Raw genomic sequence first — 56,807 nt, forward strand, 5'->3', positions numbered from 1 at the left:
GGTACCGCTGCGGTATTGATTCCCGTGGTTATCGGTATTGCCGCCAAATCCGGTTTTGCCCGTTCCCGTCTGCTCCTGCCGTTAATCTTCGCAGCAGCCATGGGCGGCAACCTGAGCCTTATCGGCGCTCCCGGCAACCTGTTGGGCAAATCCGCCCTGCAAGCCATCGGCGCTGACATCGGCTTCTTCGAATACGGGTATGTAGGCCTGCCCATCCTGGTGGTTGGCATTGCCTTCTTCGCCACTGTAGGCTACAAATTCCTGCCCAACAAGAAACCTGGTTCTGAAGGCGAAAGCGTGTACGACGAAGCCCAAGACTTCTCCTCCGTACCGGCCTGGAAGCAAAAAGCTTCCCTGATCATCATGGTACTCACCATCATCGCCATGATTTTCGAAAAACAAATCGGCATCAAATTCTATCTGTCCGGCTGCATCGGCGCCATCATCCTGGTAGCCACCGGCGTTATCTCTGAAAAACAAGCCTACAAATCCATCGACCTGCAAACCCTGTTCGTGTACGGCGGCACCCTGGCTCTGGCCAAGGCCCTGGAAAAAACCGGCGCCGGCGCCTACATTGCAGACTCCGTAATCGGCCTGTTGGGCTCCAACGCTTCTCCCTTCATGCTGCTGGCTGTAGTGCTGCTGCTGTCCTGCGTCATGACCAACTTCATGAGCAACTTTGCTACCGCAGCCCTCTTGATTCCCATCAGCCTGAACATCTCCGCTGCTATGGGCGCTGACCCCAAAGCTGTTATCGTAGCTACGGTTATCGGCAGTTCCCTGGCCTTTGCCACTCCTATCGGCATGCCGGCCAACATGATGGTCTTTGCCCCCGGCGGGTACACCTTTAACGACTACGTGAAGGCGGGCTTGCCCATGGTAATCGTAGGCTATATCGTCTCCCTGATTCTGCTTCCCATCTTGTTCCCCTTCTACCATTAAGGAACAAGTACCTGAAATAGAGTATCCCAACCCATTTTGATTGTCCCAATAAGGAGGAAATGAACATGTCCAAAGAAGAACAAGTAAAACAGATGACCGACATTATGGCCAAATTTGTAGGCTATACGGCCAAGGTGCTGCCCGATGATGTAGCAGCCAAATTAAAGGAATTGGCATCCAAGGAAACGGTGCCCATTGCCAAGCTGCTGTATGAAACCTACGCCAAGAACCAGGAACTGGCCAAAAAGCTGGATCGTCCGTCCTGCCAGGATACCGGCGTGCTGCAATACTTTGTAAAATGCGGCCAGAACTTCCCCCTGATCGGCCAGCTGGAAGGCCTGCTGAAAGAAGCTACCGTACAGGCTACCTTTGCTACCCCGCTGCGCCACAATAGCGTAGAAACCTTTGACGAATACAACACCGGCAAGAACGTGGGCAAAGGCACTCCTACCGTATTCTGGGAAATCGTTCCGGACTCCGACACCTGCGAAATCGACACCTATATGGCTGGCGGCGGCTGCACCCTGCCGGGCCATGCCATGGTACTGATGCCGGGCGAAGGCTATGAAGGCGTTACCAAGTTCGTGCTGGAAAGAATGTACACCTATGGCCCCAATGCCTGCCCTCCTTTCCTGGTTGGCGTAGGCGTAGCCACCTCCGTGGAAACCGCTGCCCTGCTGTCCAAGAAAGCCCTGATGCGTCCTTTGGGCACCCACAACCCCAACCCCAGAGCTGCTGAAATGGAAGACCTGCTGGTGGACGGCATCAACAAGATTGGCCTGGGACCCCAAGGCATGACCGGTTCCGCTTCCGTATTGGGCGTGCACATCGAAAACACCGCCCGTCACCCGTCCGCTATCGGCGTAGCCATCAACATCGGCTGCTGGAACCATCGCCGCGGCCACATTATTTTCGATAAAGACCTGAACTACACCATCACTTCTCACAAGGGGGTACAATTATAATGGCTAATAAAATCGTTCTGCATACACCTATTAAATCCGAAGACCTGGTTGACCTGAAGATTGGCGATATCGTCTACCTGACCGGCAAGATTACCACCTGCCGGGATGTAGCCCACCGCCGGCTGATTGAAGAAAAGAGAGCCCTGCCCGTAAACCTGGAAGGCGGCGCTATTTTCCACGCAGGCCCCATCGTTCGCCCCATCCCTGGCAGCGAAGACCAATACGAAATGGTATCCATTGGACCTACCACTTCCATGCGTATGGAAAAGTTCGAAAAAGCCTTCATTGAACAAACTGGCGTAAAGCTGATTGTGGGCAAGGGTGGCATGGGCCAAGACACCATGGAAGCCTGCAAAGAACACAAAACCATTTTCTGCGTATTCCCTGCTGGCTGTGCTGTAGTTTCCGCTGTGCATTTCAAGAAAATCATTGATGCCCAATGGAAAGACCTGGGTATGCCGGAAACCCTGTGGACCAGCGAAGTAGAAGAATTGGGACCCTTGATCGTGGCTGTAGATACCCACGGCGGCAACCTGTTTGAAGAAAACAAGAAGCAATTCAAGGCCACCGCTGAGAAAGTCTATGAAGACATCAGCAAACACGTAGGTTTCATTAAATAAAGTAAGATGGGTACAAAAAAGTCATGCTGCGGCATGGCTTTTTTGTTTTACTGCCGCCGTTTTCTCCCCGGTCCCATTTGTGCTACAATAGGTAGGAACTTGCGAAATGTACAGAAAGAGGGGAGAACTCCATGCGGCCACGCTGGCAATTGTACCAAGGTATCTACATTCATATTCCTTTTTGCGTCCATAAATGCTGCTATTGTGATTTTGCTTCCTATCAGATCCAGTCTCCCCAGGTAATGGAAGCGTATACCCGGCGGCTGGTGGAGGAAATTCGCGCCTATGAGCCGGACCTGCCGCTGAGCCCTACGGCTACCATCTACTTTGGCGGTGGTACGCCCAGCGTCCTGCCCCCGGAGCTGCTGGCCCAAATTGTCCAGGCCCTGAAGGACCGGAGGTTCTGGCAGCACCCGGCAGAGGCTACCCTGGAAGCCAATCCGGGCACGGTAACCCTGGAAAGTCTCCGGGCCTATCGCCAGCTGGGCTTTGACCGGCTGAGTATGGGAATCCAATCCTTCCAGCCCGGGGAGCTGGCCCTGATGGGCCGTATCCACACGGCAGAGGAGGCGGCGGAGGCTGTGCAGCTGGCCCGGGAGGCCGGTTTTGCCCGGATTAGCGGGGACTTAATCTACGGGTATCCCACCCAGACCCTGGCGGGAGTCCAGGATTCCTTACAGAAGCTGATTGCCACCGGGGTGGACCATATCTCCGTCTACGGTCTGACCGTAGAGGAGGGGACCCAGCTGGAGCGGCAGCTGGCCAAGGGGCAGCTGAGCCTGCCCCCTGACGAGGCGGTGGACGCCATGTACGACTATCTGATGGACGCCCTGCCCCAGGCTGGGTACCAGCGCTACGAAATCGCCAACTTTGCCCGGCCCGGCCAGGAGTCCCTCCACAACCAGGTGTACTGGCATTACCTGCCCTATATGGCCTTTGGCTGCGGGGCCTGCCGGTTTAATGGTAAGCGGCGGGAAACCAGTCCTGCGGGTATTCGGGAATATATTGAAGGAAAACCCCTGGAAGTGGAAACCCTTACCCCGGAAATCCGCCGGGAGGAGCTGGTCTTTATGAGCCTGAGAACCCGGCAGGGGCTGAACCTGACGGAGTTTCAGGAGCGCACGGGAACGGCCTTCTTTCCCTTTTATGAAACAGCCTGGGAGGAGTGCCAATCCCGGGGCTGGCTGGAGCAGGAGGGGGACAATATCCACCTGACGCCCCAGGGCATGCGCTTTGGGAACCTGGCCTTTGAGACTTTTCTCACGGTGCCGCCGGAGGCTAAAAAAGAAAAAAATATTTAGTCAAAAGTATTGACAATTTGACTAAATAGGTGTATCTTTACCATTAGATGTTAGCACTCCAATGGTTTGAGTGCTAACAATCTAGAAAAGAGATGATTACAGTGCTAAGTGACCGCAAGAAAAAAATACTTCAACTCATCATTGAAGATTATATCGAAACGGCTGAGCCTGTAGGATCTCGCACCATCGCCAGAAAATACAACCTGGGAATCAGCCCCGCTACCATCAGGAACGAAATGTCCGATCTGGAGCTTTTGGGTTATTTGGAGCAGCCGCACACTTCGGCTGGCCGGATTCCCTCCGCAGCAGCCTACCGCTACTACGTGGATTCTCTGGTGAAACCGGACACCCTCTCACCCAATGATGTGGCGCTGATCAACAGCTGGTACCGAGAACGGGTACACAGCATCGATGACATATTTCAGTCCACCGCCAAGATATTATCCAGGATGAGCAAGAACGTGTCCGTGGTGCTGGCCAACAAGGACCGGGAAAGTGCTTTTTCCTATATCCGGTTCCTGCCCCTGAATGAGCATCAAGCCATTTTGTGCATCGTAGAAGATGACGGGCAGATGGATAATGGTGTAATCCAAATCCCTGCCGGCATGAGCAAGATGGAAATGGATGCCCTGGCAGAACGGGTGACCAACAGACTTCATGGGATGAAGCTGAACGATATCACCGATGCGGTTCTGCAAGAAGTGCGCGACACCCTCCAAGGGGACAAAGCCCTGTACGTTTCCCTGATCAAGGGAATCCGGCAAATGCAGTCCGGACAAAGTGAGGACAAGATGTTCCTGGGAGGTACCAAGCAGCTGCTGAGCCAGCCGGAATTTCGGGATCCGGAACGGATCAAGGAGCTGCTCAGCGTCCTGGAAGAGGAGCAGATGCTCAAGGATATGCTGAAAGCGGACAGTGCCCATTCGGGCATGCGCGTGACCATTGGCAGCGAAAACAAATTCTCCGGCATCCAAGATTGCAGTATGATTCAGGCCACCTACCGGCTGAACGGACAGGTGATTGGAACCCTGGCCGTACTGGGGCCAACCCGCATGGAGTACAAGAAAGTAATTTCCGTTATGGATTACCTGCATGATTACCTACGGGTGGTTATGAGTAAAATAGACGAAAAGTAGGGAGGAACTATGGTAGAAGAACAGCAGAAGGTAAAAGAAGAAACTACTGCCACAGCTGAAACTGAAGCACAGGCACAAGCCGCCGCACAGGCTGCTGAAAAGGCAGATGCCAAGGCCCAGACTGAGGAAGGCAAAGCAGAAGCCGTGGATCCCAAGGATGCCAAGATTGACGCACAGGCCAAGGAAATCCAGGACCTGCAAAACCGTCTTTTAAGATTGCAGGCAGATTTCGATAACTTCAGAAAGCGCAACAATGAAGAACGGGAACAGCTGAGCCAGTTTGTTACGGCCCAGGTTTCCAAGGAGTTTTTGAAGGTGCTGGACAACTTCGAACGGGCGGAAGAAAGCCTGAAGAACTCCACTGATACCAGCGCCATCCAAGTGGGGATGGAAAAAATCCACAAGCAGTTTGAAAAAGCCCTCAAGAATCTGTCCATCGAGGAAATTCCTGCGGAAGGAAAACCCTTCGATCCCAACATTCATGAGGCCGTTATGCAGGGCGGGAACCCTGACCTGCCGGATGAAAGCGTGGATCTGGTCCTGGAAAAGGGCTACAAGATCGGCGACAAGGTCATCCGCCATTCCAAGGTTCGTGTTGTGCGTAACTCTTAATTGATAGATAAAACCTTTGCGTAAAGCGTAAGAAGCGAGATTTGACAGGAGGAATTCATTATGTCTAAGATTATAGGTATTGACTTAGGTACCACCAACTCCGTAGTAGCCGTTATGGAAGGCGGCGAACCTACGGTAATCACCACCCAGGAAGGCGGCCGTCTGACTCCTTCCGTTGTAGGCTTCACCAAAAACGGTGAAAGACTGGTAGGCCAGCTGGCCAAACGCCAGGCCGTATCCAACCCGGAACGGACCATCAGCTCCATCAAACGGCACATGGGCACCAAATACACCGTGACCATTGATGGCAAGGACTACACCCCGGAACAGATTTCTGCCATGATTCTGGAAAAGATGAAGGGCGATGCAGAACGCTACCTGGGCGAAAAAGTAACGGAAGCCGTTATTACGGTTCCTGCCTACTTCAACGACAGCCAACGGCAGGCCACCAAGGACGCTGGCCGGATTGCCGGTTTGGAAGTAAAACGGATTATCAACGAACCTACCGCAGCTGCACTGGCTTACGGCATTGATAAGACCGATGACCATACCATCCTGGTTTATGACCTGGGCGGCGGCACCTTCGATGTGTCCATTTTGGAACTGGGCGACGGCGTATTCGAAGTAAAATCCACCAACGGTGATACCCACCTGGGCGGCGATGACTTCGACCAGCGCATCATGAACTGGATGACCGACGAATTCAAGAAAGACACCGGCATTGACCTGACCGGCGACAAGATGGCTATGCAGCGGATTCGTGAAGCTGCTGAAAAGGCCAAGATTGAACTGTCCAACATGCTGACCACCAACATCAACCTGCCGTTCATTACCGCAGGCGCCAATGGCCCGCAGCATCTGGATATGGACCTGACCAGAGCCAAATTTGACGAAATGACCAGCGACCTGGTTGACCGGACCATCGACTGCACCCACAGAGCCCTGTCCGATGCTAACCTGAGCCCCAAAGACATCAACAAGATTCTGCTGGTAGGCGGTTCTTCCCGTATTCCTGCTGTTCAGGAAGCCATCAAGAGAACCCTGGGCCAGGATCCTGCTCACGGCGTAAACCCTGATGAATGCGTTGCTATGGGCGCTGCCATTCAGGCCGGCGTACTGGCAGGCGATGTAAAAGACGTTCTGCTGCTGGATGTTACTCCTCTGTCCCTGGGTATTGAAACCATGGGCGGCGTAATGACCAAGATCATTGACCGGAACACCACCATTCCTACCTCCAAGAAACAGGTATTCTCCACCGCTGCTGATAACCAGCCGGCTGTAGATATCCATGTACTGCAAGGCGAACGGGAAATGGCTGCCGACAACAAGACCCTGGGTCGTTTCGAACTGGGTGGCATTCCTGCTGCTCCCCGGGGAGTACCTCAAATCGAAGTTGCTTTCGATATCGATGCCAACGGTATCGTTAACGTAAGCGCCAAGGATTTGGGCACCGGCAAGGAACAAAAGATTACCATTACGTCTTCTGGCAGCCTGAGCAAGGAAGAAGTGGACAAGATGGTGAAGGAAGCTGCTGCCAACGAAGCAGCCGATAAGAAACGCAAGGAAGCCGTTGAAGCCAAGAACCAGGCTGATACCCTGATCTACCAGGCTGAAAAGACGGTAAAAGATATGAACGGCAAGGGTCATGACGACCTGGTGAAGAAGGTAGAAGACGCCATCGCTTCCCTGAAGGAAACCCTGAAGTCCGACGATACCGACAAAATTAAAGCTGGTACCGAAGCCCTGCAAAAACCGCTGTATGACCTGTCCGCAGAACTGTACAAACAAAACCAGAACACCGGTGCTGGTGCCGGCGCAGGCGCTAATGCTGGCGCAGGTGCAGGTGCCCAAGGCAGCGAAAGCAAGAAAGCCGACGACGATGTAGTTGACGCTGAAGTTGTGGACGACGACAAGAAATAAGCTTTCCTAGAGGGAGATACTGATGGCAGACAAGAGAGATTATTATGAAGTGCTGGGTGTGTCCAAAAACGCAACCGCAGATGAGCTGAAGAAGGCTTATCACAAACTGGCACGTAAGTATCATCCTGATCTGAACAAAGACAACCCCGAGGCAGCGGAGAAGTTCAAGGAAGCCAACGAAGCCTACAGCGTACTCAGCGATCCCCAAAAGAGAGCCGCCTATGACCAATACGGCCATGCGGCTTTCCAGAACGGGGGAGGCGCCGGGGCTGCTGGCGGGAACCCCTTCCAGGGTTTCCAGGGCTTTGGCGGCGGCTTTGGCGGCGAAGGCATGGACGACATCTTCAATATGTTCTTTGGCGGAGCAGGCGGCCGCAGCCGGAGTCAGGCTGACCGGGGCCCGCGCCAGGGTTCGGATTTGCGGATGGATATGCAGATTACCTTTGAGGAAGCTGCCTTTGGCACCGAAAAGAAGGTTCGCCTGAACCGGGAGGAGGAGTGCTCGGACTGTCATGGTACGGGTGCTGCTCCCGGCAGCGAGCCGGAGGTCTGCCCTCAATGCCATGGTACAGGGGAGATTCGGGTTACCCAGAATTCTCTCTTTGGCCAGGTGGTCAACGTGCATACCTGCCCCAAATGTAATGGTACGGGCAAGATTGTCACCAACCCCTGCAAGTCCTGCCATGGTACTGGCCGGGTAAAGAAGAAGAGAGAACTGAAGGTCAAGATTCCTGCGGGCGTGGATAATGGATCCCGGCTGCGGGTTGGCGGCGAAGGGGAAGCAGGCTTCCGGGGCGGACGCCCTGGGGATCTGTACGTATACCTGTACGTGAAACCCCACAAGTTCTTTGAACGAGATGGTACTACGGTCACTTGTGAAGTGCCTATCAGCATTGTCCAGGCAGCCCTGGGCGATGAAATCAAGGTACCGACCCTGTATGGCCAGGTTACGGTGAAGATTCCGGAAGGGACCCAGCCCAATAAGGTGCTGCGCCTGAAAGGAAAAGGGATTCCCAGCCTGCGTACAGGACAAAAAGGCGACCAGCTGGTACGGGTAAAGGTGGTTGTGCCTACGGGCCTCAGCGATGGACAAAAAGATGCACTGAAGAAGTTCGCAGAAGCCGGCGGCAGCAACATCAACCCGGAAGAAAAAAGCTTTATGAACAAAATAAGAGATTTGTTCAAATAGGATTGAAACAGGACCGTTCCTTGAGGAGCGGCCCTGTTTTTTTCTGGGTGCAAATGGAAAATGGGTAGCCAAACAAAACACAAAGCAATTAATTATAAAAACACTAAGAAGAATATTATGTGTTTGGACCGCAGAAATACAAGGAGTTTGACATATCGAGCGTTTTGTTATATTTATTTCACAATTAATTCAAAAAATAGGGGTTTATTTTTTGCGGCTAATGCGTTATACTTTAACTGTAACAGGGATTACCCCTCCTTGTTACATCTTCCCCATCAAATCATCATAAACAACTTCCTTTCGAAAAAGAGCTTTCTGCTTCCCCAGGCAGAAGGCTCTTTTTCTGTCCGGAGTTTGTCCGGGTGAGGTGTAGTGCAATCCGCGGACATTTTTGGGGGGATTTGAAAGGAAAAAATTAAACTTCCTTAGTGGTTCGCAGCTAGCTGTTCATCTGCACTCAAAGAGCTTGATTCACAGACTGCTATCACATGGTTCACATTAACCAAGAATCCCTTTGAAAAATTGTTGGACTCTTAGATGTGAGCGCAACGCTTTAAAGGGGGGGTGCCCAAACGGTTTTCAGTTCTTCTCAATACTAATACTACAGTTCAGTTAGCAGCTGATCAGTAGTGGCTTGAATGCCTTCTGCAAGCGTGGTGTGCTCCCCGTCAAGTAGACAGTTCCTAATAATATAAACCTCTACGCCGCCATTTGGTAGCTATTATGTTTTTGCATAGGGGTCAAACGGCCCAAATTCCGCTGCAAACGGCCACTGTTGTAATACTCCATGTAGTTATTAATCATCGTTACCAAAGCTTTACGGCTGTCGAAGTCACGAGTATAGTACCGTTCTCTTTTCAGCATGCCCCAGAAGCCTTCCATCGGGCCATTATCAATGCATTTTCCTATCCGTGACATACTCTGCGTCATACCAGCATCTAGAATCATCTTGCGGAAATCCCTGCAGGTGTATTGGAATCCCCGGTCAGAGTGAAACAGGGGATGCGCGCCAGGGTTTTTCAACAATGCCTTATTGAAGGTATTGAATACCAAATTTTTATCGTTCCGGTTGCTTATCACATAGGAAACAATTCGTCTGTCATACAGGTCAATAATCGCGCTCAGATATACCTTATGCACAACTACCCCCTCATAGTAGTGAAATTCTGAGACGTCAGTACACCATTTCTGGTTAGGGGCATCGGCTTTAAATTCCCTATTCAAGATATTTTCTGCAATGTATGCAGGATCTATTGCACGCTGGGTGCAGCCCTTAGGGGCATATTTAATCGTAGACTTTATATTTATCACTCGACAAAGATGAAGAACGCGACCGTCACCAATTGCTATTGGTTTCGTGTCAGGATAGATCTTCTTATTTGGGGCTCGTAAGTCATCAGCTATTCGTCTGTACCCTTTAGCTGGGTCAGCCTTGTATATCTCTTCTATTCTTTTAGCAATTTCCTTGTCGTCAATTTCGCGTGCTGAAGGCTCTCTATGAAGCCATTTGTAGTAGCCGGCCCGGGACACTTTTCCCAATTTGCACAGGCCAAGAATAGGGTAATTCTTTTCAGCGTGCAGTTCTTTAATGGCTTCATAAATGGCTCCATATCTTATTTGTGTGAATCCCGCCTCCTTTCCACAATATCGAGTTTTTTTAGGAAATCAATCTCCATATCCTTGGCTTTGAGTTTTGCATTAGCCAGTTTGAGTTCAGCTTTCATACACTCATATTCTGTAGGGGCTTCTTCAGGGACTTCTACTGGCTTCCTGTGTCCGCGCCCATCTATGAGTCCTTCGGTATTGTACTTATTATATTTTAAGACGTAATTTCTGACTTGCTGGTAGGAAACCTTAAACTTTTCAGCGGTTTCATGGTAAGCATTCCCGTTTTCAATGCAGTATTTTACGATTTCAACGCGCTCGTCAAAGGTCGTTTGTCTAGCTTTAGTCATGATCTTGGCACCTCCAGTACCCGAACTTTTTAGTTCCTCATGACTATTATACTTCTTTAACCAGTCTCTGATTTGACGAGAACTTTTTAATCCGTATTTTTGTACCAGCTGGGACATAGTCGTTTCGCCCTTAAGATATTCCTCTACGCATTGGATCTTAAGATCAGCAGAATAACTTTTAACCTGTCTTTTGTTAAATACCTCAGGACCATTTCCTATATATTCATCTACCCAATACTGTACTGCTTTCCAGTGAACCCCTAACCTTTTTGCAGAAACCATTGGTGATTCTTCATGAGCAAGAACAGCTTTGACAGCCTTTAATTTATCCTCTGCACTGACTTTCGATATAGACATTTTACATACTCTCCTTTCAACGAATCCAGGAGGTTTAACTATATGCCAGTCTACTTTATTCATAGCATACCAGCNATGAGCAAGAACAGCTTTGACAGCCTTTAATTTATCCTCTGCACTGACTTTCGATATAGACATTTTACATACTCTCCTTTCAACGAATCCAGGAGGTTTAACTATATGCCAGTCTACTTTATTCATAGCATACCAGCGTGGAGAAGGTGTCGCCGGGAGGCGACGGATGAGGTTTAAACCCCATATTTATGGCTACATTTTAACAAACTTCCTCAGTCAGTCCTACGGACTGCCAGCCCCTACAACGTTTTGCGGCCGCATCCAAACAGCCCGACAAATTCTGCAAGTGGCTGTTTGGTCAATAAGGCCCATGCGATAGCTGCCTGCAAAGCAAGTCCTTAGGACGCAGCTGCGCAGCTAGCAGCAAACCGCTCAGGGGCCAGTCTTAGGCCATACTGGCCATGTGTAGAACGGGTATTGAGAAAGCATCATAGTACGTAGATGATTGCAATATCCATTTTTTACCCCTCACAGGTTGCCGTGGAACTCCCTGACCAATTATGGTAAAATAATAAGTCAGAGTCTAATTTGAGGAAACCTGTCATATAGGAGAATATTCATGGAAAGAAATGATATAGAATTACTGGCCCCGGCTGGCACCTGGGAAGCCTTGGAAGCTGCCGTTAACGCTGGCGCCAACGCCGTCTACCTGGGAGGCAGCAGCTTTGGTGCCCGGGCCTACGCCGACAACTTCGGTCCCGACGAACTGAAGCGGGCCATGGAGTTTGCCCATCTGCACGGGGTGCGGATTTTTGTTACGGTAAATACCCTGGTGGACGACGAGGAAATGCCCGCCCTGGGGGATTACCTGACCTTTTTGAGCAATATCGGTACCGACGGCATCATCGTCCAGGATATGGGCGTTATCCGGCTGGCCCGGAAAGTGGTGCCGGAGCTGCTCCTTCACGCCAGCACCCAGATGACCGTTACCAATTCGGCCGGTGCTATTTTCACCTGCCACGCTGGCATGGTCCGGGCGGTGCCTGCCCGGGAAACCACCCTGAAGGAACTGAAGACCATCTGCGAAAAGACCCCGGGAGAGATTGAGACCTTTATGCACGGCGCCCTGTGCATCTGCTACTCCGGCCAGTGCCTGATGAGCAGCCTGATCGGGGGCCGCAGCGGCAACCGGGGCCGGTGTGCCCAGCCCTGCCGGCTGCCCTATACCCTGGTGGACAAACAGGGGGAGGACCTGCTGAGCCACGTAGATGCAGGCCATTACCTTTTGAGTCCCAAGGACCTGAATACCCTGGACGTGCTGCCCCAGCTCATTGAGGCAGGGGTGCGCTCCTTTAAGATTGAAGGCCGGATGAAGCGGCCGGAATACGTGGCAGTGGTTACGGATATTTACCGCCGGGCCATTGACAGCTACTTTGCCGGCAACTACCACGTGCCCGAGGAAGATCGGAAGAACATCGAACAGATTTTCAACCGGGACTTTACCACGGCCTACCTGGAAAAGAAGCCGGGCCGCACCATGATCAGCGACCGCCGGCCCAACAACCGGGGCGTGCTTATTGGCCGGGTGGCTTCCCTGTCCAAGGACTTTGCTACGGGAACCATCAAGCTGGACAAGGACCTGCACCTGGGCGACGGCCTGGAGTTCTGGGTCAGCGTAGGGGGCCGGGTAGGGACCACGGTGGAAAAAATGAAATGCGGAGGCAAGGAAACGGCGGCGGCCCGGGCCGGCAGCCAGGTGACCATCGCCGTACCCCGGGGCATCCGGTTAAACGACCGGGTGTTTCGGACCTATGATAACGAACTGATGCAGTACGCTGCCCAGTTCTTTGGCCCTGAGCACAAGCACCGGCTGCCGGTAAGCGTACTGGTCACCGCCCATTTGGGCCAGCCCATGATCGTGACCATGACCGATGAGGACGGCAACCAGGGCTATGGCCAAACGGAATTTATTGTGGAAAAGGCCCGGAAACACGCCCTGGACGAAGCCGCAGTCCGGAAACAGATTGACCGGTTGGGAACCACCGAGTTCTCCCTGGGCGAGCTGATTCTGGAAGTGGATGACGGGGTCATGGTGCCCATGAGTGAAATCAACGAAGCCCGGCGCCTGGCGGCAGAGCAGCTGACCCACAACCGGCTGGAGGCCTTCCTGCCCAGCCGGAAGAAGGTCACCTGGCAGAACGCCTGGCTGAAGGAGCGGGAAAACCATACCCTGCGCAAGCACAGCGAACTGGCGGTCCATGTGGATACCCTGGAAAAGGCCAAGATTGCCCTGGATGCCGGCGCCGATGTGCTGATTCTGGGCGGGGACAGCTACAGCCTGCCCCTGCTCCGGGCCCAGGACTACCAGACCGTGGCCGGCTGGGCCAAAACCAGGGGCAAGCAGTGGGTGGCCGCCACCTCCCGGATTGTCAGCGAAGGCCAGCTGGGCTACTTTGCCCATGCGTTTAAGGAATGGAAAGAGTGGGGCGCGGACGGGTTCCTCCTGGCCAATAATGGTCTGGTGGAAATGGCCCGGGAAACCGGCGTTCCCCTGTGGGCCGATTACGGCCTGAATATCTTTAACAGCCAGAGCATCTTGTTCTGGCTGGAACAGGGCTTTGCCGGCGTCACCCTGTCACCGGAACTGACCCTTGCCCAGGTAGGGGGCCTGGTGCGGAAATCCCCGCTGCCGGTGGCCTGCCTGGCGGAAGGGGCCCTGGAAATGATGGTGTCCGAATACTGCGTCACCGGCAGTTTCCTGGGGCACCTGGACAAGGGCAGCTGCAGCTATCAGTGCAAGCAGCCCACCTACCTGGAAGACCGGAAGAAGGAACACTTCCCCCTGAAGCAGGACCAATACGGCCGGATGCACGTGCTGAACGGCCATTTCCTGTCCATGCAGGCCCATGTAAAGGATATGGAAAAACTGGGCATTGCCCAACTGCGCCTGGACCTCCGGAGCTACACCCCGGAAGAAGTAGGAGTGACGGTAGCTACCTACCGGGGGCTTCTGGACGGGGAAAGCCGGGTGGAGGAGAATCCGCCCCATACCACCCGGGGACATTATTTTAGAGGAGTCTTATAATGGCCAGATTTGCCGTAAATACACTGGAATTTGATAAAGTCAAAGAAATGCTGGCAAAGGAGGCCGGTACGTCCCTGGGACGGAAACTGGCCCTGGAGCTCCAAAGCTCCTCCAGCTTTGAAAAAGTGAAACTGGCCCAGGAAGAAACCGCCGAAGCCCTGCGGCTTTTGGAGGAAGGCCAGCGCCTGCCCCTAGGCGGCATGAGCGATATTACCGCCATGGTAAAGCGCACCCGGGTGGGGAGCATCCTGGAGCCGGAAGAATTCAAGGCCATTAACGATACCATTGAAGGGCTCCAGCACCTGAAAAAGTTTCTGGTGGAACTGGAGGACGACTACGCAGCCCTTCGGACCTACGGCCCGGAGCTGGGGGATTTCTCCCGGCTGATGAAGCAGTTAAACTCCGCTTTGGACGAAAAAGGGGATATCAAGGACAACGCCTCCGTGAAGCTGGCCGGCCTGCGCACCGGCATTCTGGTGGCCAAAAACCGGGTGAAGGATAAGTTAAATGCCATCCTCCACGACCCCAACAACCAGAAGTACTTCCAGGACGCCCTGGTTACCATGAGAGAGGAACGGTACGTTATTCCCATCAAGCAGGAATACCGGCTGAACTTCCCCGGGGTGGTCCACGACCAGTCTTCCACCGGGGCCACCCTGTTCATCGAGCCTATGGCGGTGGTGAACCTGAACAACGACATCAAGAAGTACCACCTGGAGGAGCAGGCGGAAGTGGAACGGATTCTGCGGAACCTGACCAGCCACGTGGGGGCTGAGGCGGACAATATTCTGAGCTCCCTGGACGTAGCTGCCAAGGTGGACCTGATTTCCGCCAAGGCCAATATGGCCCAGCACCTCCACTGCTGCCGGCCTATGATGGGTACGGCCCAGCGGGTGCGCATTACCAAGGGCTGCCATCCCCTTTTGGATCCCCAAAAGGTGGTGCCCCTGGACATTACTCTGGGGGACGGCTTTACCACGCTTCTCATTACCGGCCCCAATACCGGCGGTAAGACGGTAGCCCTTAAAACCGTGGGGCTTTTTGCTCTGATGGCCCAAGCGGGGCTCTTTGTACCTGCTCAGGAAGCGGTGCTGCCGGTCTTTGGCGGGGTCTATGCGGACATTGGCGACGAGCAGAGCATCGAGCAGAGCCTGTCCACCTTCTCCGGCCATATGAAGAACATGATCAGTATCCTGGACGAGGTCCGGGAAGGGGACCTGGTGCTGGTGGACGAAGTGTGCGTGGGGACCGACCCCACCGAAGGTGCGGCCCTTGCCATGAGCATGATCCAGTACCTGTACGACAAGCACGTGCTCACCATTATGACCACCCACTACAGCGAACTGAAGACCTTTGCCTACGAACACGAGGGCATGGAAAATGCCAGCGTGGAATTTGACCCGGAAACCCTGCGGCCTACCTACAAGCTGCTGATGGGCGTGCCGGGCAGCAGCAACGCCTTCTACATCAGCCAGCGGCTTGGCCTGCCCCAGGAAATCCTGGACCGGGCCAAAACCTTCATCGGGGAAGGGCACAGCAATATGGAACGGGTGCTCCAGAACCTGGAAGGGGAACGCCGGGAATACGAAAGCCGGAAGGAAGAAATCGAAACCCTCCGCCGGGAAACGGAATACCTGCGCAACGAGCTGGTCCACCAGAAAAACGAGCTGGATAAGAGCAAGAACGCCATCCTGCGCAAGGCCCGGGAACAGGCCGACGAACTATACCGGAACGCCCGGAAGGAAAGCACGGCCATTCTGAAGGAACTCCGGGCCAACCAGAATATCGTGGAAACCACCAAGGTGGAAGAACTGGCGGAACTGTCCCGGAAAATCCTGAACAAGAACTTCTCCATTGACGGCAAACCGGTGCCGGAAGGTCAGGGGCTCACCAGCGGAAACGCCGCCGTGGGCAAGCACGTGTACGTGAAGAAGCTGGGCCAAAGCGGGGTCATCGCTGCCATTAACGGCAATGAGGTCACCGTCCGCATTGGCATTATGAAAATGAACGCCCGGATGAAGGACTGCCTGCTGCTGAAGGAAGAAAACCAGCCGGCCAAAACCTCCACCCATAAGACCCTGCGCCGGACCACCAGCCAGAGCCATAACCTGTTTGTGAAGAAGGCCCAGGACGCCACGGTCCAGATTGATGTCCGGGGCAAAACCGTGGACGAGGCCATTCCCTATGTGGATAAGGCCATCGACGATGCGCTTCTGGCCGGCATGGAACGGTTCCGGCTGGTCCATGGCAAGGGCACGGGCATGCTGCGCAAGGGGCTTACTGAGTACCTGAACCAGCATCCCAACGTGAAGAAAACGGAAATCGCTCCCCAAAGCGAAGGCGGCTTCGGTGCCACCATTGTGTACGTGAAATAGGGAGCTGTACAGAAACCAAAGAAATATTGCGGTTCCTGCCCCGTCATGTTATAATATAGGGCATGAACGAATTTCATACTTGTGCGATGAACAAGAGAGTAGCTTGCAGTGGAAAGGCACAGAGAGTGCGGAACAGGTGAAAGCCGCACCCGGACCGGCAGGTGAAGTTCACTTGGGAGCATTCGGGCTGAACGGAGTAGGCCCGGCGCTGGCCCCGTTACCGGCTAAAGAGTACAAAATAGGGTGGTACCGCGAACCTTCGCCCCTAACCAGGGGTGGAGGTTTATTTTTTTAGGAGGCGTTGCTATGAGTGACAAGCTGCAGGAATTGCGGGAAAAGATCCAAAAGGATCTGAGTGAAGTAAAGAGCGTAGAAGACCTGAAAAATATCCGTGTGCAATACCTGGGCAAGAAGGGGGCCTTGACCTCCATTCTTCGTACCCTGGGGGACGTGGCTGCGGAAGAACGGCCGAAAATCGGCAAAATGGTCAACGAAGTCCGGGCCAAGATGGAGGAACGGATCAACGAACAAATGAAGGTGCTGGAAGCCCGTCAAATGGAAGAAAAACTGGCTGCCGAAACCTTGGATATTACCCTGCCCGGCCGTCAGCCGGCTTTGGGGCACCTGCATCCGGTAACCCAAACCCTGCGGGAAATCAAGAAAGTCTTTATGCATATGGGGTTTGAGGTGGAAGAAGGCCCGGAAGTGGAAACCGACTATTTCAACTTTGAAGCCCTGAACCTGCCCAAGGACCATCCGGCCCGGGATATGCAGGACACCTTCTACATCACCGAAGATATTCTGATGCGTACCCAGACCTCCGGCGTCCAGGCCCGGACCATGCAGCAAAGACCGGGGAACACCCCCATCCGCATGATCTGCCCCGGCACGGTATACCGGAACGACTACGACGCCACCCATTCTCCCATGTTCCATCAGGTGGAAGGCCTGGTGGTGGACAAGAACATCAGCCTGGCTGACCTGAAGGGCACCCTGGAACTGTTCTGCAAGGAAATGTTCGGCTCTTCGGTAAAAATCCGCCTGCGCCCCAGCTTCTTCCCCTTTACGGAACCTTCCTGCGAAGTGGATATCAGCTGCGTGATCTGCGGCGGCTCCGGCTGCCGGGTCTGCAAGAACTCCGGCTGGCTGGAAATTCTGGGCGCCGGCATGGTGCATCCCAACGTGCTGCGCATGAGCGGCTATGACCCGGACAAGGTCAGCGGCTTTGCCTTTGGTATGGGCGTAGAACGGATTGCCATGCTGCGCTACGGCATCGATGACCTGCGTCTGTTCTTTGAAAATGACCTGCGGTTCATCCGCCAGTTTTAAATAGGAGGCAAAGCGAATATGTTAGCATCGATCAATTGGTTAAAACAATATGTAGATATTACCCTCTCTCCTGAAGACCTGGCGGAGAAACTGACCCGGGCCGGCCTGGAAGTGGAGCAGGTCATTCACCTGGGCAAGGGCCTGGAAGGCGTTATTACCGGTAAGGTGGCCCAAATCGAGCGCCACCCCAACTCCGACCATTTGTGGGTGTGCCAGATGGCTCTGGGCCAGGGAGAACTGGTACAGATTCTCACTGGTGCCCAGAACGTGAAGCAGGGGAACCTGGTGCCGGTGGCGGTGGTAGGCTCCACGCTGCCCAAAGGCATGACACTCAAGAAAGCCAAAATGCGCGGCTTGGATTCTAACGGCATGCTGTGCAGCGCCGAGGAACTGGGCATTGATGCCAAACTCCTGCTGCCTGAACAGCGGGAAGGCATTTTCATTCTGCCGGATACCACTCCCATCGGCGTGGACGTCAAGGACCTGCTGGGCCTTAACGACGTGGTGCTGGATATTGACCTGACCGCCAACCGGGGCGACTGCTTCAATATGCTGGGCCTGGCCCGGGAAATTGGGGCACTCACCAAGGTACCCGTGCGGCTGCCCGAACTGTCCACCTTGGACGCTGCCGGCGGCAACGTGGCAGACCTGGGCAAGGTTTCCATCGAATGCCCGGACCTGTGCTCCCGGTTTGCCCTGCGTATGGTAAAGAACATCAAGGTTACCGAATCTCCGGAATGGATGCAGAAGGTGCTGCGGGCTGTGGGCATCCGTCCCATCAGCAATGTGGTGGACGTGACCAACTACGTGATGATGGAACTGGGCCAGCCCATGCATGCCTATGACTACGACCAGGTGAAGGACCATACCTGGATTGTCCGCCGGGCCAAGGAAGGGGAAACCCTGGTGACCTTGGACAGCCAGAAACGGGACCTGACCCCGGATATGATTGTTATCGCTGACCCGGAAAAGGCCATTGGCCTGGGCGGCGTAATGGGCGGTCTGGCTACGGAAGTGACGGACAAGACCGTGAACGTCATGCTGGAATCCGCCACCTTCCATGGTCCCACCATCCGCCGCACCTCCAAAGCCCTGGGCCTGCGCAGTGAAGCCTCCCAGCGGTTTGAACGGGGCGTGGATACCATTACCGACCACGATGCCCTGAACCGGGCGGTGCACCTGTTGGAAGAAATGGGTGCCTGCCAGTCCGTGGCCGGCATTGTGGAAGCCTACCCGGTGGAAGTAAAACCGGTGGAAATCAAGGCTGTGCCCGCTGCCCTCCGGGGACGCATTGGCATGGACATTTCCGATGCCGAAATGGAAGAAATCCTCACCAACCTGAACTTTACCGTCAACAAGGAAGCTGACGGCTCCTGGCGGGTAATCGTGCCCACCTGGCGTAAGGACTGCACCTGTGATGCGGACCTGAGCGAAGAAGTGGCCCGGATGTACGGCTACGACCGGCTGCCCTCCACGCTGCCCCAGCTGGATATGGCAGGCGGCGGCCAGGCTCCTGTAGAAGACGTGAAGGACACCATGCGGGATTACCTCACCGACTGCGGCTTGAACGAAATCATGAGCTACACCTTTATCAACGCAAACTGCTTTGACAAGCTGGGCCTTCAGGCAGACGACGCCCGGCGCCAGGCAGTGCAGATTATGAACCCCATCAGCGATGACTTTAAGACCATGCGCACTACCATGGTGCCCAGCCTGCTGAACACCGCTGCCTACAACCAGGCCCGGCAGAACGACCGGATTGCCCTGTTTGAAGTGGGCCGGGTATTTATCCCCAAGGGCCTGCCCATTACGGAGCAACCGGAAGAAAAGACCCGCCTGTGCATTGCCCTGAGCGGCCGCCGGAACGAACTGAACTGGACGGAAAGCAAGGACAGCTTCGACTTCTTTGATCTGAAGGGCGTTTTTGAAGGCCTGATGGAAAAACTCCAGGTCACCGGCCTGACCTACCGGGCTGCCGATGAACCCTTCCTGCATCCTGGCAAGAGTGCCTACATTGTCTATAACGACAACGTCATCGGCTTTTTGGGTGCTGTCCATCCCCAGGTCCAGGAACGCTTTGGCCTCAGCAGCGAAACCTACGTACTGGAATGCGACGTCAACTGCCTGACCGAAGCCGCCAAACGGGTGCCCCAGTTCACCCATATTCCCCAGTTCCCCAACACCTCCCGGGATATTGCCGTAGTGGTGCCCCAGGAAGTATCCGCTGCCGACCTTCAGGAAGAAATCCGCAGCCAGGCAGGGCCGCTGCTCACCAGCGTCAAACTGTTTGACGTGTACACCGGTAAACAGGTGAAGGAAGGGTGCAAGTCCGTAGCCTTTAGCCTGACCTTCCAGGACCTGAATAAGACCCTCCAGGACCAGGAAATCGATCCTATCATCAAGAAGGTAGTGGACCATGTCCAAACCACCTTCCAGGGCATTTTGAGAGACTAGGGTACAGCAAAACTCAATTGAAAAAGTGGCAGAAAAAAGGCAAGAAAAAAACTAAAAAAAATTTAATTTTTCTCTTGCCAAACCTGCCCAACTATGATAATATATACACCTGTCAGGGAACTGACAAAAAACAAATGGCCCAGTAGTTCAGTTGGTTAGAATGCCGCCCTGTCACGGCGGAGATCGTCGGTTCGAGTCCGTCCTGGGTCGCCAATGCGGAAGTAGCTCAGTGGTAGAGCACCACCTTGCCAAGGTGGGGGTCGCGAGTTCGAATCTCGTTTTCCGCTCCACAGGAGTATAGTTCAATGGTAGAGCTACGGTCTCCAAAACCGTCGATCTGGGTTCGAATCCTAGTACTCCTGCCATTTGATTTTACGAAACATGACGATACAAAGCGGTACATGGCAATAGCCAAAACCCGCATGGAGCCTTGATTTTCAGGATTCTAACCTGTTGTCATGTATCACTAAATATCGTGTAAAGCACGGACGGATTCCCTATATTTTCCCTATTTGGAAAATATAGGGATATTTTTTTATAAAAAATAGGGAATCATGCCCTGTAGAGCAAGGTAGGACGCGGTTCTCCGGATTTCAATCACTTTGCGGATGTGAGGGCATCCAGGGCCTTTACGGCGCTTTCTGCCATGTCTTCCGTCACATGGGTATAGATGGCCATGGTGGTAGTGGGATCATTATGTCCTACCCGCTGCATGATTGCTTTCAGGGGAACACCCTGTTCCGCCAATAGGGAAATATGGGTGTGTCGAAAAATGTGAGTGGTCAGCTTTTTAGGGAAATGGATCCTCTTCAGGATGTGGTTCACAAAGGTAATATCCAGGGGGCCGCCTTCCCGGGTGGTGAAAATCCATTTTTCTCCGGCTTTGTCATGGGATGTAGGGTACCAGGCCCGCCGCCGCTTATTCTTCAGCATATAGTAGTCCAGGATTTCCCGGGACCGGGTATCCAGGGCCACGTGGCGGATGGAATAGACGTTTTTCGGGGTGCCCCGGACCGGCTGCTCTCCTTTCCCCAGGCCCCACTGGAGGGTTCCATTGACGTACAGGCTGTCCTTTTCATAGTCCTGATCCCGGAGGGCTGCCAGCTCCCCGAAACGGAGGCCTGTGAGGGCCTGCAGTTCGCAGGCGTCGGCCACCAGGGGCGAGATCTTCCGGAGTGCGGCCAGGACCTGCTTCAGTTCCACCCTGGACAGGAATTTTTCCCGCTGGTTCTCTACGGCTTGGATGCTTTTGGGCGGCCGTTTGATTTCCACCCGGTTCACCAGGTCCATGGAGTTAATGAGGCCCAGCTTGTAGGCACGGTTCAGAGAGCCCCGCAGCATGGTCAGGACCTTCCCCGCATAAACTACGGAATTCTGCAGCACGATTTCATCCAGCATTTTCTGGATCATGGCCGGGGTCATCCTGCCCACCAGGGTGTCTTCCGGGAAATACCTGGCAATTTTGGCCCGGACCGTCACGTAATTCTTGAAGGTAGTGGCCTTTACGAAAGCTTTCTGGGCATCCATATAGGCGCCGATCAGATCAAACAGCAGGGTAGGTGCGTCGGCTTCCTGCTTTTCAGCGATCAGCTGCTGCAGCTTTTCCCTGGCAGCTTTCTGGGCAATCCGGGAATTGGACGGAAGGGTGACCGATACCTTGCGCCGCTTCCCGGTTAGCCGGTCCACATAAGTCTCCCGGTAAACAAAACCGTTTTTATTCTTTTCAATCCACATACAAAGACTCCTTTTTAATGTAACCCCGCCAAACCGGCAGGGCTATTTCTAACCTACGAGCTTATAAATGGCGTAGCTAAATAAAATAATGGCGATTATCAGAATAACCAAAAGACAGCCTGTACTATTTTCGTTTGCAGTGCTTGACCGTACTCTTGTCATTTTTGAATTAGAATTGGCAGCTGGCTGCCCGCTGTCAATTCCAGAAGGGAGCACAAGCTCTGACGTCTTTAAATGTTTTGCATAATTAACAAGCCTAGGAATATAGTTCAACAATTTTTCGAAGGTGACGCCTTTGAACCAATAAATATCAATGTCATCCTGAGCTGAAGGCGTTATGACCTGTATAGTATGCCCAAAACGGGAGAATTTCACCCTTCCAAACTGCATGTTTTTGTACTGCAGGTTCAAAGTGCCATCTTTGAACTTATGAACATGAAGAAGATTTCCACTAATACCTGCCTGATTTAATTGATGGGCAAGTTCATCGAAAAACAGTTCTTCGTGTCGGATAATATCGTCCTTTGTGTAAATTGCCTTACGAGCCTTTTTTTCATTAGAATCTTCCACTACATAAGCCATACATTGCCTCACGACCTTATTATTTCAATTATTTTTTACAGTTAGGGCTTTCAACGGCCTCGAAAACCGGAAAGGCGATTTCCCTCAAAACTTTCTTCGCAGCTCTACCACCTTCCCCAAAATCTGGATGGGGAGGGATTCGATTTCCTTGCGGTTATAGAAGTGCGGGGTGTAAATGGCCACGTTGTGGCCGATAAGGGTCAGGCCTTCTGGGGATTCTTTGACTTCCTTCACAGTGGCCTCGTCCCCGTTGATCAGCACGATGGCAATTTCCCCGTTTTCGACTTCCGGCTGCTGGCGTACAATGACCACATCTCCTTCGTGAAGGGTGGGCTCCATGGAACGGCCTTTTATCTCTAATGCAAAAAATTCCCCGGCACGGCCCATCTGCTCGGGAATTTCTTCGAAACCAGATATATCCGTAACGGCATTTATGGGAACTCCGGCCACAACTTTCCCCAGTACAGGTATGCGGTATCCCCCAGGGACTGGGACCATCACGGAATCTTCTCCATGAGATGGGGGAAGGGTGTAGGTTATGGAAGAGGGCTCTGGATCATTCCAGCCCATAAGCACAGCGGGCGTTAATTTAAGGGCTTTTGCTAATGATACTATAACGTTCCGTCTCATATTTTCAATTTCTCCAGATTCCCATCTGGATACGGTGCCCTCACTAACGCCAACCTTTTCTGCTAGTTCTTTCATTGTCATACCTAATTCTAGTCTTTTTGCTTTAATGATGTCTTTTACTGGTTTCACTCAAATCACACTCCTTTTACAGATAGTTATATTATATTGTTGCACTTGCGTTTTTGCAATAGTTGTAAACGAATTCGCAAAAAGACTTGCAGAAACGTATTGCAAAAAAGAAAATGCTGTGGTATCATAATCTTGCGGAAACGCAAGATTAAAAGGGGGTGGATAGAATGTTTGATAAGGCTCTTTTCAAGTATACCGTTGAAAAGAAACAGCAGACTCTAGAAAGTGTGGCTGCGCACATCGGGATTAATCCTGCGACTTTATACCGCAAAATGAGCGGTATTAGTGATTTTAATCGGAAAGAAATTCAAGAAATCAAGGAATTTCTGGTCTTGAGTGATGAAGAATCCAACAGTATTTTTTTTGCATAATAACTTGCGTAAACGCAAGCTAACAAGGTGACAACATGCAGTATCGAGATCCAAATACCAACTATGTGTATATGATCTGGCCCCGCATTGTAAGCCGCCGGGAAAAATGGCGGGTGTTTTACAAATGCGCCTGTCACGGGCTCCGGGTGGTCCCTGGCACGGTGTGGCGGGACCTGCTGGAGGAAGCGTAAGGAGGAATCAGACAATGATTAACACGGACTGCAGCATCTGCCCATTTGCGGACAAGTATCAGAGGCACCCACGAAGCGAAGGCGGTCTTGGGCTGTGCCCTAAAGTTGAAATTGGTTGGGCATCGGCAACCTGCAAGGCGTGCCATTTTACTGGCAAAGTCGGCAACTCGGGCGGTGCAAAGATTCGGAACTTCCGAACCTGCAAGCTGCTCCCCTATGAACCGATTGTACAGAACATCAAAGGGCACAAGAAAAACTGCCCATTCATGGAACAGGTAATAAAGGAAAGAGCTCAGCCACAGTATCCGATCAGACGGGATGCCCAGACAGAGCTAGAGCTGGATGAAGATAATTAGAAAGGAGGCCCGTTATGGAGGTCAAAGTAAAGCTGGCGGACGACGCGCCAGAATACGGGAAAGTCGCCACCATCTGCAAGCGGTTCAGCCTGGGCCAAACATCGGCCCGGAACCTGATCCATCAGATGCAGCGGGACAGAAAATGGAAAAAAGGCGTCATTGCCTACGGCAGGATGCTTCTAATCAATATCAGGATGTTTGAAGCATTCCTGATTTCGAAGAGCTACTAGGGGAGGTGGGAAAATGGACGCCATGATGATAAACGACATCCTGAACAACCTCCGGTACCGCCGGATCATCCTAGGGAAGACCTGCACCAAAGTGGGAATCCAGGCCGGTCACTGCGGGTCCTGGCTCTCCCAGGTGGAAAATGGCAGCATCCAAACGGTAAAAGAAAAGGACCTGGAAAAAATCTGCCAGGCCCTGGATACCAACCTGGAAGAAATGAGCAAGCACAGGGACCTTATTACCAGGATCACCAGAAAGGAAGCAGCCTTTGGGCTCAGAAACCTGGAAAAGATCCGGAAGCGGCACAAGAAAACGGTGGAGGAGTTCAACCGTCAATTGGGCCTGTGCGATGGCCGGTTGCGGCAGGTGCTGAGAGGCTACAACCAATTCGGGGTTCTAACCTGGCTGAAAATCGCGGACAAGCTGGACATCCCACTGGCAACATTGATCGGGAGGGAGACGAAATGAGGAAAGAACCGAAAAAAGCACCGCTTCCGGTGCTGATGATCCTGCTGCCCTTTGTGGCGGCAATGACTCTGTGGGACCTGGCCGGCTGGCTGGTGGCCGTCATTTGGGACGGGGTACAGCGCCTGGGGCCCCGGTTCCAGGGTTTTGTCCTGGGCATGTGGGCAGGCATGGCCCTGTTCCTGTTTGCGGCTACCATGGCCGCGTTTGGCTGATTAAAAAGGGAGGATTTGAAATGAAATACTATTCCATTGACCAAGAAACGGCAAGACTGGCGAACGAACTGAAGGATAGAGCCAGGGAAAAGGATTACACACTGCTGCTGTACCTGGGGAACTGCCCGTTGGATAGCGATGAAATGGAGAAAATGCAACCGGTAGATAGCATTATCACATCGAATGGGAGCAGGGATTCCATTACTTTCGGGGTTATCTTCCTGCTGCAGCAGATTATCCATGCTTTCCAGAACGCCGCCGAAAATAAGGCCGCCGGGTGGCTGTTAGTGGCAGCTTTTTCAGCGGCCGTTACAAGATTCGGTCTTGATCCGGATTTTGGCCCGGACCATGTAGATAAAGACAATACAGATAAATACGATGCCTAGGAGGCTGCCATGGGTGAGATTTGGCAAACCATGCAGTGGATCGACGAAGAACGAAACCGTAAATGGCACGGGGCCAAAGAGGTTTACCTGAACAGGCCATTTGTTACCGGATATTTTCCTCCGGCAAAAAAGGACCTGGCAAGAGAAAATAAAACCACCGTCTTACAAGCTGAGTCCCGAACTGAAAAAAAGTCTGGCTCGAGCAAGCTAAATCAGGAATCAGAAAAGGAACTGGAAAAGAAGCTGGTCCAACTGGAAGCTGACTTCCTGGATGACTCACCGGAAGCAGAGACCAGACGGCAGAAGATGCGGGAAGATTGGACGGCCCGGCTGGAGGCCAGAAAGAAAAAGCTGGAAGCCGCCCTGGCAATCCTGCCAAAGAAAGCCTTGTGACGAAAGGAAAGGGAAGATCATGAGTGACGAAGTAATCAAACAACCGGATCCGTTGGAGCTGATCGAGATCGTACCCGGATACCGGGAAACCAGAAGCACGAAGCACCTGGACAAAGCCCTCCAGGTGTTTCACCAAAGCATCAAGAATAAGGGTCTGAAGAAGTCCTGCGAGGCCAGGGTGAAAACCCGGACCGGCGTGGAATTTTCCTACTGGTATGTGGCGTTCTCTGACCTGCTAAATTCCATTGAGGAATCTCTATTGGAAGCAGGCCTGGAACTGAAACAACCGCCGATCCAGGCAGGAAACACCGCTTTTGGAGTGCTGACCATCCTGAGCCACCCGGAAAGCGGGGAAAAGATCGTGTCCGGTCCATTCCTTCTGAACAACGAAAAAGGAGGGATAACTGGGGCCGGGGCGGCCTGCACCTCTGCCAGCCGGTACAGTGTTACTCGTCTCCTGGGGATTGCCCTGGACGATGATGAAGATGGGCAACAAAGCCAGGGAAGCAGCTACACTCAGGGGCAGGGATACAGCAGCCGGCAGAAACCGGCAGCCGGACAGCAGGCCCAGGGGAAGAAGTACGAATGGAACCATCCGTTCCCACAGCCCGGGTTCATCAAGGACCATCCTAACCCCAACCAGGTCAAAATCCTGGAAACCATGTGCGAAAAAGTCAAGAAGTACCCGTCCAATGTGGCCAGCCAGTTCGGGGCTGCTGATTTTGCCAGCATGGGCTTCAAACAGTACCGGGACGCCTATGCTGCCATTGGGGATGAAATGATCAAAAAAGGCTGGACCAATGTGAACGGGATCTGGCGGGAAAAGCAACCGGCGCCTGCTCCTGCTCCCAATAGCCCCATGGATCAGTTCGGTGACCCGGAACAGCCAATCTTTGACGAAGAAGTACCGTTTTGATGGAAAACTTTAAGGAAAGGGGGTGATTTCTTTGCAGCCAAATTGGATTTATGAGATCAACGCATTTTACAACTGGGCAGAAACAACTGAAATCAAGCCGGACGCCATCTCGCTTTGGCACGCCTTGATGTTCACGGCGAACAAGGCTCACTGGAAGAGCCGGTTCAATGCTTCTGCCAGCTTACTGTGCGCAAGATCGGGCTTATCTAAATCGTCTTTTCAGCGGGCGAGGAATGCGCTGTCACAGATGGGCAGAATCAAGTTCTATTCTCGTAAAGGGAACCAGAGCGCTGTATACGAAATCATCTTCTTCAGCGATAACGGTGTGGTTCAATATGAACCACAAAGTGAATCACAATTGGACCACAAACCATTTGTGACCCAATATGAACCACAAAGTGAACCACAATCCGAACCACAATCCGAACCACAACCTGGGCACATACTTAAACATAAACAAGAAATAAACAAAACAACGACTACTGTTTCGTTGTCGTCCTCTGAAGGGATGAAAGAAACGTGCGAGCTGTTCGAGAAGAACGTCCATCCTTTCAGCGGACTGGTGGAAAGGGATATGCTCTGCGACTTGGTAGAGACTTACGGATCTGCCTGGGTCCAGGGCGCTATCCGGGAGGCTATCCGTCAGGGAGCCCTGCGGCTGAGCTATATTACCGGGATCCTGAAGTCCTGGAAGGCTAAAGGCGGTCCGATCATGCAGCGGAAGCCGGCAAGGGAAAAGACCCTGACGGCGGCAGAGAGGGAAGATCTCATACGGGAGGGATTCGAGCTATGAACGAAGTCAAGGATTACCTCGAAAAACTGGCCGGGCACAGAGTTACGCCCAGGCCATGGGACTACACGGACAGCGATGGCTGCCTGGTATGCGGGAAGTGCCACCAGCGCCGGGAAACGCTGATCCAATGGCTGGCCGACGACGAAGGCAAGCGGGAAACCCGGAAGGTGGCCGTCATGTGCGATTGTGAGAAGCAGCAGGCGGACCGGGAAAAGCTGGAAAACCAACGGAAGCAGCAGAGCTACCGGATCAGCCAGCTCCAGAGCTATGGCTTTTCTCCGGCCCAGCTGGAAGGGCTGACCTTCCAGCACTGCGACTGGCAGGGAGAACATACCCGGCTGGCCTGGAACTATTTCCAGCATTTTGACGAAATGAAGGCGGCCGGGGCCGGGCTGCTTTTCTACGGCAATGTGGGGACCGGGAAGACTTTCTTGGCCGGCTGCATTACCAATGCCCTTCAGGCCCAGCACCGGACAGCTTTCATGACTACATTCGCACGGCTGGACCGGGAGCTGTCCAACTGGGCCACCAAAGACGACAAAACGGCAGCCCTGGATCGGATCACGGGCTGCGAACTGCTGGTGATCGATGACCTGGGCATTGAGCAGAAGAACCCCCGGATCCTGGAAACAGAATTCCAGGTGATCGACGCACGGGCCAGGGTCAAAAAGCCGATGATCATCACCACTAATCTGTCCCCGGCGGATTTTGGGGCAGAAGGCTGGGGATACCGGCGGATCTATGACCGGATCATCGGGAGCTGTAAGCCGGTATGCTTCAGCGGTAAAAGCCGCCGCCGGCGGTCTCAGGAAAAGGACAGATGGGCCCGGATCGACAAGCTGCTGCAGGAGGGATGAAAAGGATGGCAAAGAAAACTGATGACAAGCAGCGGAAGCTGAAACGGTGTGCTGCCTGCCCCTGGGCCAGGCCCCGGGAGTATGCTCCATACCCCAGGCTGTGGGACTACATGACCTGCAGCAGGGCGGGGGAGAAAATTGCGGCAGTGGGATTTTGTCCGTTGATACAGTAAGGGGAGGAATGAAAATATGAGAGCGATAAATCGGGTTTTAAGGGACCTTTTAAAGCTATCGGCAGCAAATCCTACTCTGCCAATCGTGGCCATGGTCCGAAGCGAAGTTGTAGATGGGGAAGATTACGGATGCTGGGCCGGTATGGTCGTGGGAGCGGAAATTGAAGAACTATGGACATGTTGGGAATATGACGGCAGGACCTGGACGCGAGAAGAAGCTGAAGATGATCTGGCTGATTTCATGGAGAGCATTGGCCAAACCGAAGAAGTCGAGAAGATACAATCTCTTCCTGATGGGCCGCTGTTTGAACGAGCTGCCATGAAGTTCATTGCCGGACTACCCTGGGAAAAAGCGATTGTGCTGTTTGTTGATACGCTTGAGAGCTAATCAAAGAGGAGGGACTTTAGCCATGACAAGAACAGCATGCTTCCGGATTGAGGGGCGGCTTCCGTGTATGAACGACATCATCAACGTGGCCAGGACCAACCGGTACGGCAGCGCGAAGCTGAAGAAGGATACCCAGGAACAACTGGAATGGGTTATGAAGGCCACCCTGGCCAAAGATAACCGCCTGGGGATGCAGTTCCCTGGCCATGTGGTGGTTGAGGTCCAGTTCTTTGAGGACTATGGCCGGAACCACAGAAGGGATGACGACAACGTCATTGGAGGCGGCTGCAAGTTCATCCTGGATGCCATGCAGGAAATCGGGCTGATCAAGAACGACAGCCCGAAATACTGCCACCTGAAGGCAGAACGGTTTACGGATTTCGATGGAAATCCGCACATCCTGGTGAAGGTGACAGAAGACCGATGAAAGAAGGGAAGCCCATGTATTACAATTCGTACGAACAGGAAGTTTACCGGTACCTGAAAAACTACATCGACTGGGGGCAATACAAGGCCAGCCTGGAAAAGGAAGTTGCAGAACTGGAAACCAAACTGGCCATTGTCCCAGGTCCCAAGGGCACCCGGTTTGGATACAACGGGGGTGGGTCCGGCGGCTGGCACAAGGACAGCGAAGAGGAAACAGCCACCCTGCAGCGGGAAGAAGACTATACAGATCTGGAAGCCAAAAGGAAAGATCTGGAAGTCCTGGCTGACCGGCTGGGCCGGATTGACAGAGCCCTGCAGGAGCTGCCCTCTATGGATCAGACAATCATCATGCAGCGGACGGTATACGGCAGGACCTGGATCGAAATCGCCCACATGGTCCACATGGATGAAAAGACCTGCAGGGACCGGTTCAACCGGAAGCTGCTGCGGCGGCTGGCCATCCAGGTGTGCGGGCCTAAGGCAGACCCGGCCAACCGGCGCCGGAAATTCATCCTGCTGTAATAAGAGATAGATTGAAAATTCCGAAAACCCACCCGTTTTTCACCCGTCTTTTGGCGTTTTTCCGTGATATACTGGTATCGTGGTGAAAAGGAGATGACCTCCGCCTCTTCACACAGCTCATTTCAATCTTCCCTTACGAAATGAAAGCATGAGAGATACCCAGAGTCAAGAAAAAACGCCAGCAGATCTTGAAATCTGCCCAGGCGTTTTTTCTTTTGCCGGAAAGGAATGGCCATGGAAATTATTGAAAAGCCCATTGGAAGCATAACCCCATATGAAAAGAACCCAAGGGACAATGATGCAGCAGTGGAATACGTGGCCAATTCTATCCGGGATTTCGGGTTCAAAGTGCCAATTGTTGTTGACAGAGATGGGGTCATAGTGGCCGGGCACACCCGGTTAAAAGCGGCCAAACGGCTGCACCTGAAGACTGTGCCATGTATTGTGGCGAATGATCTGAGCCCGGAAAAGATTAAGGCTTTCAGGCTGGCAGACAATAAGGTTGGGGAAATGGCTACATGGAATCCGGATCTGTTACTGGGAGAACTAAAAGACCTGGTGGATCTGGATTACCCTATGGATCAGTTCGGATTTGATCTGACAGGGCTGGATGTTGCCATGGACCCAGAAGACAATGAAGAGCAAGAAGAAAAAGAAAACGAACGGGAACGGACCATGGACGCATATAACCTCCATGACTATGATCCTGGGCGTACAGCAGGGTTTTACCAGATGCCCCTGATCCAGTCATGTAAAGGGATTCCCACAGAGCTGATAGGGTTCAACTATATGCTGACGACTGAGCCACGGCCTGGGCTGGGAATCCATTTCTATGTGGACGATTACCAGTTTGAACGGGTATGGAACCAGCCCCAGGAGTACTGCGAAAAGCTGGCAGCCTTTGATTATGTGCTGACACCCGACTTTTCCCTTTATCTGGATATGCCCATAGCCATGAAGATCTGGAATGTGTACCGGTCCCGGCTGATCGGGCAGATTCTCCAGGATATGCAGGTAAAGGTAATCCCTACACTGTCCTGGGCGGAAGATGCCAGCTTTCAATTCTGCTTTGATGGGATTGAACCCGGCGGCACGGTTTCTGTTTCCACTATCGGGGTGAAACGGGACAAGGAATCCATGGAAGTATGGAAAACTGGGATGGATGAAGCCATGAAGCGGCTGAAACCATCGGCCATTGTGGTATACGGTGGGGATATCGGTTATAAATTCCCGTGCAAGGCAATTTATTTTGAAAATGCTGTTACGGAGAAGATGAAGAGTGGGCGGTAGAGGAGCCAGCAGCGGAATAAGTACCCAAAAAATAAAGTATGGGAAGGAATACCATACCATACGGGAGAAAGATGCTAATGGGAAAATGCATTTTCTCAAGATTGGAAATATCAAATTCATACTTCAAAATAAAGATGGCTCGGCCAAAACACCCATGGAAACCATGACTAAAGGGCGTGTTTACGTTTTGGTAGTAAATAAGAAAACAGGCGCAAAACTCAAGAGTATTACTTACTATGACAATAGCCTTAAAAGGTCAAAACAGATTGATTTGGATCATCCACATCAGGGAGAGAATCCACATACGCATTTAGGGTACATACATGATGAATATGGAACACGGAAGCTAACTATGAAAGAGAAAAGGCTGGTTGCCTTTGCACAGAAAACGTGGGATAATTGGATTGCGAAGCATGGCGTAGGGTGAGCGCGCCTTGATAGAGGAGGCTCCGGTTGAAATCCGGATACTTCGCATGAAGCAGAATCGGAAACGGTTCTGCTTTTTTATTGCCAGAATAGGGGGGAGTGCATGGATAGCAATACTTTCCAGCTGAAAATGCTGGGGAAGTCTCTGGTAATGGTAACCGACCAAGATATTGTTTTCCGGCGCAAGCATGGGAGGTGGGCCCTGTGGAACAGCGAAACAGAAGAGGAAAAGGTATTCCAGGATACCGAAAGCCTGCTGGATTACACCATTGGTGGAAAGAAGATAGGCGATATCCTGGACGAAAAAGAAGATTTCTCCATCCCCCTTGAAGGAGGGAGAGGCGCTTCTGGCAGCAGCGGTATGAAATCTTTTAAATTCGGGCATGCCAGTGGTGGGGGAGGAGGGCACAATAAGTCGGATTTACCCGCAAGAGTCAATGTAAGAGTAAAAGTGAAAACGCCAGAGAATGCCATAAAAACATTCATGAATCGGGCCGCATTGCGGCCCGAAAGAGAACATTCTGTCACCATAGACCGGATGGGCTTTGCCAACAGTTACACCCATGGTGGAAGTTCTTCTGTCAGCCTGGGACGGATCCGAAAAGGGGATTTGGCTGTGCATAATCATCCCAGCGGTGGGTCTTTCTCTGACACGGATCTGATTACAGCGTCCCAGCAAACTGGCCTGCGTGGTATTGTGGCGACCTATGACAAGGGAATGTTTGGCGGACAAGGGTACCGGCTTATAACCAAAGGAACCCATTTTAAAGCAGAGGCATTTGCGAAAGCAGTCAAGACGGCTTCCATGCGGGGCAAGGACTATGATGACGCGGTAGACCGTTGGCTGTCCAGAAACCAGAAAAAGTATGGGTACAAATTCAAAAACATAAAGGTGTGACAGCGGCTGCTGTCTTTTTTTATTGGATTTTTCAACAGGATAGTGGGAGACGATGAATGATGAAAACTTAGTCCCTAACAATCAACGAACACCGAGTGAACGCCGAGAAAATGCAAGAAAAGCCGGACAAGCTTCCGGGCGTAAACGCCGGGCATTAAAGACGTGGAAAGAGCTTACCAGGGAAGTACTGAGTATGCCAATGAAGCCAGGCAAAGTTGACAAAAAAATCAAAAGCCTGGCAGAAGCCAAAGAGAAAAACTTGCGGGTCCAGGACGCCATGATTTTGGCACAGACGGTCCAGGCCATGAAAGGAGATACCAAAGCATTTGGCATGCTGGCTGAGCTTTCTGGGCTCTTTGATATGGAAGCCCCTACCCAGCAGCCGCTGACCGTACCAGATGATACAAACTTGATCATACCGGCTTTTGATGGGCTGAGCGCTGATATTAAACGGCATTTGCACACCCATTACTGGCTGAAGGGCGGCCGCGGCAGCACAAAGTCTTCTTTTATATCTTTGCAGATTCCAAAGCTAATGATTGCCCATCCTGATGTGCACGCGGTTGTGCTGCGAAAGGTTGGGAACACCTTGAAGAATTCCGTTTACCAGCAAATTGAATGGGCCATTGAAGAACTGGGGCTGATGGATGAATTCAGTTTCAAAAGATCCCCCATGGAAATTACCTTGAACCGGACAGGACAGAAAATCCTGTTTTTCGGGGTGGATGACAAGGCAAAACTGAAATCCCTGAAAATGCCCTTTGGTTATGTCGGGGTGCTCTGGTATGAAGAACTGGATCAGTTCGCCGGCATGGCGGAAATCCGGAACATCAACCAGTCCCTACTGCGGGGCGGCCCGGCCACCTGGTGCTTCTATTCATTTAACCCACCAAAGAGCCGGGACAACTGGGTGAATGTGGAGCAGCTGACAGACAGATCAGATCGGCTGGTGAGCAGCAGCAATTACCTTTTGGTCCCCCATGATTGGCTGGGCGAACAGTTTTTCATAGAAGCAGAAGCCCTGAAAGAGCAGAGACCGGACCTGTATGCCCATGAATACCTGGGAGAAGTGACGGGCACAGGGGGCGATGTGTTCGGCAATGTGGCAGACCTGGAAATGACGGATGAAATGATCAACAACCAGTTCGACAATATCCGGGATGGGATTGATTTTGGTTTTGCCATTGATCCCTTTGCCTACACAAAAATGCATTATGATCCGAAAAAGCACGATCTGTACATTTTCGATGAGGTCTACGGCGTCCAGATATCCAATGAAAAAGCCTATGAGCTGGTGAAAGACCGGATCGGAAACCGATATGTCAACGCTGACAGCGCGGAACCCAAAAGTATTGCCCGGCTGTGTGATCTGGGGCTGCGGTGCTTACCGGTCAAGAAAGGCCCGGACAGCCGGGACTTTGCTATTAAATGGCTTTCAGATCTGGCCCATATATATATCGACAAACGCCGCTGCCCCAACACTTACCGGGAATTCGTGGGGTATGAATTTGCCCAGGACAAAGATGGAAATTTCATCAGCCAGTACCCAAAGGCCAATGATCATACCATCGACAGTGTACGGTATGCGCTGCGGCAGGATATGGATGGGGCCACTTATTCTTTTGATTGATGGAGGACAAATGTTTCTCAATAATTTTATCGGGATGCTGCTGAAGGCTGGAAGCCGGCAGAACATGACAACCAAACAGTTTCTGGAGAAAGAAATCTACTACTGGATCAACAGCCCGGAACGCCGGCTGCAGCTTACAGGAGACGCCTATTACCGTCAGGAACAGGCTATTGAGCATAAGCAGCGTACGGTGATCGGAGAAAATGGGGCTGTGACTACGGTACATAATTTGCCCAACAATCGCCTGGCTGACAACCGCTATGCGTTCCTGGTGGATCAAAAAGCCAATTATCTGCTGGCCAAACCAGTAGATGCCAGGGCGGGCAACGAAGCCGCCCAGGATATGGTTAATGATATTTTTGGTTCCAGGTTCCGCCGAACCCTGCGGGCTGTGGGGAAAGATGCCTTGAATTGCGGAATTTCCTATTTGTTCCCCTATGTGGACAGTGCCGGGGAGCTGGCATTCAAGCGTTTCCATGGCTATGAAATCCTTCCTTTCTGGAAAGATCAGGATCATACCGCCCTGGATGCTTTTTTGCGGATGTACCCCCAGGAAGTCTATGAAGGACAAACCAAAAAAATCGTGCAGCGGGTTGAATGGTACACCCTGGATGGGGTGCAGAAGTTCATTTATGAGGCTGGAAGCCTGAAACCAGAAAGTACAGATATTTTCCCCTATGTTGTGATCAACAGCGGGGAAGGGGAACCGGTAGAAACAAAATCTTTCAACTGGAGCCGCATCCCATTGATCCCGTTCAAGCTGAACAGTGAGGAAATCCCCCTGATCAAGCGGGTAAAATCACTGCAGGATGCTTTGAATGTCATGTACAGTGGCTACATGGACAATATGCAGGAAGACCCACGGAATGCCATTTTGGTGCTGCACAACTACGACGGCCAGAATATGGCTGAATTCCGGCGGAACCTGGCTACTTATGGCGGTGTAAAGGTCCGGGACCCGGGCGGTGTGGATGTGCTGGCCGTACCGGTGAATTCGGAGAATTACCAGGCCATCATCAACCTGTTGAAACGGGCTATCATCGAAAACGGCCGGGGTCTGGATACAAAGGATGACCGGCTGACAGCAGGAAGCCCCAATATGATGAATATCAGATCCATGTATACGGATCTGGATCTGGACGCTGATGACATGGAACTGGAATTCCAGGCCAGCATGGCGGATCTCATGTGGTTTGTGAATACTTTTAATTCGGCCCTGGGACGCCCTGTAACAGACGTCCAGTTCATTTTTAACCGGGATACCATGGTCAATGAATCTGAAGTGATTAATGACTGCCGTGCCAGCGTGGGAATCATCAGCCAGGAGACTATTATTGCCAATCATCCCTGGGTCAAAGACAGCAAGAAAGAACTGGAACAAGTCCAGCAGGAACAGGCGCAACAGATGGCTGCCATGGACCCCTATGGAGGGAATGAAGGATGGAGCAAAAACAACGGGACCCACGGTTGACAAAAAATGCAAAATACTGGTGGAAGAAACGGGCTACGGCTGTAGAAGAAGCCCAGTACCAGGACGAAATGAACTTGGCACGGGATATGCAGCGAGCCCTGGATTATGCCTATACCAGCATAGAAAAAGAAATCTATGCATTGTATGGAAAATATGCCGAAAACAACCAGATGACCCTTGCAGAAGCCCGAAAGTATTTGACAGATGCAGAACGGGAAGAGTTCCGTCATATCCTGCAGCAATATATTGATATGGCCAGAAACAATTCTGACGGCCGTTTTGACAAGCTTTTAGACGCTTTGAGTACCAGGGCAAGGGTCAGCCGCCTGGAAGCCCTCCAGGCCCGTTCTGCCCTTTATATCCGGGAAGCCTATGGTGGTATGGATAGCGCCATGCTAAGCAAGCTGGAAAACCTGATTACAGATACCAGCATGCGGACGGCCTACGACATTCAGACTGCGAAAGCCTACTATGAGCCTTTTGCCCAGGTGGACAAAAAATCCATAGACCGGGTCCTGGCTAAACCCTGGGCCCCGGATGGCAAGACCTTTTCAGACCGGCTATGGACGAACCAGAAAGATTTGATTAATACAGTACAGGATGAAATGGTAAAAGGGTTTACCAGCGGTGTAGACCCTGCTGCCATGACCAAAAGCCTGATAAGCCAGTTCGGGGTTGCCAAATATGCGGCCCAGAGGCTGGCTGTAACGGAAGGCGCTTATTTTGCCAGTTTGGCAGCAGGAGATACTTACAAAGAGTATGATGTGGAGAAATACCAGATCCTGGCTACCCTGGATGATAAGACTTGCGATATATGTGCCAGTCTGGACGGGGAAATTCATGATATGAAGGACTACCGCCCAGGAGACACAGCCCCACCATTCCATCCAAACTGCCGGACAACCACCATACCCTATATCGAAAATAATGTGCTGAAGGGGAAAGATAAACGAGCTGCCCGGGATATGGAAACTGGAAAAACGGTCCTGGTAGATGGAGAACTGACTTATCCGGAATGGAAAAAGCGATTTGTGGAAGTCCCCCAGCAGAAAGGCGGAATTGACACCGGCGGCCACGAAGGAAACGGGGTGGATGTGGATGTTTCTGGAAGTGACACTGGCTATACTGGTGAAAAAGTTGTCCAGAGGAAAAAATAATATTGAATTTAGCAGACCAGTAAGGCCTGTTTTTTTATTGCCTTTTTGGTATTGCAGGCGGAAAAGAACAAGACCGGCGGCGTGGGCGCTGACCACGAAAACAAGCGAACTGAGAAAGGACGAATACCATGAACAATGAACAGCTGAAATCTTTAGGCCTGAGTGATGATGTCATCCAGCAGATCCTGGATGACCAGGGTAAGAACTTTGTGCCGAAATCCCGTTTCAATGAGGTGAACGAGGGAAAAAAGGCACTGGAAGCCCAAATGACTGAACGGGACGCCCAAATGAAGGACCTGGAGACGAAAGCCAAAGGGAATGACGAATTGCAAAAGCAGATCCAGAGCTTGCAGGAAGCTAATAAGAAGCAGAAAGAAGCCTATGATGGGCAGATCCACCAGATGAAAGTGAATAATGCCCTCTCTGCTGCCTTAGTGGCTGCTCACGCCAAAAACGTGGACGCTGTTAAGGCCATGCTGCATATGGACAAGTACGAACTGGCAGAAGACGGTTCCATCAAGGGCATGGCTGATGCCATTTCCAAAGTCAAGACGGAAAATGCCTGGGCTTTTGATGATAAGCCGGCAGCCGGGGGAAATAAGCCTACCATTAAGCTGGGCGGCTTCCAACCGGGTGAAGGGGCAGATGGCAGCGGGAAAGGCGACCATGTAGCTTCTGACAGCGAAATCATCTGGAATGCCATGCACGGCCGATTCCCTGCAATGAGTAAGGAGGAATAACATGCCGAACGCTTTTGAAAAAACTCAAATTTTCCAGACGCTGCTGGATCAGCAGATTACCCAGGAAGCCACTTCCAACTTTCTGGAAGCCAATGCCGGCCAGGTCATTTACAACGGCGGCGATACCGTAAAGATCCCGACGATCACTACGGACGGTCTGAGCGACTACGACCGACAGACTGGTTACCCCAGCGGCGCTGTTACCCTGGCCTACGAAACCATGAAAATGACCCAGGACCGGGCCCAGAGCTTTAATATCGACGCCATGGATGTGAATGAAACCAATTATATGGTGAATGTGGGCAATATCATGGGAGTATTTCAGAGAGAAAAGGTAATCCCTGAAATTGATCTATATCGGTGGAACCAGATTTTCCTGGCTACGGAAGGAGCAAAACATTCCACGGCGAAATCCCTGACCAAAGATATTATCCTGGACGAACTCCAGGCAGACATTACGGCGGTGGAAGATAAAGCTGGGACCCGAAACGGCCTTGTAATTGTGATGAATATCAACACTGCTTCCCTGCTGAACAGTGCCCTAGACAAAAAACTGGACCCTGTTACTTTCACTTCCGGAGAAATCCACACGGAAGTAAAAGGACTGGATGGAATCCCCATCATTAAGGTCTCCAGTACCCGTATGAATACGAAAGTAACCAAGGACACCAGCACGAAGGCACTGAAAGCTGCCGGCGCTGCTATTAACTGGCTGATTTTCCCCCAGTTTGCTCCCATTGCTGTGTCCAAAACGGATACGGTCCGGATCTTCAGTCCTAACGGAGAAGCCGGCTATCCTGCATACCAGGGTGCCAATGCCTGGCATGTAGACTACCGGAAGTTCCATGATATTTGGATCCCCAAGAACCGACTGGACGCCTTCTATGCCCATGTTGACCCTGCAGCCTGACGGAAGGGTGATGTAAATGGACAATAAACCAACGGCAGCTGACTGTGGGACCTACATCACGGCTTTGACCGGATACCAGCCTACGGCGGAAGACGGCGTACTGCTGGGCATCCTGCTGGATACAGAAGAACAGCTGATCCTGAACGAAACTGCCCAGGATTCGCTGCCTTCTGCCCTGTATGGCACCCTGCGGGATGCTGCCTGCAGTCGTTTTCTGATGACAAAGAAGGAAACGGTGCTGGGCAGCGACAGCCTCCAGGTGGTCAAAAGCATTTCTGAAGGAGATGTATCTGTCTCCCTGGATGGATCCACTGCGGAAGCTCGATTGGATGCTCTGATCCAGGAACTGGCAAAGGAGGACCTGTCATGTTTCCGAAAATTGCGGTGGTGAAAAAAGCTGTACAGAGCCTCTATGATGCCACAGCGACAGTTTCCACCTGGAAGAAAGAAAAGAATGCCAGCAATATTACCAGGGAAAAGCTGCAGCAACTGGGAGAAACCCGCTGCCGTGTGGTTTATCGGTCTGTGCCAGCAGCCCAGGGGAATGATACGGCTGACCTGCTGCCCGTTGAGATATCCATGAACTACGATGCTGAAACATTGACTATCCCCCCAGGAAGCCGGATCCATATTAAATGGGATGATGGCAGAGAAGAAGACTTCCAGAATTCTTCTTTTCCGGCCGTCTATTCCCATCATGGGTCCGTCCAGCTGGAAAGAGTGGGGAGACGGCCATGAGCGTAAAAGTGGATGTATCCGGTTTTGCAAAGTACCGGGCCAGCCTGGGCAATGCAAAAGTGGAACAGCATATCCAGGGGGCCTTGAAAGAAACAGTCATAACCGCGTTGGGAGCCACAAAGAAGGCTACACCTGTAATTACGGGTACCCTGCGCCGGGAATGGAAGGTGACTCCCGTCATGAAAGAGGGAACGGCCTATGTGGCCTCTCTCTACAATGACACAAAATACGCCCCCTATGTGGAATACGGGCACCGGACCAATCGAAAAGATGGCTCCCATGGATGGGTGGAAGGACAGTACATGATGACCAATGCCTGCAAGCAGGTACAGGCAGAGACTGGTAAAATCGGCAAGAAGCACATCCAGGCCATGCTGGCAGAAATGGGGATGAAATGACCAACCAGACTGTGATCAACGCCATAGCCCTGGCCCTGGAGCCCCTGCAGGCTACTGTGTATGTGACGGAAGCCAAACAGGATATCCGGGACGGGGATATTATAGTCATGGCCACGGGCACCATGAGCAGCCGGCTGACAGCCTGGCGCTACAGCGTGGGTTATTCCTTTGACGTGGTTTATCTGTCAGAAGACAAGGAAAAGGCCCTGGCTGTGGCTGATGACCTATTCGAGCTTTTGGAAGAAATCAATACTGACGACGGCCGGATCCGCGGATCCGGCTTTTCCTATCACTGGGCAGACGGTGCTCTGCATTTTCTTGTGACCTATCAGGTGCTCCTGACCAGGGCACAGGAACAAGGGCCTATGATGAAACATCTGACCATCAATGGAGGGATCAAAAATGGATGAAATGGCAATGGGCGGCCCTTCTTTTACAAAAGAGCTGCTGCTGCAGAGTAAAAAGTATGAAGGTTATGTGGATATCCTGGAAGCACTCCTGGATGACGACAAGCTTTATACCAGCGAAGAGGTGGATTCTCTGATCTCCACCTTTATGAAAAGGAGCGTGAACTGATGAGCTACGGCGGTGGTACTTTCCTTGTGCAGAATAAAGTCCTGCCAGGTACTTATATCAACTTTGTCAGTGTAGCCAAGGCCTCTTCTGAGCTGTCTGACCGGGGTTATGCGGCCCTGGGGCTGGAACTTGACTGGGGCCCGGACAAGCAGGTCTTTACTGTAGAACAGGAAGACTTTCAGACCGACGCCCAGAAGTATTTCGGGTACGACTATACGGATCAGAAAATGAAAGGGCTGAGAGATTTGTTCCTGAACCTGAAGACGCTGTACTGTTACCGGCTGAACAGCGGCGGGGCAAAGGCCCTGTCTGATTTCTGTGAAGCCAAATACAGCGGGATTTGTGGGAACAAGATCATGATTACGATTTCCGCCAATGTGGATGATACGGCAAAGTTTGACGTATGCACCTATTTTGACGGGGACCTGAAAGACCGGCAGACCGGGGTTAAGACCCTGGCCGACCTGGACGACAACGACTATGTAAGGTGGATTGATACAGCCAATATTGCGGTGACCGCTGGCACATACCTGTCCGGTGGGACCAATGGCACAGCGGCTACCGGATCCACCCATAGCGATTTTCTGGCACAGCTGGAATCTTATTCTTTTAATATCCTGGGATGCCTGTCTACGGATGATACGATCAAGAGCCTGTATCTGTCCTATACCAAACGGATGAGGGACGATGTGGGGGCCAAATTCCAGTGCATCGGCTATAACAAATCCGGGGACTATGAAGGGTGGATCAACTGTACTACAGGGGTAAAGGATGCGGACTTCCCGGAATCAGCCCTGATTTACTGGCTGGTAGGGGCAGAAGCTTCCTGCCAGGTAAATCGAACCGTGGGGAATAAAGAATATGATGGGGAATTTATTCCGATTGTCAAAACCAAGCAAACGGATCTGAAAAACCAGATTTTAAATGGGGAACTTTGCTTCCATCAGGCAAATGGCAGTGAATTTTATGTGCTGAAGGATATCAACAGCCTGACTAGTTTCACAAAGGCTAAAAATAAGAACTTCAGGCTGAACCAGGTCATGCGCGTCCTGGATCAGTGGGGTAATGATATTGCCGTCCTTTTTGGAAAGTATTATATGGACAAGGAACAGAACCTGGCTCCCGGCCGGACCAACTTCTGGAATGACATTGTGGACTATTCTCAGAAGCTGGAAGGGATTGGGGCCATTGATACCTTTGATACTGACAGCTTAAAAGTGGAGCAGGGAGAAGAAAAGGAATCTGTGGCGGTTACTGTGACCATCGATCCTGCAGTGGCCATGGAAAAATGTTATATGTACTGCTATGTAGCCTAAGAGGGGGTGAAGTACAATGGCTAAACTGATGAACGCCAAAGATGCGGTATGGGCTGGTATGGGGTCCGTTTACATTACCCTGGACAATAACAGGATCTGCCTGATCCAGGCAGTGCATGTAACGGCCAAATACAAGAAGGACAAGAAAAAAGTCAATATTATGGGAACAACGGTAGTCGGAAACAAGGGCGGCAGCCTGACGTATTCCGGCAGCCTGAGCCAGTATTACAACACGTCCCTTTTTCGGAAGTATTTAAAACGGTACCAGGACACAGGAGAAGATTTCTACTTTGATGTAATTCTGACCAACGAAGACAAGACGTCTGCGGCCGGGAAACAAACTGTAATTTTGAAAAACTGCAACTTTGATGATGGTACAATCGCTGAACTGCAGGCAGGCGGGGACGTTCTCGTGGAAGAGTCCAATTTTACGTATGAACGATTTGAAATGCCGGATGAATTTGCCACTCTGGACGGCATGAAGGCATAAGGAGGAAGAAAGTATGGCACTTGATGTATCTATGTTTCTGGCTAGTAAAGCAGTTCCTGTCAAGGAAACCACATATGTGGTTTCTGACCGGTTCGTCGATGCAGAAGGGAAACCAATTCCGTGGGTGCTGCGGCCCGTGTCCAGTGCAAAGGACAAGGAACTGAAACAGGCCTGCACGAACAACGGCCACTTTGACAACGGAAAATATGCTGAAATGCTTACGGCTGAATCTGTGGTAGAACCCAATCTGGCAGATGCTACACTGCAGGACAGTTACCATGTTTACGGGAAGACTGAACTCCTGGAACAGATGCTTTATGCGGGGGAAATGAACAAGCTGCAGCTGAAGGCCCTGGCCATTAATGGCATGGCCACCCCGCTGGACGAACTTGTGGCCGAAGCAAAAAACTGATCAGGGAGGGAGAAGGAGATTTTGCTTTTATGCACTATGCGCTGCAAAAGCTCCATATCCTTCCCAGCCAATTTGCGGCCATGAGCCGGGGCGAAAAGGCCCTGGTAATTGCGTCTATTGATTTAAGGGCGAAAGCGGAAAAGAAACAGCTGGATGATTTGGAGGCGGGACGGAATGGATAGTCAGCAAGTCAATACGAGGTTTACGGCTACCGATGAAGTCAGCCCGGTCCTGAAGGCTATCGGCAGCAGTGTGGAGAATCTGAATTCTGGCCTGGGGATGCTGAACCGGGCCGGCAGCCTGGTAGGCATGACATTGGGCATTACCAGCGTGGCAGCTCTGGGAACGGCTGCGGTCCAGACAATGGACAAAGCGGTAGCCGTCTATACGGGGCTCCAGCAGCAGGAAATCAAACTGCAGACCATTATGCACCAGCGTATGGCCGCCAACCAGCAGATGATCGACAGTATCCATGGGGTTATGACTGCCCAGACCCAATTGGGGGTTGTGGGCGGTGGCGCCCAGCGGGCAGGGGCCCAGCAGCTGGCTACATTCCTGACCCAGGCAGACAGCCTGAAAGTGCTGATCCCGGCCATGAACAACCTGGCCGTGCAGCAGGCAGGAGTCAATGTCACCAGTGAGCATATGGTAGGCCTGGGGAATCTGATGGGTAAGGTCATGCAGGGGCAGACGGCTGCCCTGACCCGCTGCGGGATTACCTTCTCTGATGCAGAAGCTCAGGTTCTGAAGTACGGGAACGAAACCGAACGGGCTGCTATGCTGGCCCAGGTCATAACCAACAATGTGGGAAAGATGAACGAAGTATTCGGACAGACCCCAGAAGGCCGCCGGGCCCAGGCGGTAAATCGCCTGGCAGGGGCCTGGGCCAATCTGGGAGCCAGGATCTCAGGGGTGAAAGCCATTATGGAGGCCGGGTTCGCCAATATGCAGGCGGACGTCCTGGCCAAAGTCACTGACGGTCTGGCATTGGCTTTTTATACAGTCGGCTATGCTGTCTATTATGGTGTGGATGCCTTGGTGTGGTTTGGGGAAACGATTCTGCAGGTAGCGGAAAACCTGGGCCCATTCCTGGGGCTCATGGCCTTATGGTATGCAACCTATGAAGCTTGCATCATGGTTGGTACAGCGTACACGGCTGTCATGAAGGGTATGGCCCTGGCAGAAGCAGCCCATGCAGCTGTTTCGAAGGTGGGGGCTGCTATTATGGCCGTGAAACGCGACCTTGTAGTGGCATACACCGTCGCCATGGTTGGACTGCACAGTAAGACCCTTATGGCTACCATAGCTCAGACCATATTCAACGGAACCCTGCTGGCCTGCCCTGCCGTTTGGGTTGCCACGATACTGACCATCTTGATTGGTGTGATCATTGCTCTGGCTGCCCGGATGGGCACCCTGAAAGATGTGGTAAAAAGTGTATGGCATGGCATTGTGGATATTATCACCAGTGCCATCAATATCATCATCGATGGTATCAATGTATTCATCGGAGCCATGAACAAAGCGGCCAGCCTGGGCAACAAGCTGTTCCATTGGGATATCAACCCCATCAGCAAAGTGCAGCATGTCAGCAGCCAGGGAATCAAAGACGCTGGAGACCGGTTCATCGACAACCCCAGCGAATTCATCAAAGGAATGATTCCCAAGCTTCCTGTCCCTCAGGGACCGGCGGGCATTCCCGCGGCAGGCACCGAAAACCTGGGCAATATCAAGGACGGTGTAGGCAAGATTGCCGATAACACAGCCCGGATCGCGGACAAGATCGATATGACGGATAAAGAAATCCAAGAACTGCGGGATATGGCGGAGAAGAATACCATGGTATCCTGGCAGGAACAGCATGTGACCATCCAGGTCAGCAATGAAAACCATCTGTCCAACCAGGTGGACGTGGACGGAATGACGTCCAGCGTGATCGAAGGGCTCAGAAGGGCTCTGGATGTAACCCAGGAAGGAGCCGTGGTGTACTGATGTATTACATGTTCATGGGTACCATGCAGGTCCCGATACCACCAGCCACCCTGCGGACCCGGATCCGGAATAGGAACCGGACCATCTCCCTGGTGAACCGGGGCGAAATCAACATCCTGAAGGCCACGGGGCTGACGGAGATTACTTTCAAGATGCTGCTGCCTAATGCCAACTACCCGTTCAACCAATCCATAATGGGGAAAGGATTGCATGCAGCATTTTATATTGATCAGCTGGAAAAAATGAAGCTGGCCAGTGATCCGTTCCAGTTCATCATAGTCCGGATGACAGACGGTGGAGAACTGCTGAATATGACCAACCTGAAGTGCACTCTGGAAGATTACAGCCTGGATGAAGATGCCCGGGAAGGGTATGACTTTTACGCCAATGTGCTGCTGAAGGAATACCGGGAATGGGGTGCCAAAAAGATCGATATCAAGACCAATGCCAACGGGGAAAAAGTGGGAACGGCAGAGACTACACGGTCTACTACAGGGAAGGGAAAAGTCCCTGACAGTGTGGTAGCCAAAGAGGGGGATACTTTGCAGACCATCTGCAAGAGAGTCCTGGGGCCTATGGCCATGAATGCGGCCATGGGGCTGCCGTTCATTAAGAAACTGAACAAGATTGCCATACCGGCTGTTCTGACGGCCGGGCAGGTAATCAAAATGAAGAACCCACAGTATGAGGTATCTACCAAGAAGTATCTGACAGGCACCAGTGGAGGGTTTATTAACAATGGCAGCAAGCAGTGATTCCTATGCAGGGGCAGTTTCTCAACAGAACCATCCTACCATAACCTACCAGATGATCATATCAAACAGCAGCTCAGAAGCTTATGAAGTGGAGCCCCTGGACGGCGTACAGCTGACCCGGGGCCGCCGGCTGATTCCTGCCTGTTTGACTTTCAAGGTCCCCATGGACAATGTTCTAAAGTTCCAGGAAGGGGCAACCGTCACTTTTAAAGTCAATGACACCATGGTGTTCAAAGGATTCGTATTCGAGAGATCCAGGGATAAAGAGAACGTAATTTCTGTCCGCTGTTATGATCAAATGCGGTATTTGAAGAATAAGGACTGTTTGGTATATAAAAACAAGACAGCCACAGAAGTTCTGAAGATGCTGTGCTCTGACTATGGTTTGAAGACCGATGACAGCAAGAATCTGGCTGACACGGGCCTAAAAATCAGCCATGTGGAGGACAACAAGACTTTGGCTGATATGATCAACTATACCCTGGCCATGACGGAAATCTACGGAAAAGGTCATCCCATCTATGAGTGCTATGATGACGCCGGAAAAATCTGTTTAAAAAGTATCACCAGCCCGGATATGACACTTGACTGTTTGCTGGATGGGGATGTGATGGAAAATTATTCTTACACATCCAGCATTGATAAAGAAACATACGACATGGTGAAAATCGTCCGGGAAGCCCCTGGGGAAGCCGGGAAAGCCCTGGTTAAGACTGGGGAAGCCAAAGACCAGAAGCACATAGACCAATGGGGGCGTCTGCAGTTCCTTATGCGGCCGGATGCCAATGAAACCAATCCTGTGGAAGCAGCAAAACGGTTTCTTACCCTGCATGACTGCAGGAGTGAAGAAATCAAGCTGAAGAATGTTATTGGTGATGTACGGGTCCGAGGAGGCTCCCGTGTGTACGTCAATATGAAATTTGACGATTTGACGGTTTCCTCCTACCTTGTAGTGGATGCAGTTACCCATCATTTTGAAGAAAATTGGCATGGAATGGACCTGGACCTGATTTACTACGAACGGGCCGGGGACTATAAAGTTACCTATGACAACGACGCAGCGGTTTTGGAGAAAATCAAGGAAGCTGAAGCATCCAAACAAGGTGGCAAACGATATTCGGGAAGCGGCAGCTGGAGCAATACGGAAGCCGGAGCTTACAGCAAAATGAAGAGCCTGGGAGCTACAGATGCCCAGGCTGCTGGTGTTATGGGAAATATCCAGGCCGAAGACTCTGGGTATGATCCATCCATTACTAATGACAGCGGGCACAAAGGTCTGTTCCAACTGGATACGAACCGATGGGGCCGGTATGAAGAGTGGTGCAGCAGGAATGGACTGGATCCGGAAGTCAATGATAACCAGATTGAATACGTTACCACAGTTGAAAATGGCAATCTGTTTCAGCAAATGCCCCAAGATGACCCCAAGGCTGCAGCCAAATGGTTCAATGACAATGTGGAGATTTCCGGAGAAAGCGGCGACGACCGGGCTGACAATGCGTCCAATTATTACCATGCCATGCAGCGTGGTACCCTTACCACTGTGACACCATCCTACCCGGAAGTTTACAGCGACGGGGGATATGTGGGCGGTGCCAATCCCAAACTGGTGGATGCAGGGATTGATGCAGTGGTCACCAATGGAAATAACTATTTCGGGGAAAATGGTTGTGTGCGGGCTACTACGGCCCTGGGAAGCTACTACAATACAGATCTGAAGGATGCCTATGACAGCGGCGTCCAAAGTGTTGCAGGCCTGGAAACCTTCATGGAAAAGAGAGGATATCAGGTGGAAACCTTCAATGGATATGCCAATAAGGGGGATATCTTGATCTATGGAGATGATGACCATGCAGTAGTATCTGATGGGGTAGGCGGTTGTTACAGCAATGCTACGTCTGCAGATTATCACATGGTGTACTGCAATGCCAATTATGCCTATGCAGACAATGAGGCTCCCACGAAAATCATCCGCATGAGCAATAAGAGTTAGGAGTAGTTATGCCGAATGAATATTTCAAATTGCTGCAGCTTATTAAACAGGCTGCGGTGGAAGCTGTCAAAGCCGGGGTAACAGCCAATGTGGTATTTGGGACTGTCATATCGACGTCCCCCATGGTCATACAGCTGGAATCAAAGCTGCAGATTCCAGAAGAAAACCTAAGCCTGACCAAAAACACCAGCTTATGGTCCGTCGATATGACGGTGGATCATCAGACGGAAGACGCCCAGGGTGGCAGCGGGGAAGCCCGCTATGAAAGCCACCATCACGGATACAAGGGAACCAAAACCTTCCTAGTGCACAATGAACTAAAAATGGGTGATAAGGTGATCTTGATCCGCTGTGAGGGCGGTCAGCGGTTTGTGGTTCTGGACCGGGTCTACAATCCGAACAGGGGGTGTAAAGGATAATGGCTGAATCTGTGCTGCCTTCCGGGGCAGCAGATATTGATAATGTCACGATTGAAAGTACTGCGGCCCAACCCAGCTTGACCTACCGGTTAGATTATGAAAATACGGGCCAGGTTGCCGGGAAGTGTGATGAATTGGAGGCCATGAAACAGGCCATTTACAAAATCATCAACACGGAAAGATATCAGTATCTGATTTATTCCTGGAACTATGGGATAGAGCTGCAGGATCTGATTGGTCAGCCCATTCCCTATGTTTATGCAGAACTGCAGCGCCGGATTACAGAGGCCCTGGAACAGGATGACCGAATCCTGGATGTGACGAATTTCAATTTTTCCCATAATGATGAAGATGTGGTGGTGACCTTGGAGGTTTCTACCATTTACGGGAAAACTACTGTTGAAAAGGTGGTGGCAGGGATTGTTTGAGGAACAGACTGCAAAGGTCATTGAAAAAAGGATGCTGAACAATGTGTCCGATTTGTACGACAAAAGAGAGGGCAGCATTATCTATGATGCTACGGCCCCGGCAGCGGTAGAACTGGCAGAGGCTTATCTCATGGCCAATGCCATCCTGCAGGAAACCTTTGCCACAACGGCCAGCCGGAAGTATTTGATCATGCGGGCAGCAGAATTTAATATCAAGCCCAAAGAAGCTACATTTGCAGTAGTAAAAGGGCAGTTCAACCAGGCGGTTGATATCGGGACGCGGTTCAATTCGAACGGCGTCTCTTTTACTGTAACGTCTCTGCTGGATGATACAGCTCACACCTATAAACTGACCTGCGAAACAGCTGGCACGGCTGGAAACTACAGCAGTGGGAATATTACTCCAGTCAGCACGGTCCCTGGACTTACTTCTGCAATGATAACAGGGGTAATCGTACCTGGCCAGGATGAAGAAGACACAGAGGCCTTTCGGGAAAGGTACTTTGAAGCATTGAAATCCAATGCCTATGGTGGAAATGGGGCAGACTACCGGGAAAAAGTGACAGCTTTGTCCGGCGTGGGCGGTGTCAAAGTGTACCGTTGCTGGAATGGTGGAGGTACCGTGAAATGCGTAGTGCTGGACAGTGAATACAATATTCCGGCAGCGGATTTTGTGGCTGATCTGCAAAAGCAGATTGACCCGCCAAATGAGCCCGGAATGGGGTATGGCATAGCCCCTATCGGTCATACGGTTACGGTGGCAGCCTCAACAGGTACATCAATCGCTGTAACGGCTAAGGTGACTACGGCCACAGGGACGGCCCTGGCTGACATCAAGGAGGCAATTACAGGCACCATTGGATCTTATTTATTATCTTTGCGGCAGGCGTGGTGCCAACAGACGGAAAAGGAAATGGTATCTGTTCGGCCGTCAGCTATCATGGTAAAAGCCCTGGCCGTGGCTGGAGTAGCAGATATTACTGATATCAAGGTGAATGGACAAACTACAAAGCTGGATCTTCCAACAGACGCGGTTCCTCTTCTGGGGACAGTGACTTTGACTGAGGGGGCCTGACGGAATGGCTACATTATCTGGCAACACCATTATCATCCAGCAAAAAGAAGAGGCCACAGTCCCTGTAATAATCAAAGATTCTTCCGGTAAGGTTTATATACCGAAAAGTTCCGACGCCCTGGTGCTGACTGTAAAAGAGTCTAGCAGCCGCCCAAATGCCATTATCCAAAAGCCAGTTGTTGATGGGCTGGTCCATTTCACGGCTCTGGACACAAACATATCAGCTGGGTATTACGTCTATGATATTCAAATGACCGGAAAGGACGGATTTACCAGCACCATTGTTACGCCTACTTCTTTCGTGGTGAACGAGCAGGGCAGTCTGTCGCGGAAAATAGATATCCGCAACTATCTTCCACCCGTCACCCGGGATTCCAAAGACGTACAGGCTCTGTGCGTGGCGGAAAACGTGGAGTTCGAAAACCTATGGGACAGCCTGGTAAATATCCTGTATAACCAGTACATTGCCCTGGCTACGGAATATGGGCTGACTCAATGGGAAAAGATTTTCGGGATTACGCCGGCGGCCACGGACAGATGGACGGACCGACGTTTCCGGGTGCAAACCTATTTAAAAGGGCAAAGACCTTATACGGATGAAAAGCTGGAAGCTTTGCTGGATGATCTTTGTGGACCGGGTGGCTACATCCTAGAAAGAGACTATGCCCATTATAAACTGACTTGCAAGCTGAACCTGGGCGTGAAATCCCAGCTGGACAATGCTGCAGCCATGCTGGAACGGATCGTACCTATGAACATCGGCTTGACCGTAACCCTAAATTATAACCGGCATATGGATTTGAAACAGAAATTCACCCATGGAGACATGCGGGCGATTAGCCATAAATCTTTAAGAGAGGATGTGCTGTAATGGCCAATTTGACCAAAAACTATTCCCTGGAAAAGCCGCTTCAGACAGAAACCTATGATGTGGATGTTTTCAACCGAAACTGGGACAAACTGGATGAAATCATTAAATCGCTGGAACAGAAATTTATGCCCAGGATAGGGGATGTAATCGTCACCCTCTCTGGGACTAACCCGGCAGAGCAATATAGCGGGACTACCTGGGAACTGATGGAAGAAGGCCTGTATGTTCGGGCAGCCGGAGACGGATTCCCAGCTGGGGAAATTTCGGGATCCAACGATATTACATTGGTTAAGGAGAATCTGCCGGCTCATGATCATACAGCTAAGATTGGGAAAGCTGGAAAACATCCCCACAACGGCAGCGTAGGAACCACCGATCTGTCCGGGAACTTTCGAAGCAGATCCAACGTATCCTACGGGAAAGGCGCTGACAGCGCCATCGGGCCTGTTTCTACCAATGGTACTTTTTCAGTCCTCCAAAGTGGCTTACGGTCTGAAGGAAACCAGAGCGACAACAATACGGAATACATTGTCCATTTCAACGGGAATCACAATCATTCTTTGACCATCTCTGAAGATGGTGAACATGATCATCCTATAACCATAGGAAGCACGGGCGAGGGGAAGCCATTCTCTGTGACTCCCAGAGCGCGGAACTTCTTTTTCTGGGTCAGGACGGCGTGACATGTACAGGGTCGACTTGAACACGAATGATATCACGATTACCAGGGGAGACAGTGCTGTCATTAAGCTGGCATTGGACAACAGCGACGGCACCCCATTTCAGTCCGGACCTAATGCCCAAGTGGAATTTCAGTGCTGCCAGGGCAGCAAAATCCTATTTCAAAGGAAAGTAAGGCAGGGAATCGTAACTTTGGTCCCGCCGGATACCAATGGACTAGCATATGGCATATACAACTATAAGGTTGTCGTGATTCAAAGTGATGGTAAACAGATCCCTGCTGTGAATGGGGCTAAATTTATTGTGGAAGACGAGGTGACCTTTTAATGAGTGATGCAATCAACGGGACTCTGAGCACAACGTTTGTGGACGCCCCGGACGATGTATATACGGCCAAAACATATGCTACGGCGGCAATCAACGCTGCAACTGCGGCCAGCAAATCGGCAGGAGCTACTTCTGCCAGTGAAAAGGCAGCGGCAACTAGCGCCAGTGCAGCGGCTGCCAGCGCCAGTGCGGCCAAAGCATCCGAGACGACAGCCACGAACAAGGCCTCTGCAGCGGCGTCCAGTGCGTCCGCGGCAAAAACTAGTGAAACCAATGCGGCCAGCAGTGCCAGTGCGGCCAGTGCCAGCAAAGACGCCGCGGCTACATCAGCCAGCAATGCTGCATCCAGCGCTGATGCCATTGCAAAAAAGTGGGGAACGCTGGCTGCTGTGGCAACCTCTGGCAGTTATAAGGATTTAGGGGATAAGCCAACAATCCCATCAAAAACGTCTCAATTAACCAATGACAGCCGTTATGTGGCTACGGATACTGAAGGAAATGTTACCTTATCTGGCACTTTGACGGCCACCAAAGTTTACAATGCAGTCTATAATGACTATGCAGAATTTTTCCCAAGGGCTAGGGGTGCCATTACGGAAACGGGAGATATTATTGCCTGTGATGATTCCAGTACCAGGGAACAGTACGTCAAGGCTACTAATCAGAGCAAATGCATAGTAGGTGTTCAAACTGAAGAATTTGCACAAATCATTGGTGGTCTACAGGTACCGGACGGAATGGATATTCTGGATTACAATCTCCCTTACTATATTCCGATAGCCCTGGCTGGCCGTGTCCATGTGAAATATGTGGGGAAGGCGATAGTAGGAACTAAAGTCGTAGTATCTTCTGCCCCTGGGGTTGGCCGTGCCTGGCAGGAAGGGGATCCAGATGACCAAGTGGTAGGGGTTATTGTCCAGCCGGATACCCTTGAAAGCCAGAGATTGGTGAAAATCAAAGTAAGGAGATAGTTATGGGGAATTTTTTAAGAAGAGAGATAGGGACGATTTTCATTATGCTGGGAAATTCCTGTAATATGCACTGCAAATATTGTCTTCAGCACCCTTTGGTGGAGCGTGGGTTAACTGGACACATCAATCCAGATATTTATCCTTTTATAGAGCAGGTGGCAGAAGAGAACGGCCCTGATCATCCTTTGTGGCTACATTTTTTTGGCGGTGAACCGTTAATTTATTTTTCCGCAATACAAGAAATAGTATCCAAAACGAAATGGTTAAAAAATGTTCGGTTCAGTACTATTACAAATGGGAAAGCTATCACTCAGGAAATGGTGGATTTTTTTAATGAGAATGATTTTCATGTGGCTGTCTCCTGGGATGGAAAAAACGTACGAGATACCCGGGGCTATGATGTTTTTGCTCCAGGGAGCCGGACCCGAGAATTGCTGTTCCAGTTGGATACATTGAATGTGTGTGCGGTACTTTCATCCATGACTTATCCCCAGGATTGCTGTGACGCTTTTCAGTCTTTGAGTAAGGATTATTTTGATATCCACGGATATCCTCTAACTTTTGGATTTGATCCCATCCTTGATACTGGACTGGGGGATAAAAGCTTGGTGGATATGGACTTCGACCGGGTAAGCCAGGAAGTAGCAGTCATAACAGAACGATACATGAAGTTCCGAACAGAGGGCGCTGAAATGAAAATAGCAGAGCGGGCTTTTATGGAACCTATTTTCAGCAACCTGCAAAGAGTAAACCAACCAGAAAAGAAAATATGGAACCGACAGTACTGCCCTTGTGGGAACGGATACAATATTTTGAACATGGATTTGGCTGGAAACTTATACCATTGTCACAATGTGAGCCAGAAAAGCGGTAGTATTTACACTCCGTATTTTCAATATTTGAATGAAGTATTAAAGCATGAGACTACATTCAGCAGGCGAGAAAAGTGCATGAAATGTCCAGCCATGTTGTACTGCAGAGGTGGCTGTAAGCTGGTTCAGAATAAGGATATGGAAAGCGGGATGTGCAGGCTTCGAAAGGCTATTTTCCAACCGGTACTGGATGCAGCTATTGCCTATGGGAAAAAGGTCATGGGAGGCAAAGATGGGTGCTAATGGGACTATTACGAAAACGTCCTGGACAACAGTGGCCAAAGAGGAAAAAGTTGTTGTATCCCATATCAGTGAGATTCAGGCTGCTATTGCCAAACTGGAAGGATACGCAAAAAATGTGGATAATTGTGGCTTTACCAATTACTGCCAAACCTGTCAGAGCGTAACCTGCCAAAGCGTCACTTGCCAGGGCTGCCAAGGCTGTCAGCGCTGCCAAAGCTGCCAAAGAAACTGTAGTAATTGTTCCGACTGCGACCATGGAGACGATAGCTGATGGAAAAGGGAGATATTATTCTAAAAAAGACTATGACAGATGCCCAGAGTGCTGTGGTGAATGTGGCGACAGGTATGAAGAAAACGGACCAGCTAAATGGACTGGCTGCGGCTGCCTATTCAAATATCACCGCATCTGACTTGCAAGCTATTGAAACCGCCATCAATAACCTGGAAACCAGTGCGAGCGGAAACTGCTGCCAGAGCAATTGTTGCCAAACTTGCCAAACGAGCAGGTGCCAAACTTCCAGATGTCAATCCTGCCAGAGCTGCCAGTCCCAGAGTTGCCAGTCACAATGCAAATGAGGAGGAACGATGATCATCAATGGTAAAGTCTTGACAAATCAAGGGCCAGTCCCCATAGAAAATGTAAAAGTCGGGGATATGGTCATTAACTTGAACAACAGGCCAGATGAAGTTTTGACTATTGAAGAACAAACAGCTCAGGAGATCCTACGATTTAAGGATAATCCCGGGCTTTTGGTTTCTAAGGACACCGTAATTGCTACACGGTATGGGAAACTGGAAGGAAAGAGCGTTACAAAGCCTACCAGGGCTTGTATGCTTTATCAGGCCGAAGCTCCATGTTATTGGGATACCGTCACGCCTGACAAAGCGGAACAAACTATGAAGGGGTATGTTATTACTCTGAAAAATGGCCACGGAATTTTTGTGAATGGTTATGGAATTTGTAACCAGGAGGAAACCCATGCTGAAAGTACTGTGGAATGAAGATGCTCAGGTGCCTAGAGACAGAGGCAGCCTGAAGCTGTCCTTTGACGGGATGTATGTCAAAGCAGAAATCCTTGATAACACTGGCAATCTCTTAGGCTTTGATGTGGTTAGGGCTTTGCGCTCCTATGCGTCCTATGTACTGGTACATAAAGAGTATGGAACCGTGAAGGCCTTCCGGAAAATTCATAAGAGTGACTACAAATTTCTGGATCTAAGTCGATTGGGTGTTGATATCCGAATGGATTTTGCTGATATCATCCAATTATATAGCGACTATGCTGTTCTGCAAATTGATACGGGCATCATCAGCCCAACTAAACAGGATATAGTCGTGAGGGTCTTCCGTGTTCATAAAGATGAAATTCAGGTGGATGCTGTCGGTGGGTATGAATTTGCCCCATATTCCAGCAAGGCACTGGAAACGGGTGATCATCCCCGTTTCCATTTGTGGGACAGCTATGCACTTGAAGTGAATGGCAGGATGCTGAAAGCCAATAGAAAAGGATTGGTTATGGATGGAGATTTCGTTACCCCTATTGAGAGCCCATCCGATCATCCTGACTATATTGACTTGGTGATCCATAAATATCAGGGCAACTTTGATGGGGATGCGCTTACCCGTGAGGAAGACTGTGAAGAAGTCATGATACAAAGTAGCGCCGGCTTGCTGAATGCCACCAGGGTACGGCTGGATCATGGTATGGCAAAAGTCAGACTGTATCCTTTTGGATTTACTGGAGAAATCAAGATAAAGCTCGGACGGCGCTGGTATGAAGTATGGAATGAGTATAACTTGATTCTGGGGGCGAGTCAATGAAACAGGTGACGATTTATTTGGGCAGCCACTGCAATCTTCAATGTCCTTACTGCCATAGACAGGCGGGCGCCGATGAACAGAAAGGGCTTCCGGCAGATTTTTTTGCGCGGCTGCAGGCATTACAGAAAGACGGGCCCCTAAAGGTAAAATTCATGGGAGGAGAACCTACACTATATTTTTCTACGGTCCAAAAAGTCGTACAAACGGTCCCCAAAGCACATTTTGCGATTGCTACCAACGGAGTGGATTTAGATAAATACCTGCCATACTTCAGGCAGCATGACTTTTTGTTGTGCCTAAGTTATGACGGCGCTCCCCTTGATGTGAGGGGTCATGACCCTCTTAGTCACTTGCTGGATTATCCTAAACTGGCAATCTCTACAACGATATACCACGGGAATACAGACTTTAGAGCAATTCTCCAACGGTTCGCTGAAAAAGAAAAAGTTATTGGCCGTCCTCTGGGCTTTTTCCCCCATATTGTCCATCATACAGCCCAGGACAATGCCCCCTATGCATTGACCCATGAGGATTACCAACTAATTCTAAGACAATGGAAGGAACTGATTTTAGAGCTACTAGATGGATATAACAAGGACATTATCAATTGGGCTTTGGTGCCTCTTTTTCGAGGACTCTTTGAGCGGTTGGAAGCAAATTATCAATATGGCGAGACCTATTGTGTGCATAGAGGCTTAGAAAAGGTAGGCCCTGATGGGAAGCCGGTCAGCTGCTTATATATCAGAGACTTACATCTGACAAGCAGATGGCTGGAAGAACAGGCGGCACTGATTGATTATATGTTTCCTAAATGCAGAAAATGCCCCGTGTATGGAATGTGTGGTGGAGGCTGTCACAAAAGCTTGGATCATGAGCTTGAATGTGGTTTTTATTTCGACCTCTATTCCTGGTTTCAGAACCTGGCAGACAAGAAATCCGTCATTTGGAGGCTGGGAGATGCGATTGATCAATTGTAAAATTGTGATATTTCCCAATGCTATTCCTCGGTGTAAGGGGGAAAAACTGACTGTTGACCTGTTGCCAGATGGGGCCGGACTGGCTATTGATTATTGTGGAGAAAAACACCAAATCAGATTTGATGCTTTGGAAAGCCAAACATCTACCATATATGTGGTTGGCCAGTCAGGAAGTATGGTTTTATTTAACTTCCGGGAATTGCTTACGGTATTTGGTATGACGCCTACACAATTTCTTGCAGCATTTCATCTTCGTGGCTTCATACAGATTGATAAAACCAGGAGGGGTGTGTTCACTAAAATCTTCTGCTTTAAGGGGTGCCGGGATCCGGACAGCACTGTAACGGATTGGCGCCGATATGATCATGAAAAGAATGAGGACCTTCATTACGTAGACCGAAAATATTCCTGGGCATTCATACCATATCGTATCCGAAAAGAAAATGACCGCCTATTGATAACAGGCCGTCTGTGGCAATCAAAACTGTGGAAGGATGAACCCTTATACTTTAATCATGGGGGACAGGCTGTACGGTTGAATCCTGGGGTAAATCATATAGATCTGGTTTATGTTCCAGGGGAACAGGCCTATGTGGGAAATATTCGGTCCAGGTATGTGGGCAGAATGATAGACTTGGGAGCGAAAAAGTGGACGAAATTCTAAAATTTTTCATTGAAGCGATTGTGCCGGCCGTGGGCGGGTATCTTTGGGGGCAATGCCGCACTTATAGAGACAAGAAGAAGGCGGCGGCAGAGGAAGACCGGCTAATCAAAAAGGGACTGCAAAGTCTTTTGAGATATGAAATGCTGCAGGCTTATCAGGCTCATATCATGATGGGATATGCTGCACCTGATGATAAAGGGTCTTTTGAGGCTATGCATGCATCTTATGCCGGCCTGGGTAAAAATGGAGTCATGG

Annotated in this window: 63 protein-coding genes, 3 tRNA genes and 1 other annotated feature (2 of these 67 running past the window's edge); of the genes, 61 read left to right on the forward strand and 5 right to left on the reverse strand. The window is 51.1% G+C overall.

All coding sequences use genetic code 11. From position 1 onward, the window contains the following. From C7E10_RS10725 to dnaJ, 8 genes are all read left to right on the forward strand, one after another. On the forward strand, positions 1-942 hold the 3' portion of the coding sequence (locus C7E10_RS10725; protein ID WP_105327269.1) for an SLC13 family permease. It extends 330 nt beyond the left edge of the window; the window shows 942 of its 1,272 coding nt (coding positions 331-1,272); its start codon lies beyond the left edge, outside the window; its stop codon occupies positions 940-942. A gap of 65 nt (positions 943-1,007) precedes the next feature. Then, complete coding sequence (gene ttdA / locus C7E10_RS10730; RefSeq protein ID WP_105327270.1) at positions 1,008-1,907, forward strand: L(+)-tartrate dehydratase subunit alpha; 900 nt, start codon at positions 1,008-1,010, stop codon at positions 1,905-1,907. After that, positions 1,907-2,527: a L(+)-tartrate dehydratase subunit beta gene (gene ttdB / locus C7E10_RS10735; RefSeq protein ID WP_105327271.1), complete on the forward strand. Its 621-nt coding sequence runs from the start codon at positions 1,907-1,909 to the stop codon at positions 2,525-2,527. The genes ttdA and ttdB overlap by 1 nt, the downstream gene beginning before the upstream one ends. Before the next feature lie 131 nt (positions 2,528-2,658). Continuing rightward, complete coding sequence (hemW, locus tag C7E10_RS10740; protein WP_105327272.1) at positions 2,659-3,828, forward strand: radical SAM family heme chaperone HemW; 1,170 nt, start codon at positions 2,659-2,661, stop codon at positions 3,826-3,828. 92 nt (positions 3,829-3,920) lie between these two features. Further along, positions 3,921-4,964 (forward strand): heat-inducible transcriptional repressor HrcA, encoded by a 1,044-nt coding sequence (gene hrcA, locus C7E10_RS10745; RefSeq protein WP_105327273.1) that lies wholly within the window; start codon positions 3,921-3,923, stop codon positions 4,962-4,964. 9 nt (positions 4,965-4,973) lie between these two features. Further along, a complete protein-coding gene (grpE, locus tag C7E10_RS10750; RefSeq protein ID WP_105327274.1) occupies positions 4,974-5,576 on the forward strand; it encodes a nucleotide exchange factor GrpE in 603 nt (200 codons plus the stop codon). 60 nt (positions 5,577-5,636) lie between these two features. Next, complete coding sequence (gene dnaK, locus C7E10_RS10755) at positions 5,637-7,496, forward strand: molecular chaperone DnaK (RefSeq protein ID WP_105327275.1); 1,860 nt, start codon at positions 5,637-5,639, stop codon at positions 7,494-7,496. Positions 7,497-7,518: 22 nt separating this feature from the next. Next, complete coding sequence (dnaJ, locus tag C7E10_RS10760) at positions 7,519-8,685, forward strand: molecular chaperone DnaJ (RefSeq protein ID WP_105327276.1); 1,167 nt, start codon at positions 7,519-7,521, stop codon at positions 8,683-8,685. A gap of 699 nt (positions 8,686-9,384) precedes the next feature. Here the strand turns inward: dnaJ and C7E10_RS10765 are convergent. Then, positions 9,385-10,302: an IS3 family transposase gene (locus C7E10_RS10765; protein ID WP_105325363.1), complete on the reverse strand. Its 918-nt coding sequence runs from the start codon at positions 10,300-10,302 to the stop codon at positions 9,385-9,387. After that, positions 10,299-11,198 (reverse strand): helix-turn-helix domain-containing protein, encoded by a 900-nt coding sequence (locus tag C7E10_RS10770; RefSeq protein WP_105325364.1) that lies wholly within the window; start codon positions 11,196-11,198, stop codon positions 10,299-10,301. Before C7E10_RS10770 ends, C7E10_RS10765 begins: the two co-directional genes overlap by 4 nt. Positions 11,199-11,631: 433 nt before the next feature. Between C7E10_RS10770 and C7E10_RS10775 the strand changes: the two genes are divergently transcribed. From C7E10_RS10775 to C7E10_RS10805, 7 genes are all read left to right on the forward strand, one after another. Next, positions 11,632-14,097 (forward strand): U32 family peptidase, encoded by a 2,466-nt coding sequence (locus C7E10_RS10775; RefSeq protein ID WP_105327277.1) that lies wholly within the window; start codon positions 11,632-11,634, stop codon positions 14,095-14,097. Next, positions 14,097-16,472, forward strand: a complete 2,376-nt coding sequence (locus C7E10_RS10780; RefSeq protein WP_105327278.1) for an endonuclease MutS2 — start codon at positions 14,097-14,099, stop codon at positions 16,470-16,472. Before C7E10_RS10775 ends, C7E10_RS10780 begins: the two co-directional genes overlap by 1 nt. Positions 16,473-16,549: 77 nt before the next feature. Next, positions 16,550-16,742, forward strand: a binding site (T-box leader). Between the two features lie 36 nt (positions 16,743-16,778). After that, entirely contained in the window at positions 16,779-17,801 is a 1,023-nt protein-coding gene (gene pheS, locus C7E10_RS10785) for a phenylalanine--tRNA ligase subunit alpha (protein ID WP_105327279.1), read from the forward strand. A gap of 18 nt (positions 17,802-17,819) precedes the next feature. Beyond that, positions 17,820-20,255: a phenylalanine--tRNA ligase subunit beta gene (gene pheT, locus C7E10_RS10790; protein ID WP_105327280.1), complete on the forward strand. Its 2,436-nt coding sequence runs from the start codon at positions 17,820-17,822 to the stop codon at positions 20,253-20,255. Between the two features lie 136 nt (positions 20,256-20,391). Beyond that, positions 20,392-20,468: transfer RNA gene (locus C7E10_RS10795), tRNA-Asp, on the forward strand. A 2-nt stretch (positions 20,469-20,470) separates the two neighbouring features. Then, positions 20,471-20,545, forward strand: a tRNA-Gly gene (locus tag C7E10_RS10800). 1 nt (position 20,546) lies between these two features. Continuing rightward, a tRNA-Trp gene (locus C7E10_RS10805) sits at positions 20,547-20,620 on the forward strand. Between the two features lie 232 nt (positions 20,621-20,852). Here C7E10_RS10805 and C7E10_RS10810 read toward each other — a convergent pair. From C7E10_RS10810 to C7E10_RS10820, 3 genes are all read right to left on the reverse strand, one after another. Further along, positions 20,853-21,989, reverse strand: coding sequence for a tyrosine-type recombinase/integrase (locus tag C7E10_RS10810; protein WP_105327281.1), 1,137 nt, complete (start codon positions 21,987-21,989; stop codon positions 20,853-20,855). Between the two features lie 48 nt (positions 21,990-22,037). Next, a complete protein-coding gene (locus C7E10_RS10815; protein ID WP_105327282.1) occupies positions 22,038-22,571 on the reverse strand; it encodes a hypothetical protein in 534 nt (177 codons plus the stop codon). Positions 22,572-22,655: 84 nt separating this feature from the next. Next, positions 22,656-23,330 carry a LexA family protein gene (locus tag C7E10_RS10820; protein ID WP_200820220.1) on the reverse strand — a complete coding sequence of 225 codons (675 nt, stop codon included), beginning with the start codon at positions 23,328-23,330 and terminating at the stop codon, positions 22,656-22,658. A gap of 167 nt (positions 23,331-23,497) precedes the next feature. Here C7E10_RS10820 and C7E10_RS10825 point away from each other — a divergent pair, with 167 nt between their 5' ends. From C7E10_RS10825 to C7E10_RS11035, 46 genes are all read left to right on the forward strand, one after another. Then, the gene (locus C7E10_RS10825; protein ID WP_105327283.1) at positions 23,498-23,701 is read left to right on the forward strand and encodes an XRE family transcriptional regulator; all 204 of its coding nucleotides are present in this window, start codon (positions 23,498-23,500) and stop codon (positions 23,699-23,701) included. Between the two features lie 35 nt (positions 23,702-23,736). Next, positions 23,737-23,892, forward strand: coding sequence for a hypothetical protein (locus tag C7E10_RS12070; RefSeq protein WP_160101871.1), 156 nt, complete (start codon positions 23,737-23,739; stop codon positions 23,890-23,892). Between the two features lie 14 nt (positions 23,893-23,906). Then, complete coding sequence (locus C7E10_RS10830) at positions 23,907-24,248, forward strand: hypothetical protein (RefSeq protein WP_105327284.1); 342 nt, start codon at positions 23,907-23,909, stop codon at positions 24,246-24,248. 14 nt (positions 24,249-24,262) lie between these two features. After that, entirely contained in the window at positions 24,263-24,478 is a 216-nt protein-coding gene (locus tag C7E10_RS10835; RefSeq protein ID WP_105327285.1) for a hypothetical protein, read from the forward strand. 13 nt (positions 24,479-24,491) lie between these two features. Beyond that, positions 24,492-24,944 (forward strand): helix-turn-helix domain-containing protein, encoded by a 453-nt coding sequence (locus C7E10_RS10840; protein ID WP_105327286.1) that lies wholly within the window; start codon positions 24,492-24,494, stop codon positions 24,942-24,944. Next, positions 24,941-25,156: a hypothetical protein gene (locus tag C7E10_RS10845; RefSeq protein WP_105327287.1), complete on the forward strand. Its 216-nt coding sequence runs from the start codon at positions 24,941-24,943 to the stop codon at positions 25,154-25,156. Before C7E10_RS10840 ends, C7E10_RS10845 begins: the two co-directional genes overlap by 4 nt. 20 nt (positions 25,157-25,176) lie before the next feature. After that, positions 25,177-25,542 (forward strand): hypothetical protein, encoded by a 366-nt coding sequence (locus C7E10_RS10850; RefSeq protein WP_105327288.1) that lies wholly within the window; start codon positions 25,177-25,179, stop codon positions 25,540-25,542. A gap of 9 nt (positions 25,543-25,551) precedes the next feature. After that, positions 25,552-25,935, forward strand: coding sequence for a hypothetical protein (locus C7E10_RS12075; RefSeq protein WP_160101874.1), 384 nt, complete (start codon positions 25,552-25,554; stop codon positions 25,933-25,935). 19 nt (positions 25,936-25,954) lie between these two features. Further along, complete coding sequence (locus tag C7E10_RS10855; protein WP_160101877.1) at positions 25,955-26,851, forward strand: ERF family protein; 897 nt, start codon at positions 25,955-25,957, stop codon at positions 26,849-26,851. Positions 26,852-26,882: 31 nt separating this feature from the next. Beyond that, complete coding sequence (locus tag C7E10_RS12080; protein ID WP_160101880.1) at positions 26,883-27,644, forward strand: DnaD domain protein; 762 nt, start codon at positions 26,883-26,885, stop codon at positions 27,642-27,644. Then, positions 27,641-28,501, forward strand: coding sequence for an AFG1/ZapE family ATPase (gene zapE, locus C7E10_RS10865; RefSeq protein ID WP_105327291.1), 861 nt, complete (start codon positions 27,641-27,643; stop codon positions 28,499-28,501). The genes C7E10_RS12080 and zapE overlap by 4 nt, the downstream gene beginning before the upstream one ends. Before the next feature lie 189 nt (positions 28,502-28,690). Beyond that, positions 28,691-29,062, forward strand: a complete 372-nt coding sequence (locus C7E10_RS10870) for a hypothetical protein (protein ID WP_105327292.1) — start codon at positions 28,691-28,693, stop codon at positions 29,060-29,062. A gap of 22 nt (positions 29,063-29,084) precedes the next feature. Then, positions 29,085-29,489, forward strand: a complete 405-nt coding sequence (locus C7E10_RS10875; RefSeq protein WP_146109063.1) for a RusA family crossover junction endodeoxyribonuclease — start codon at positions 29,085-29,087, stop codon at positions 29,487-29,489. Between the two features lie 14 nt (positions 29,490-29,503). Then, positions 29,504-30,010, forward strand: a complete 507-nt coding sequence (locus tag C7E10_RS10880) for a DUF722 domain-containing protein (protein ID WP_146109064.1) — start codon at positions 29,504-29,506, stop codon at positions 30,008-30,010. Positions 30,011-30,244: 234 nt separating this feature from the next. Next, positions 30,245-31,300, forward strand: a complete 1,056-nt coding sequence (locus tag C7E10_RS10885; RefSeq protein WP_200820221.1) for a DUF4417 domain-containing protein — start codon at positions 30,245-30,247, stop codon at positions 31,298-31,300. Further along, positions 31,290-31,727 carry a hypothetical protein gene (locus C7E10_RS10890; protein ID WP_105327296.1) on the forward strand — a complete coding sequence of 146 codons (438 nt, stop codon included), beginning with the start codon at positions 31,290-31,292 and terminating at the stop codon, positions 31,725-31,727. The genes C7E10_RS10885 and C7E10_RS10890 overlap by 11 nt, the downstream gene beginning before the upstream one ends. A 150-nt stretch (positions 31,728-31,877) precedes the next feature. Continuing rightward, positions 31,878-32,624, forward strand: coding sequence for a hypothetical protein (locus C7E10_RS10895; RefSeq protein ID WP_146109065.1), 747 nt, complete (start codon positions 31,878-31,880; stop codon positions 32,622-32,624). 193 nt (positions 32,625-32,817) lie between these two features. Continuing rightward, positions 32,818-34,254, forward strand: coding sequence for a PBSX family phage terminase large subunit (locus tag C7E10_RS10900; protein WP_234997696.1), 1,437 nt, complete (start codon positions 32,818-32,820; stop codon positions 34,252-34,254). 10 nt (positions 34,255-34,264) lie between these two features. Further along, the gene (locus C7E10_RS10905) at positions 34,265-35,725 is read left to right on the forward strand and encodes a phage portal protein (RefSeq protein WP_160101883.1); all 1,461 of its coding nucleotides are present in this window, start codon (positions 34,265-34,267) and stop codon (positions 35,723-35,725) included. Continuing rightward, positions 35,695-36,882, forward strand: coding sequence for a minor capsid protein (locus C7E10_RS10910; protein ID WP_105327299.1), 1,188 nt, complete (start codon positions 35,695-35,697; stop codon positions 36,880-36,882). Before C7E10_RS10905 ends, C7E10_RS10910 begins: the two co-directional genes overlap by 31 nt. A 128-nt stretch (positions 36,883-37,010) precedes the next feature. After that, positions 37,011-37,622: a phage scaffolding protein gene (locus C7E10_RS10915; RefSeq protein WP_105327300.1), complete on the forward strand. Its 612-nt coding sequence runs from the start codon at positions 37,011-37,013 to the stop codon at positions 37,620-37,622. A 1-nt stretch (position 37,623) separates the two neighbouring features. Further along, a complete protein-coding gene (locus C7E10_RS10920; RefSeq protein ID WP_105327301.1) occupies positions 37,624-38,532 on the forward strand; it encodes a hypothetical protein in 909 nt (302 codons plus the stop codon). Between the two features lie 16 nt (positions 38,533-38,548). Beyond that, a complete protein-coding gene (locus C7E10_RS10925; protein ID WP_105327302.1) occupies positions 38,549-38,923 on the forward strand; it encodes a head-tail connector protein in 375 nt (124 codons plus the stop codon). After that, positions 38,899-39,270, forward strand: coding sequence for a hypothetical protein (locus C7E10_RS10930; protein WP_105327303.1), 372 nt, complete (start codon positions 38,899-38,901; stop codon positions 39,268-39,270). The genes C7E10_RS10925 and C7E10_RS10930 overlap by 25 nt, the downstream gene beginning before the upstream one ends. Then, entirely contained in the window at positions 39,267-39,668 is a 402-nt protein-coding gene (locus tag C7E10_RS10935; RefSeq protein WP_105327304.1) for an HK97 gp10 family phage protein, read from the forward strand. Before C7E10_RS10930 ends, C7E10_RS10935 begins: the two co-directional genes overlap by 4 nt. Continuing rightward, on the forward strand, positions 39,665-40,078 hold the full coding sequence (locus tag C7E10_RS10940) for a phage tail terminator family protein (protein WP_105327305.1): 414 nt from the start codon (positions 39,665-39,667) through the stop codon (positions 40,076-40,078). The genes C7E10_RS10935 and C7E10_RS10940 overlap by 4 nt, the downstream gene beginning before the upstream one ends. Next, positions 40,071-40,244 (forward strand): hypothetical protein, encoded by a 174-nt coding sequence (locus tag C7E10_RS12240; RefSeq protein ID WP_200820222.1) that lies wholly within the window; start codon positions 40,071-40,073, stop codon positions 40,242-40,244. The genes C7E10_RS10940 and C7E10_RS12240 overlap by 8 nt, the downstream gene beginning before the upstream one ends. Then, a complete protein-coding gene (locus tag C7E10_RS10945) occupies positions 40,244-41,560 on the forward strand; it encodes a phage tail sheath subtilisin-like domain-containing protein (protein ID WP_105327306.1) in 1,317 nt (438 codons plus the stop codon). Before C7E10_RS12240 ends, C7E10_RS10945 begins: the two co-directional genes overlap by 1 nt. Positions 41,561-41,576: 16 nt before the next feature. Next, positions 41,577-42,050, forward strand: a complete 474-nt coding sequence (locus C7E10_RS10950) for a phage tail tube protein (RefSeq protein WP_105327307.1) — start codon at positions 41,577-41,579, stop codon at positions 42,048-42,050. A gap of 13 nt (positions 42,051-42,063) precedes the next feature. Further along, positions 42,064-42,462, forward strand: a complete 399-nt coding sequence (locus C7E10_RS10955; RefSeq protein WP_105327308.1) for a phage tail assembly chaperone — start codon at positions 42,064-42,066, stop codon at positions 42,460-42,462. A gap of 29 nt (positions 42,463-42,491) precedes the next feature. Continuing rightward, positions 42,492-42,644, forward strand: a complete 153-nt coding sequence (locus C7E10_RS12085; protein ID WP_160101886.1) for a hypothetical protein — start codon at positions 42,492-42,494, stop codon at positions 42,642-42,644. Then, complete coding sequence (locus tag C7E10_RS10960; RefSeq protein ID WP_105327309.1) at positions 42,637-44,454, forward strand: hypothetical protein; 1,818 nt, start codon at positions 42,637-42,639, stop codon at positions 44,452-44,454. The genes C7E10_RS12085 and C7E10_RS10960 overlap by 8 nt, the downstream gene beginning before the upstream one ends. Beyond that, the gene (locus C7E10_RS10965; RefSeq protein WP_105327310.1) at positions 44,454-45,209 is read left to right on the forward strand and encodes a LysM peptidoglycan-binding domain-containing protein; all 756 of its coding nucleotides are present in this window, start codon (positions 44,454-44,456) and stop codon (positions 45,207-45,209) included. Before C7E10_RS10960 ends, C7E10_RS10965 begins: the two co-directional genes overlap by 1 nt. Further along, positions 45,193-47,202 (forward strand): phage tail tip lysozyme, encoded by a 2,010-nt coding sequence (locus C7E10_RS10970; RefSeq protein ID WP_105327311.1) that lies wholly within the window; start codon positions 45,193-45,195, stop codon positions 47,200-47,202. The genes C7E10_RS10965 and C7E10_RS10970 overlap by 17 nt, the downstream gene beginning before the upstream one ends. Before the next feature lie 8 nt (positions 47,203-47,210). After that, entirely contained in the window at positions 47,211-47,621 is a 411-nt protein-coding gene (locus C7E10_RS10975) for a DUF2577 domain-containing protein (RefSeq protein ID WP_105327312.1), read from the forward strand. Further along, on the forward strand, positions 47,621-48,049 hold the full coding sequence (locus tag C7E10_RS10980) for a DUF2634 domain-containing protein (protein WP_105327313.1): 429 nt from the start codon (positions 47,621-47,623) through the stop codon (positions 48,047-48,049). The genes C7E10_RS10975 and C7E10_RS10980 overlap by 1 nt, the downstream gene beginning before the upstream one ends. Beyond that, positions 48,042-49,124 carry a baseplate J/gp47 family protein gene (locus C7E10_RS10985; RefSeq protein ID WP_200820223.1) on the forward strand — a complete coding sequence of 361 codons (1,083 nt, stop codon included), beginning with the start codon at positions 48,042-48,044 and terminating at the stop codon, positions 49,122-49,124. The genes C7E10_RS10980 and C7E10_RS10985 overlap by 8 nt, the downstream gene beginning before the upstream one ends. Before the next feature lie 4 nt (positions 49,125-49,128). Further along, complete coding sequence (locus C7E10_RS10990; protein WP_105327314.1) at positions 49,129-49,995, forward strand: putative phage tail protein; 867 nt, start codon at positions 49,129-49,131, stop codon at positions 49,993-49,995. After that, a complete protein-coding gene (locus C7E10_RS10995) occupies positions 49,995-50,678 on the forward strand; it encodes a hypothetical protein (RefSeq protein WP_105327315.1) in 684 nt (227 codons plus the stop codon). The genes C7E10_RS10990 and C7E10_RS10995 overlap by 1 nt, the downstream gene beginning before the upstream one ends. Before the next feature lie 324 nt (positions 50,679-51,002). Further along, entirely contained in the window at positions 51,003-51,974 is a 972-nt protein-coding gene (locus tag C7E10_RS11005) for a hypothetical protein (protein ID WP_105327317.1), read from the forward strand. A 2-nt stretch (positions 51,975-51,976) separates the two neighbouring features. Beyond that, the gene (locus tag C7E10_RS11010; protein ID WP_105327318.1) at positions 51,977-53,089 is read left to right on the forward strand and encodes a radical SAM protein; all 1,113 of its coding nucleotides are present in this window, start codon (positions 51,977-51,979) and stop codon (positions 53,087-53,089) included. 585 nt (positions 53,090-53,674) lie between these two features. Further along, a complete protein-coding gene (locus tag C7E10_RS11015) occupies positions 53,675-54,091 on the forward strand; it encodes a hypothetical protein (RefSeq protein WP_105327319.1) in 417 nt (138 codons plus the stop codon). Next, complete coding sequence (locus C7E10_RS11020) at positions 54,069-54,911, forward strand: hypothetical protein (protein ID WP_234997697.1); 843 nt, start codon at positions 54,069-54,071, stop codon at positions 54,909-54,911. Before C7E10_RS11015 ends, C7E10_RS11020 begins: the two co-directional genes overlap by 23 nt. Then, positions 54,908-55,888 (forward strand): radical SAM protein, encoded by a 981-nt coding sequence (locus tag C7E10_RS11025; RefSeq protein ID WP_105327320.1) that lies wholly within the window; start codon positions 54,908-54,910, stop codon positions 55,886-55,888. Before C7E10_RS11020 ends, C7E10_RS11025 begins: the two co-directional genes overlap by 4 nt. After that, positions 55,869-56,552, forward strand: a complete 684-nt coding sequence (locus C7E10_RS11030) for a hypothetical protein (protein ID WP_146109067.1) — start codon at positions 55,869-55,871, stop codon at positions 56,550-56,552. Before C7E10_RS11025 ends, C7E10_RS11030 begins: the two co-directional genes overlap by 20 nt. After that, positions 56,537-56,807 carry the 5' portion of a hypothetical protein gene (locus C7E10_RS11035; RefSeq protein WP_105327322.1) on the forward strand. 53 nt of this gene lie beyond the right edge of the window, so only the first 271 of its 324 coding nucleotides appear in the window; its start codon is at positions 56,537-56,539; the stop codon falls past the right edge of the window. The genes C7E10_RS11030 and C7E10_RS11035 overlap by 16 nt, the downstream gene beginning before the upstream one ends.

The sequence above is a fragment of the Acidaminococcus hominis genome (genome assembly GCF_900291475.1).
GTDB classification, from domain to species: Bacteria; Bacillota; Negativicutes; order Acidaminococcales; family Acidaminococcaceae; genus Acidaminococcus; species Acidaminococcus hominis.

Excerpts from the sequence above, each read along its gene's own strand:
- hrcA (WP_105327273.1), top strand. The coding sequence starts at position 3,921 with ATGATTACAGTGCTAAGTGACCGCAAGAAAAAAATACTTCAACTCATC.
- C7E10_RS10975 (WP_105327312.1), top strand. The coding sequence starts at position 47,211 with ATGCCGAATGAATATTTCAAATTGCTGCAGCTTATTAAACAGGCTGCG.
- C7E10_RS12070 (WP_160101871.1), top strand. The coding sequence starts at position 23,737 with ATGCAGTATCGAGATCCAAATACCAACTATGTGTATATGATCTGGCCC.
- C7E10_RS10875 (WP_146109063.1), top strand. The coding sequence starts at position 29,085 with ATGACAAGAACAGCATGCTTCCGGATTGAGGGGCGGCTTCCGTGTATG.
- ttdB (WP_105327271.1), top strand. The coding sequence starts at position 1,907 with ATGGCTAATAAAATCGTTCTGCATACACCTATTAAATCCGAAGACCTG.
- grpE (WP_105327274.1), top strand. The coding sequence starts at position 4,974 with ATGGTAGAAGAACAGCAGAAGGTAAAAGAAGAAACTACTGCCACAGCT.
- C7E10_RS10940 (WP_105327305.1), top strand. The coding sequence starts at position 39,665 with ATGACCAACCAGACTGTGATCAACGCCATAGCCCTGGCCCTGGAGCCC.
- C7E10_RS12075 (WP_160101874.1), top strand. The coding sequence starts at position 25,552 with ATGGGTGAGATTTGGCAAACCATGCAGTGGATCGACGAAGAACGAAAC.
- C7E10_RS10885 (WP_200820221.1), top strand. The coding sequence starts at position 30,245 with ATGGAAATTATTGAAAAGCCCATTGGAAGCATAACCCCATATGAAAAG.
- C7E10_RS10835 (WP_105327285.1), top strand. The coding sequence starts at position 24,263 with ATGGAGGTCAAAGTAAAGCTGGCGGACGACGCGCCAGAATACGGGAAA.
- C7E10_RS11025 (WP_105327320.1), top strand. The coding sequence starts at position 54,908 with ATGAAACAGGTGACGATTTATTTGGGCAGCCACTGCAATCTTCAATGT.
- C7E10_RS10950 (WP_105327307.1), top strand. The coding sequence starts at position 41,577 with ATGGCTAAACTGATGAACGCCAAAGATGCGGTATGGGCTGGTATGGGG.
- C7E10_RS10995 (WP_105327315.1), top strand. The coding sequence starts at position 49,995 with ATGGCCAATTTGACCAAAAACTATTCCCTGGAAAAGCCGCTTCAGACA.
- C7E10_RS10825 (WP_105327283.1), top strand. The coding sequence starts at position 23,498 with ATGTTTGATAAGGCTCTTTTCAAGTATACCGTTGAAAAGAAACAGCAG.
- C7E10_RS10905 (WP_160101883.1), top strand. The coding sequence starts at position 34,265 with ATGTTTCTCAATAATTTTATCGGGATGCTGCTGAAGGCTGGAAGCCGG.
- C7E10_RS10815 (WP_105327282.1), bottom strand. The coding sequence starts at position 22,571 with ATGGCTTATGTAGTGGAAGATTCTAATGAAAAAAAGGCTCGTAAGGCA.
- C7E10_RS10930 (WP_105327303.1), top strand. The coding sequence starts at position 38,899 with ATGTTTCCGAAAATTGCGGTGGTGAAAAAAGCTGTACAGAGCCTCTAT.
- dnaK (WP_105327275.1), top strand. The coding sequence starts at position 5,637 with ATGTCTAAGATTATAGGTATTGACTTAGGTACCACCAACTCCGTAGTA.
- C7E10_RS10810 (WP_105327281.1), bottom strand. The coding sequence starts at position 21,989 with ATGTGGATTGAAAAGAATAAAAACGGTTTTGTTTACCGGGAGACTTAT.
- ttdA (WP_105327270.1), top strand. The coding sequence starts at position 1,008 with ATGTCCAAAGAAGAACAAGTAAAACAGATGACCGACATTATGGCCAAA.
- C7E10_RS10960 (WP_105327309.1), top strand. The coding sequence starts at position 42,637 with ATGGATAGTCAGCAAGTCAATACGAGGTTTACGGCTACCGATGAAGTC.
- C7E10_RS11010 (WP_105327318.1), top strand. The coding sequence starts at position 51,977 with ATGGGGAATTTTTTAAGAAGAGAGATAGGGACGATTTTCATTATGCTG.
- C7E10_RS10780 (WP_105327278.1), top strand. The coding sequence starts at position 14,097 with ATGGCCAGATTTGCCGTAAATACACTGGAATTTGATAAAGTCAAAGAA.
- C7E10_RS10850 (WP_105327288.1), top strand. The coding sequence starts at position 25,177 with ATGAAATACTATTCCATTGACCAAGAAACGGCAAGACTGGCGAACGAA.
- C7E10_RS12240 (WP_200820222.1), top strand. The coding sequence starts at position 40,071 with ATGGATGAAATGGCAATGGGCGGCCCTTCTTTTACAAAAGAGCTGCTG.
- zapE (WP_105327291.1), top strand. The coding sequence starts at position 27,641 with ATGAACGAAGTCAAGGATTACCTCGAAAAACTGGCCGGGCACAGAGTT.
- C7E10_RS11015 (WP_105327319.1), top strand. The coding sequence starts at position 53,675 with ATGATCATCAATGGTAAAGTCTTGACAAATCAAGGGCCAGTCCCCATA.
- hemW (WP_105327272.1), top strand. The coding sequence starts at position 2,659 with ATGCGGCCACGCTGGCAATTGTACCAAGGTATCTACATTCATATTCCT.
- C7E10_RS10895 (WP_146109065.1), top strand. The coding sequence starts at position 31,878 with ATGGTAACCGACCAAGATATTGTTTTCCGGCGCAAGCATGGGAGGTGG.
- C7E10_RS10970 (WP_105327311.1), top strand. The coding sequence starts at position 45,193 with ATGGCAGCAAGCAGTGATTCCTATGCAGGGGCAGTTTCTCAACAGAAC.
- C7E10_RS11005 (WP_105327317.1), top strand. The coding sequence starts at position 51,003 with ATGAGTGATGCAATCAACGGGACTCTGAGCACAACGTTTGTGGACGCC.
- C7E10_RS11030 (WP_146109067.1), top strand. The coding sequence starts at position 55,869 with ATGCGATTGATCAATTGTAAAATTGTGATATTTCCCAATGCTATTCCT.
- C7E10_RS10900 (WP_234997696.1), top strand. The coding sequence starts at position 32,818 with ATGCCAATGAAGCCAGGCAAAGTTGACAAAAAAATCAAAAGCCTGGCA.
- C7E10_RS10945 (WP_105327306.1), top strand. The coding sequence starts at position 40,244 with ATGAGCTACGGCGGTGGTACTTTCCTTGTGCAGAATAAAGTCCTGCCA.
- C7E10_RS10980 (WP_105327313.1), top strand. The coding sequence starts at position 47,621 with ATGGCTGAATCTGTGCTGCCTTCCGGGGCAGCAGATATTGATAATGTC.
- C7E10_RS10880 (WP_146109064.1), top strand. The coding sequence starts at position 29,504 with ATGTATTACAATTCGTACGAACAGGAAGTTTACCGGTACCTGAAAAAC.
- C7E10_RS10990 (WP_105327314.1), top strand. The coding sequence starts at position 49,129 with ATGGCTACATTATCTGGCAACACCATTATCATCCAGCAAAAAGAAGAG.
- C7E10_RS10870 (WP_105327292.1), top strand. The coding sequence starts at position 28,691 with ATGAGAGCGATAAATCGGGTTTTAAGGGACCTTTTAAAGCTATCGGCA.
- C7E10_RS10845 (WP_105327287.1), top strand. The coding sequence starts at position 24,941 with ATGAGGAAAGAACCGAAAAAAGCACCGCTTCCGGTGCTGATGATCCTG.
- C7E10_RS11020 (WP_234997697.1), top strand. The coding sequence starts at position 54,069 with ATGCTGAAAGTACTGTGGAATGAAGATGCTCAGGTGCCTAGAGACAGA.
- C7E10_RS10955 (WP_105327308.1), top strand. The coding sequence starts at position 42,064 with ATGGCACTTGATGTATCTATGTTTCTGGCTAGTAAAGCAGTTCCTGTC.
- C7E10_RS10775 (WP_105327277.1), top strand. The coding sequence starts at position 11,632 with ATGGAAAGAAATGATATAGAATTACTGGCCCCGGCTGGCACCTGGGAA.
- C7E10_RS10925 (WP_105327302.1), top strand. The coding sequence starts at position 38,549 with ATGGACAATAAACCAACGGCAGCTGACTGTGGGACCTACATCACGGCT.
- pheT (WP_105327280.1), top strand. The coding sequence starts at position 17,820 with ATGTTAGCATCGATCAATTGGTTAAAACAATATGTAGATATTACCCTC.
- dnaJ (WP_105327276.1), top strand. The coding sequence starts at position 7,519 with ATGGCAGACAAGAGAGATTATTATGAAGTGCTGGGTGTGTCCAAAAAC.
- C7E10_RS10910 (WP_105327299.1), top strand. The coding sequence starts at position 35,695 with ATGGAGCAAAAACAACGGGACCCACGGTTGACAAAAAATGCAAAATAC.
- C7E10_RS10855 (WP_160101877.1), top strand. The coding sequence starts at position 25,955 with ATGAGTGACGAAGTAATCAAACAACCGGATCCGTTGGAGCTGATCGAG.
- C7E10_RS12085 (WP_160101886.1), top strand. The coding sequence starts at position 42,492 with ATGCACTATGCGCTGCAAAAGCTCCATATCCTTCCCAGCCAATTTGCG.
- pheS (WP_105327279.1), top strand. The coding sequence starts at position 16,779 with ATGAGTGACAAGCTGCAGGAATTGCGGGAAAAGATCCAAAAGGATCTG.
- C7E10_RS10935 (WP_105327304.1), top strand. The coding sequence starts at position 39,267 with ATGAGCGTAAAAGTGGATGTATCCGGTTTTGCAAAGTACCGGGCCAGC.
- C7E10_RS10965 (WP_105327310.1), top strand. The coding sequence starts at position 44,454 with ATGTATTACATGTTCATGGGTACCATGCAGGTCCCGATACCACCAGCC.
- C7E10_RS10830 (WP_105327284.1), top strand. The coding sequence starts at position 23,907 with ATGATTAACACGGACTGCAGCATCTGCCCATTTGCGGACAAGTATCAG.
- C7E10_RS10920 (WP_105327301.1), top strand. The coding sequence starts at position 37,624 with ATGCCGAACGCTTTTGAAAAAACTCAAATTTTCCAGACGCTGCTGGAT.
- C7E10_RS10915 (WP_105327300.1), top strand. The coding sequence starts at position 37,011 with ATGAACAATGAACAGCTGAAATCTTTAGGCCTGAGTGATGATGTCATC.
- C7E10_RS10840 (WP_105327286.1), top strand. The coding sequence starts at position 24,492 with ATGGACGCCATGATGATAAACGACATCCTGAACAACCTCCGGTACCGC.